Annotated in this window: 52 protein-coding genes, 1 tRNA gene and 1 pseudogene (1 of these 54 running past the window's edge); 28 read left to right on the top strand and 26 right to left on the bottom strand. The window is 70.0% G+C overall.

The features are described 5' to 3' along the window. The 4 genes in view from V8Z80_RS09765 to V8Z80_RS09750 are tightly spaced (at most 13 nt apart) and all read right to left on the bottom strand, a layout consistent with a single transcriptional unit that may run on beyond the window. Positions 1–864: the 5' portion of a LysR family transcriptional regulator gene (locus V8Z80_RS09765; RefSeq protein WP_155192192.1), read on the bottom strand. The gene continues 57 nt to the left of window position 1, outside the view; 864 of the gene's 921 nt are visible here — the first part of the coding sequence; it begins with the start codon at positions 862–864; its stop codon lies beyond the left edge, outside the window. A 13-nt stretch (positions 865–877) separates the two neighbouring features. Beyond that, positions 878–3238, bottom strand: a complete 2361-nt coding sequence (locus V8Z80_RS09760; protein ID WP_336061873.1) for a response regulator — start codon at positions 3236–3238, stop codon at positions 878–880. A 2-nt stretch (positions 3239–3240) separates the two neighbouring features. Further along, positions 3241–3717, bottom strand: a complete 477-nt coding sequence (locus V8Z80_RS09755; protein WP_155192188.1) for a response regulator — start codon at positions 3715–3717, stop codon at positions 3241–3243. Continuing rightward, a complete protein-coding gene (locus V8Z80_RS09750; protein WP_336061872.1) occupies positions 3714–5927 on the bottom strand; it encodes an ATP-binding protein in 2214 nt (737 codons plus the stop codon). The genes V8Z80_RS09755 and V8Z80_RS09750 overlap by 4 nt, the downstream gene beginning before the upstream one ends. 222 nt (positions 5928–6149) lie before the next feature. Between V8Z80_RS09750 and V8Z80_RS09745 the strand changes: the two genes are divergently transcribed. The 3 genes from V8Z80_RS09745 (at position 6150) to V8Z80_RS09735 (ending at position 8614) form a co-directional block, all read left to right on the top strand. Further along, entirely contained in the window at positions 6150–6548 is a 399-nt protein-coding gene (locus tag V8Z80_RS09745) for a response regulator (protein ID WP_336061871.1), read from the top strand. 118 nt (positions 6549–6666) lie between these two features. Then, positions 6667–7695, top strand: coding sequence for a patatin-like phospholipase family protein (locus V8Z80_RS09740; protein WP_155192183.1), 1029 nt, complete (start codon positions 6667–6669; stop codon positions 7693–7695). A gap of 118 nt (positions 7696–7813) precedes the next feature. Then, positions 7814–8614: an enoyl-CoA hydratase/isomerase family protein gene (locus tag V8Z80_RS09735; protein WP_336061870.1), complete on the top strand. Its 801-nt coding sequence runs from the start codon at positions 7814–7816 to the stop codon at positions 8612–8614. Between the two features lie 102 nt (positions 8615–8716). On the opposite strand, the gene V8Z80_RS09730 is transcribed toward V8Z80_RS09735, so the two are convergent. Both V8Z80_RS09730 and V8Z80_RS09725 read right to left on the bottom strand, forming a co-directional pair. Then, positions 8717–10141 carry an aspartate ammonia-lyase gene (locus tag V8Z80_RS09730; RefSeq protein WP_336061869.1) on the bottom strand — a complete coding sequence of 475 codons (1425 nt, stop codon included), beginning with the start codon at positions 10139–10141 and terminating at the stop codon, positions 8717–8719. Between the two features lie 177 nt (positions 10142–10318). Further along, a complete protein-coding gene (locus V8Z80_RS09725) occupies positions 10319–11218 on the bottom strand; it encodes a LysR substrate-binding domain-containing protein (protein ID WP_336061868.1) in 900 nt (299 codons plus the stop codon). 243 nt (positions 11219–11461) lie between these two features. Between V8Z80_RS09725 and V8Z80_RS09720 the strand changes: the two genes are divergently transcribed. Both V8Z80_RS09720 and V8Z80_RS09715 read left to right on the top strand, forming a co-directional pair. Beyond that, the gene (locus V8Z80_RS09720) at positions 11462–12817 is read left to right on the top strand and encodes a dicarboxylate/amino acid:cation symporter (protein WP_336061867.1); all 1356 of its coding nucleotides are present in this window, start codon (positions 11462–11464) and stop codon (positions 12815–12817) included. A 59-nt stretch (positions 12818–12876) separates the two neighbouring features. Continuing rightward, positions 12877–14340 (top strand): amino acid racemase, encoded by a 1464-nt coding sequence (locus V8Z80_RS09715; RefSeq protein ID WP_336061866.1) that lies wholly within the window; start codon positions 12877–12879, stop codon positions 14338–14340. Here the strand turns inward: V8Z80_RS09715 and V8Z80_RS09710 are convergent. Genes V8Z80_RS09710 through V8Z80_RS09690 form a run of 5 tightly spaced genes read right to left on the bottom strand, consistent with a single transcriptional unit; the run spans position 14334 to position 20014 of the window. Further along, entirely contained in the window at positions 14334–14552 is a 219-nt protein-coding gene (locus V8Z80_RS09710) for a SlyX family protein (protein ID WP_155192172.1), read from the bottom strand. The genes V8Z80_RS09715 and V8Z80_RS09710 overlap by 7 nt on opposite strands. 45 nt (positions 14553–14597) lie before the next feature. Continuing rightward, complete coding sequence (locus V8Z80_RS09705; protein WP_336061865.1) at positions 14598–17072, bottom strand: NAD-dependent epimerase/dehydratase family protein; 2475 nt, start codon at positions 17070–17072, stop codon at positions 14598–14600. 11 nt (positions 17073–17083) lie between these two features. Next, complete coding sequence (locus V8Z80_RS09700; protein WP_336061864.1) at positions 17084–17845, bottom strand: alpha/beta hydrolase family protein; 762 nt, start codon at positions 17843–17845, stop codon at positions 17084–17086. Then, positions 17832–18941: a DUF3182 family protein gene (locus tag V8Z80_RS09695; protein ID WP_336061863.1), complete on the bottom strand. Its 1110-nt coding sequence runs from the start codon at positions 18939–18941 to the stop codon at positions 17832–17834. Before V8Z80_RS09695 ends, V8Z80_RS09700 begins: the two co-directional genes overlap by 14 nt. Positions 18942–18970: 29 nt before the next feature. Then, positions 18971–20014 carry an SDR family oxidoreductase gene (locus V8Z80_RS09690; RefSeq protein WP_336061862.1) on the bottom strand — a complete coding sequence of 348 codons (1044 nt, stop codon included), beginning with the start codon at positions 20012–20014 and terminating at the stop codon, positions 18971–18973. 409 nt (positions 20015–20423) lie between these two features. On the opposite strand from V8Z80_RS09690, the gene V8Z80_RS09685 reads away from it, so the two are divergent. The 4 genes from V8Z80_RS09685 to V8Z80_RS09670 all read left to right on the top strand — a co-directional run bounded on the left by V8Z80_RS09685 (position 20424) and on the right by V8Z80_RS09670 (position 22777). Next, positions 20424–20738: a DUF4148 domain-containing protein gene (locus V8Z80_RS09685; RefSeq protein ID WP_336061861.1), complete on the top strand. Its 315-nt coding sequence runs from the start codon at positions 20424–20426 to the stop codon at positions 20736–20738. 57 nt (positions 20739–20795) lie between these two features. After that, positions 20796–21107: a DUF4148 domain-containing protein gene (locus V8Z80_RS09680; protein WP_336061860.1), complete on the top strand. Its 312-nt coding sequence runs from the start codon at positions 20796–20798 to the stop codon at positions 21105–21107. Positions 21108–21254: 147 nt separating this feature from the next. Beyond that, the gene (locus V8Z80_RS09675; protein WP_336061859.1) at positions 21255–21836 is read left to right on the top strand and encodes a TetR/AcrR family transcriptional regulator; all 582 of its coding nucleotides are present in this window, start codon (positions 21255–21257) and stop codon (positions 21834–21836) included. Further along, the gene (locus V8Z80_RS09670; RefSeq protein WP_336061858.1) at positions 21818–22777 is read left to right on the top strand and encodes an NUDIX hydrolase; all 960 of its coding nucleotides are present in this window, start codon (positions 21818–21820) and stop codon (positions 22775–22777) included. The genes V8Z80_RS09675 and V8Z80_RS09670 overlap by 19 nt, the downstream gene beginning before the upstream one ends. 14 nt (positions 22778–22791) lie before the next feature. On the opposite strand, the gene fabI is transcribed toward V8Z80_RS09670, so the two are convergent. Genes fabI through gloB form a run of 3 tightly spaced genes read right to left on the bottom strand, consistent with a single transcriptional unit; the run spans position 22792 to position 25834 of the window. Beyond that, a complete protein-coding gene (gene fabI / locus V8Z80_RS09665) occupies positions 22792–23577 on the bottom strand; it encodes an enoyl-ACP reductase FabI (protein WP_336061857.1) in 786 nt (261 codons plus the stop codon). A gap of 32 nt (positions 23578–23609) precedes the next feature. Then, a complete protein-coding gene (locus tag V8Z80_RS09660) occupies positions 23610–25016 on the bottom strand; it encodes a transglycosylase SLT domain-containing protein (protein ID WP_155192143.1) in 1407 nt (468 codons plus the stop codon). Between the two features lie 8 nt (positions 25017–25024). Next, the gene (gene gloB, locus V8Z80_RS09655) at positions 25025–25834 is read right to left on the bottom strand and encodes a hydroxyacylglutathione hydrolase (protein ID WP_336061856.1); all 810 of its coding nucleotides are present in this window, start codon (positions 25832–25834) and stop codon (positions 25025–25027) included. 18 nt (positions 25835–25852) lie between these two features. Here gloB and V8Z80_RS09650 point away from each other — a divergent pair, with 18 nt between their 5' ends. The 5 genes from V8Z80_RS09650 (at position 25853) to dnaQ (ending at position 32285) form a co-directional block, all read left to right on the top strand. Next, complete coding sequence (locus V8Z80_RS09650; protein ID WP_336061855.1) at positions 25853–26671, top strand: class I SAM-dependent methyltransferase; 819 nt, start codon at positions 25853–25855, stop codon at positions 26669–26671. Continuing rightward, complete coding sequence (gene rnhA / locus V8Z80_RS09645; RefSeq protein ID WP_155192140.1) at positions 26668–27126, top strand: ribonuclease HI; 459 nt, start codon at positions 26668–26670, stop codon at positions 27124–27126. The genes V8Z80_RS09650 and rnhA overlap by 4 nt, the downstream gene beginning before the upstream one ends. Positions 27127–27344: 218 nt before the next feature. Continuing rightward, positions 27345–28427 (top strand): efflux RND transporter periplasmic adaptor subunit, encoded by a 1083-nt coding sequence (locus V8Z80_RS09640; RefSeq protein ID WP_155192313.1) that lies wholly within the window; start codon positions 27345–27347, stop codon positions 28425–28427. A gap of 11 nt (positions 28428–28438) precedes the next feature. After that, positions 28439–31528: an efflux RND transporter permease subunit gene (locus V8Z80_RS09635; RefSeq protein WP_336061854.1), complete on the top strand. Its 3090-nt coding sequence runs from the start codon at positions 28439–28441 to the stop codon at positions 31526–31528. Positions 31529–31553: 25 nt separating this feature from the next. Next, positions 31554–32285, top strand: coding sequence for a DNA polymerase III subunit epsilon (gene dnaQ / locus V8Z80_RS09630; RefSeq protein WP_155192136.1), 732 nt, complete (start codon positions 31554–31556; stop codon positions 32283–32285). Here dnaQ and V8Z80_RS09625 read toward each other — a convergent pair. Both V8Z80_RS09625 and V8Z80_RS09620 read right to left on the bottom strand, forming a co-directional pair. Next, the gene (locus V8Z80_RS09625; protein ID WP_336061853.1) at positions 32282–33088 is read right to left on the bottom strand and encodes an alpha/beta fold hydrolase; all 807 of its coding nucleotides are present in this window, start codon (positions 33086–33088) and stop codon (positions 32282–32284) included. The genes dnaQ and V8Z80_RS09625 overlap by 4 nt on opposite strands. Positions 33089–33137: 49 nt before the next feature. Then, entirely contained in the window at positions 33138–34115 is a 978-nt protein-coding gene (locus V8Z80_RS09620; protein WP_155192132.1) for a Bug family tripartite tricarboxylate transporter substrate binding protein, read from the bottom strand. Positions 34116–34294: 179 nt separating this feature from the next. On the opposite strand from V8Z80_RS09620, the gene V8Z80_RS09615 reads away from it, so the two are divergent. Both V8Z80_RS09615 and V8Z80_RS09610 read left to right on the top strand, forming a co-directional pair. After that, positions 34295–35188: a LysR family transcriptional regulator gene (locus V8Z80_RS09615; protein WP_336061852.1), complete on the top strand. Its 894-nt coding sequence runs from the start codon at positions 34295–34297 to the stop codon at positions 35186–35188. 85 nt (positions 35189–35273) lie between these two features. Continuing rightward, positions 35274–35348, top strand: a tRNA-Val gene (locus V8Z80_RS09610). A 105-nt stretch (positions 35349–35453) separates the two neighbouring features. Here the strand turns inward: V8Z80_RS09610 and V8Z80_RS09605 are convergent. Continuing rightward, positions 35454–36119 carry a GntR family transcriptional regulator gene (locus V8Z80_RS09605; RefSeq protein WP_155192128.1) on the bottom strand — a complete coding sequence of 222 codons (666 nt, stop codon included), beginning with the start codon at positions 36117–36119 and terminating at the stop codon, positions 35454–35456. A 213-nt stretch (positions 36120–36332) separates the two neighbouring features. On the opposite strand from V8Z80_RS09605, the gene V8Z80_RS09600 reads away from it, so the two are divergent. The 3 genes from V8Z80_RS09600 (at position 36333) to V8Z80_RS09590 (ending at position 38951) form a co-directional block, all read left to right on the top strand. After that, the gene (locus V8Z80_RS09600) at positions 36333–37196 is read left to right on the top strand and encodes an NAD(P)-dependent oxidoreductase (protein ID WP_155192126.1); all 864 of its coding nucleotides are present in this window, start codon (positions 36333–36335) and stop codon (positions 37194–37196) included. A 73-nt stretch (positions 37197–37269) separates the two neighbouring features. Then, positions 37270–38235, top strand: a complete 966-nt coding sequence (locus V8Z80_RS09595; protein ID WP_336061851.1) for a Bug family tripartite tricarboxylate transporter substrate binding protein — start codon at positions 37270–37272, stop codon at positions 38233–38235. A gap of 44 nt (positions 38236–38279) precedes the next feature. Further along, positions 38280–38951 (top strand): RraA family protein, encoded by a 672-nt coding sequence (locus V8Z80_RS09590; protein ID WP_155192122.1) that lies wholly within the window; start codon positions 38280–38282, stop codon positions 38949–38951. A gap of 55 nt (positions 38952–39006) precedes the next feature. On the opposite strand, the gene dkgB is transcribed toward V8Z80_RS09590, so the two are convergent. Together dkgB and V8Z80_RS09580 are read right to left on the bottom strand one after the other, a co-directional pair. Continuing rightward, positions 39007–39810 (bottom strand): 2,5-didehydrogluconate reductase DkgB, encoded by an 804-nt coding sequence (dkgB, locus tag V8Z80_RS09585; protein ID WP_155192121.1) that lies wholly within the window; start codon positions 39808–39810, stop codon positions 39007–39009. Between the two features lie 157 nt (positions 39811–39967). Further along, complete coding sequence (locus tag V8Z80_RS09580; RefSeq protein WP_155192119.1) at positions 39968–40825, bottom strand: LysR family transcriptional regulator; 858 nt, start codon at positions 40823–40825, stop codon at positions 39968–39970. A 145-nt stretch (positions 40826–40970) separates the two neighbouring features. Here V8Z80_RS09580 and V8Z80_RS09575 point away from each other — a divergent pair, with 145 nt between their 5' ends. Beyond that, entirely contained in the window at positions 40971–42095 is a 1125-nt protein-coding gene (locus V8Z80_RS09575; RefSeq protein WP_336061850.1) for a mandelate racemase/muconate lactonizing enzyme family protein, read from the top strand. A 42-nt stretch (positions 42096–42137) separates the two neighbouring features. After that, the gene (locus V8Z80_RS09570) at positions 42138–43118 is read left to right on the top strand and encodes a Bug family tripartite tricarboxylate transporter substrate binding protein (RefSeq protein WP_336061849.1); all 981 of its coding nucleotides are present in this window, start codon (positions 42138–42140) and stop codon (positions 43116–43118) included. Positions 43119–43122: 4 nt separating this feature from the next. Here V8Z80_RS09570 and V8Z80_RS09565 read toward each other — a convergent pair whose 3' ends face one another. Next, the gene (locus tag V8Z80_RS09565) at positions 43123–43800 is read right to left on the bottom strand and encodes a dienelactone hydrolase family protein (RefSeq protein WP_336061848.1); all 678 of its coding nucleotides are present in this window, start codon (positions 43798–43800) and stop codon (positions 43123–43125) included. A gap of 259 nt (positions 43801–44059) precedes the next feature. Here V8Z80_RS09565 and V8Z80_RS09560 point away from each other — a divergent pair, with 259 nt between their 5' ends. Genes V8Z80_RS09560 through pdxY form a run of 3 tightly spaced genes read left to right on the top strand, consistent with a single transcriptional unit; the run spans position 44060 to position 46558 of the window. Continuing rightward, a complete protein-coding gene (locus tag V8Z80_RS09560; protein WP_336061847.1) occupies positions 44060–44539 on the top strand; it encodes a hypothetical protein in 480 nt (159 codons plus the stop codon). A 3-nt stretch (positions 44540–44542) separates the two neighbouring features. Continuing rightward, positions 44543–45691 carry a PQQ-dependent sugar dehydrogenase gene (locus tag V8Z80_RS09555; RefSeq protein ID WP_336061846.1) on the top strand — a complete coding sequence of 383 codons (1149 nt, stop codon included), beginning with the start codon at positions 44543–44545 and terminating at the stop codon, positions 45689–45691. Between the two features lie 30 nt (positions 45692–45721). Continuing rightward, positions 45722–46558: a pyridoxal kinase gene (gene pdxY, locus V8Z80_RS09550; protein WP_155192115.1), complete on the top strand. Its 837-nt coding sequence runs from the start codon at positions 45722–45724 to the stop codon at positions 46556–46558. Between the two features lie 43 nt (positions 46559–46601). Here pdxY and V8Z80_RS09545 read toward each other — a convergent pair whose 3' ends face one another. Continuing rightward, positions 46602–47486, bottom strand: coding sequence for a LysR family transcriptional regulator (locus V8Z80_RS09545; protein WP_155192114.1), 885 nt, complete (start codon positions 47484–47486; stop codon positions 46602–46604). A 159-nt stretch (positions 47487–47645) separates the two neighbouring features. On the opposite strand from V8Z80_RS09545, the gene V8Z80_RS09540 reads away from it, so the two are divergent. Continuing rightward, positions 47646–48092, top strand: coding sequence for a multidrug/biocide efflux PACE transporter (locus V8Z80_RS09540; protein WP_155192112.1), 447 nt, complete (start codon positions 47646–47648; stop codon positions 48090–48092). Here V8Z80_RS09540 and V8Z80_RS09535 read toward each other — a convergent pair. Continuing rightward, positions 48077–48964 carry a LysR family transcriptional regulator gene (locus V8Z80_RS09535; RefSeq protein ID WP_155192110.1) on the bottom strand — a complete coding sequence of 296 codons (888 nt, stop codon included), beginning with the start codon at positions 48962–48964 and terminating at the stop codon, positions 48077–48079. The two genes, V8Z80_RS09540 and V8Z80_RS09535, sit on opposite strands and share 16 nt — an antisense overlap. A 103-nt stretch (positions 48965–49067) precedes the next feature. On the opposite strand from V8Z80_RS09535, the gene V8Z80_RS09530 reads away from it, so the two are divergent. Together V8Z80_RS09530 and V8Z80_RS09525 are read left to right on the top strand one after the other, a co-directional pair. Continuing rightward, positions 49068–49475, top strand: coding sequence for a CidA/LrgA family protein (locus tag V8Z80_RS09530; protein WP_155192109.1), 408 nt, complete (start codon positions 49068–49070; stop codon positions 49473–49475). Beyond that, a pseudogene (locus tag V8Z80_RS09525) lies at positions 49465–50079 on the top strand (LrgB family protein); the annotation flags it as partial. The gene V8Z80_RS09530 and the pseudogene V8Z80_RS09525, both read left to right, overlap by 11 nt. On the opposite strand, the gene V8Z80_RS09520 reads toward V8Z80_RS09525, so the two are convergent. From V8Z80_RS09520 to V8Z80_RS09505, 4 genes are all read right to left on the bottom strand, one after another. Continuing rightward, on the bottom strand, positions 50008–51039 hold the full coding sequence (locus V8Z80_RS09520; protein WP_336061845.1) for an alpha/beta hydrolase: 1032 nt from the start codon (positions 51037–51039) through the stop codon (positions 50008–50010). The pseudogene V8Z80_RS09525 and the gene V8Z80_RS09520 overlap by 72 nt on opposite strands. 168 nt (positions 51040–51207) lie before the next feature. Beyond that, on the bottom strand, positions 51208–51777 hold the full coding sequence (locus V8Z80_RS09515) for a GNAT family N-acetyltransferase (RefSeq protein WP_155192105.1): 570 nt from the start codon (positions 51775–51777) through the stop codon (positions 51208–51210). A gap of 72 nt (positions 51778–51849) precedes the next feature. Beyond that, the gene (locus tag V8Z80_RS09510) at positions 51850–52122 is read right to left on the bottom strand and encodes a hypothetical protein (protein WP_336061844.1); all 273 of its coding nucleotides are present in this window, start codon (positions 52120–52122) and stop codon (positions 51850–51852) included. A 196-nt stretch (positions 52123–52318) separates the two neighbouring features. Next, entirely contained in the window at positions 52319–52933 is a 615-nt protein-coding gene (locus V8Z80_RS09505; RefSeq protein ID WP_336061843.1) for a LysE family translocator, read from the bottom strand. A gap of 183 nt (positions 52934–53116) precedes the next feature. Between V8Z80_RS09505 and V8Z80_RS09500 the strand changes: the two genes are divergently transcribed. Beyond that, complete coding sequence (locus V8Z80_RS09500) at positions 53117–54574, top strand: aminotransferase-like domain-containing protein (protein WP_155192099.1); 1458 nt, start codon at positions 53117–53119, stop codon at positions 54572–54574. Positions 54575–54641 lie beyond the last annotated feature (67 nt).

The raw sequence follows: 54641 nt of genomic DNA, 5'->3' as shown, positions 1-54641 counted from the left end.
GGTTTCGCGCAGCACCACGCGGGCGGCCAGCGCCGCGGGCGAGAGCTCTTCCTCGGGCAGCCCGACCAGCAGGTTCTGGCGCGAAAGTCCCTCGCCGGTCAGCAGGATGCGCCGCAGGCCCAGGTCCTGGCCGGCCGCCGCGCCGGGCTGGATGGTGGCGAAGTCGCCGGCGCGCACCAGCGCCATCAGCGTGGCCAGGCCGTCGATCTCGGCCGTCACGTGCGGCATCTGCCCGGCGCGGGCGAAGGCGGTGTTGATCAGGGTGCGCAGGCCGTGGCCGGGGCTGGGCAGCACCAGCGGCACGCCGCGGATGTCGGCCAGCGTGGCCTGCTCGCCCGGCGGCAGGCCCGCCAGCGCCGGATCGGCCAGCAGGAACAGGTCTTCGCGCAGCAGCGGCGTGACGCTCCAGCGCTGCATCAGGTCGGTGTCGAAGACGATGGCCAGGTCGATCTGCCGGGTGTTCAGCAGGGCCGCCAGGTGGCCCGACAGGCTTTCGGTCATGCGCAGGCGCACGTCCGGATAGCGCTGGCGCATGGTCTGCATGAAGCGCGGCGCCAGCACCGTGGCCGTGGTCGAGGACAGGCCCACGCACACGTGGCCGGAAAGCCGGGCCTGGCGGGCCGCGTCGGCCGCGGCGTCGGCATGGCGGATGGCCAGCTGGGCCTGGCGCAGGAAGGCCAGCCCGGCGTCGGTGGGCGTCACGCCGGTGGAGGATCGGTGCAGCAGCCGCGTGGACAGCTCGCCTTCGAGCCGGCTGATCTGCTGGCTCAGCGCCGAGGTGGCGAGCCCGGCCTCCAGGGCGGCGCGGCCCATGCTGCCCAGTTCGACGACCCGGATGAAATAGCGCAGCTGGCGCAGTTCCATGACGCGGGCCGCCTCAGGCCGGGGCGGCGTTGCCGCAATGCTGGCCGTTGGCCAGGGCCTGCCGCAGCAGGGCGATCAGGTCGTCGCCGCGATAGGGCTTTTGCAGGAAGCGCGTGTACGGATCGTTGGCGAAGGCGGCGCGGATGCCGCTTTCGGTATCGCCGCTCAGGATCACGATCGGCAAGGCGGGGCGGCGCCGGCGCAGGGACTGGGCCAGGTCCTCGCCGCTGCCGTCGGGCAGGCCCAGGTCCACCACGATGGCGGCGAAGCGTTCGAGCTGCGGGTCGGTGCCGGTCTTGCCGCGGGCCTCGGCCAGCGTGACGGCTTCTTCCACCGCCAGGTCGGCCATCTCGAGGATCTCCACCGCCAGCGAGCGCACCAGTTCGTCGTCCTCGACCAGCAGCACCCGCGGGCGGGGCCGGCAATCGAGCATGGCGCGCACGCGCTGGGCCAGCGCAGAGACGGTATACGGCTTGCTGATGAGCGCCACGCCCGGCTCCAGCCGGCCGTTGCTCAGGAGCACGTCCGAGGCGTAGGCCGAGGTAAAGAGGATGGGCAGGTCCGGCCGCATGTCCAAGGCCTGCTGGGCCATCTGCTTGCCGTTGAGCGTGCCCGGCAGGCCCACGTCGGTGAACACCAGCGAGATCTCGGGATGCGCGCGCAGCCGCGCCAGCGCCTGGTGGCCGTCGGCCGCCTCCAGCGTGCGATAGCCCAGGTCGGCCAGCGTGGCCACCGAATGCTGGCGCACGTCCGGGTCGTCCTCGACCACCAGTATGGTCTCCGTGCCGTGGGCGGCAGGCAGCGCCGGGCTTTCGGGGCGCATCGCCTGGGGATCCTCCAGGGCCGCGGCATCCGAGCGCGGCAGCAGCAGCAGCACCGTGGTGCCCTGGCCCGGGGCGGAATGGATGCGCACGTGGCCGCCGCTTTGCTTGACGAAGCCATAGACCTGGCTCAGCCCCAGCCCGGTGCCCTGGCCTTCGAGCTTGGTGGTGAAAAAAGGGTCGAAGGCCTTGGCGATGACCTCCGGCGACATGCCGCTGCCGGTGTCGCTGACTGCCAGCTGCACGTAATCGCCCGGGGTTTTTTCCTTGTTGACGGCGCAATAGGCCTCGTCCAGCGTGCGGTTGGAAGTGCGCAGCGTCAGCGTGCCGCCGTTCTGCATGGCATCGCGCGCGTTGACCGCCAGGTTGATGACGGCGTTCTCGAGCTGGTTGGGATCGACGAAGGTCTGCCAGGCGCGCCGGTCCAGTTCGGTGTGCAGGTGGATATGCTCGCCCAGCGTGCGCCCGAGCAGCACCGACAGGCGCTCGACCAGCTGGTTGACGTTTACGCATTGCGGCGTGAGCGGCTGGCGGCGCGAGAAGGCCAGCAGGCTGCTGGTGAGCTTGGCGCCGCGCTCGGCGCCGCGCACGGCGTTGGCCAGCGCCTGGCGCAGCCGCGCCGGGGTCTCGGGGGTCTGGGCGCGCCGCAGGGTTTCCAGGTTGCCCAGCACGATGGTCAGCAGGTTGTTGAAATCGTGCGCCACCCCGCCGGTGAGCTGGCCGATGGACTCCATTTTCTGCACCTGGCGCAGTTGCGCCTCGAGATCGAGCCGGTGCGAGATGTCGCGTCCCGCGCCATAGAACTGGCCCTCCGGCGTCTTGACCAGCGTCCAGCTGAAGGCGCGCGTCGCGCCCTGGCGGGTGCGGATGCGCAAGTCCAGGTCGCGCACCACGGCGTCGGTGACCAGCCGCGCCATCGAGGAGTGGGCGGTCGCCGCGTCTTCCTCGGCTACCAGGTCGATCAGCGCATGGCCGGCGAGCTCGTGCTCGCGCCAGTCCAGTATCTCGGCCCAGGCGGGATTGGTGGCGCGGATGGTCCCGTCGCCGTCGCAGATGACGAACAGGTCCTGGCTGACCCGCCAGACCAGGTCGCGCTCCTTGGTGCGGGCCTCGACCGCCTGCTCCAGGGTGGCGTTGATCTCCAGCAGCCGCTGCTCGGCGCTGCGGCGCGCGCGGCGCTCGTGGGCTTCGGCCAGGGTGCGCTGCACGGCGTTGGGCAGGCGGTCCAGGCGCTGCTTGACCACGTAGTCGGTGGCGCCGCGCTTGAGCGATTCGATCGCCACTTCCTCGCCCAGCGTGCCCGACACGAAGATGAAAGGCGTATCGGGGCATTTGGCCGAGGCCAGCGCCAGCGCGCTCATGCCGTCGAAGCTGGGCAGCACGTAGTCGGCCAGGATCAGGTTGTAGGTGTCGGCCTCGATGGCCGCAAGAAAGTCCTGGCGCGTCCAGACCCTTTTGATCCGGTGCGCGATGCCCGAGCGCTGCAGATGGGTCTGCAGCAGCTCGGCGTCGATGTCGCTGTCTTCGAGCAGCAGGATGTGCAAGGGGGGCAAGGTCAGGCCTCCGTCACCTTCATGGGGCCGCTGTGCAGGCGACCGGGATGCGGCTCGTTCAGGATGGCCCAGAACATGCCCAGGTCGCGGATGGCCTGGAAGAAGGCCTTGAAATCGACGGGCTTGACCACGAAGGCGTTCACGCCCAGGTCGTAGCTGCGCACCAGGTCGGATTCCTCGCGCGAGGCGGTCAGCATCACCACGGGGATATGGCGCGTGGCCGGGTCGCCCTTGATGCGTTCGAGCACCTCCAGGCCGTCCATCCTGGGCATCTTCAGGTCCAGCAGCACCACGGCCGGGTCCTCGGCGGGACGCTGGGCGTGTGCGCCGCGGCACAGCAGCCAGTCGAGCGCCTCGACCCCGTCGCGGGCCGTGATCACTTCGTTGGCCAGCTGGCAGCGCTCCAGCGCCACCAGCGTCAGTTCAAGGTCCTTGGGATTGTCTTCGACCAGCAGGATCTTCTTGAGCGGCGTTGTCATGGGACGGTCTCGTTGCGGTCTGGAATGGAAAAGAAGAAGGTGGCGCCCTTGTCGGGTTCGCCCTCGGCCCATACCTTGCCGCCGTGGCGCTCGGCGATGCGCTTGACGTTGGCCAGGCCGATGCCGGTGCCTTCGAATTCCTCCATGCGATGCAGGCGCTGGAAAACGCCGAACAGTTTGCCGACATAGCGCATGTCAAAGCCCACGCCGTTGTCCGATACCGAGAAGACGGCGTTGGCCCCTTGCTTCTCGCGCCGCACGCGTATGATGGCATGTTCGCGCCCGCGGGTGTACTTGATGGCATTGCCCAGCAGGTTCTGGAAAACCTGGCGCAGCATGCCGGCATCGCCCACCACCGTGCCCAGCGGATCGATATGCCAGGTGATGTCGCGCCCGCGGGTATCCGGCTCGAGCATCTGCAGGCACTCCCTGACCGTGCGGTCCATGTTGACCCGGTCGCGGGCCAGCGCCACGCGCCCGGCCTGGGAGAAGTCGAGCAGGCCGTCCACCAGCCGCCCCGCTGTGTGCGCGCTTTCGATGATGGTGTCCACGTAGCGCAGCGCGCGCGGCTGGTCCCGCAGCACCTCGACTTCCTTGAGCAGCTCGGCATAGCCCACGATGTGGCGAAACGGCGCGCGCAGGTCGTGCGAGACCGAGTACGAGAACGCCTCCAGCTCTTTGTTGCTGCGCCGCAATTCGTTGGACAGCTCGGCCAGCTCCTCGGCCTTGCGCATGACGATGCCCAGGATGGCGTTGCGCAGCGAGGCCGCCGCGTCCACCTGCGCCGGCGTCCAGGGCTCGCTGCGATGGCGCAAGGTTTCCTTCCAGACTTCGAAGGACTTGCGCGGGTGCAGCCGCTCGTCGGGCTCCGCCGCCTTGCGCGGATCCCCGCCCCAGCTGACCGTCTGCACCAGCTCGGGACGGAACCACAGCACGTAGCTGCGGTGCAGCTGCGAAACCGAAATGGCCAGCACGCCGCTGGCCTGCGCCGACAGGCCGGCGCCGTCGGGCCACAGCGCGGGCAAGCGGTCGGTGGCAAAGACCTCCTGGCCGGCCTGCTCGGCGGCCAGCCAGCCGGCCAGCTGCAGGATGCGCCCGGCCGGCGGCGCCTGGCCGATGCGCAGGCATTCGTCCTCCAGCACCACGGCCGCGCCGACGGCCTGCGTCAGGCCGAGAAAGGCTTCGGGCCGCCGGGCCAGGCCGTCGGCGAAATGCCGGGCCTGCGCCATCGAGGACAGCAGTTCGGTCTGCAAGGCTTGCAGCGAGACGCGCTCGGCGGCATCGGCGGCGCGATGCTTGCCGGCCAGCTGCATGGCGACGATCTGGGCCAGGAAGTCGCAGGCGGCGCGCACCTGGGTGGGCACGCGGCGCGGCTCGCTGTGGTGACAGGAAACCAGGCCCCAGAGCTGGCCGTCCACCAGTAGGGAGAACGACATGGAGGCCGGCGTGCGCATGTTGCGCATGTACTGCAGGTGCATGGGCGAGACGCTGCGCAGCACCGAGTAGCTCAGGTCCAGCGGCTGCGCCTGCGGATTGTGCGCAAGCAGCGGCACGGGCTCGTAGTCGACGTCGGGGATGAGCCGGATGCGGTTCAGGCGGTAAAGCTCGCGCGCCTGGGCCGGGATGTCGGCGGCCGGAAAGCGCAGGTCCAGGTAGGAGGGCAGCCGCTCGTTGCGGGACTCGCCCACCACGGTGCCGTTCCAGGCGGCGTCGAAGCGGTAGACCAGGACCCGGTCAAAGCCGGTCATCTCGCGCATCAGCCGCGCCGTCAGGCCATGGAGGGTTTCCACGCGCTCTTGGGCGCGGATCAGTTCGACGCTGGCCCGGATTTGCGGATACAGCGCATCGAGCGAGGCCTGCGCGCCGGGTTCGAGCGCTTCGAATTCCAGGACGAATTCGTCCCCGGCGGCATGCGAGGACACGCTACAGGAATGCCCGTTGTAGACCTGGACGGCGTGGAAAACCGGCTCTTGCAGATGCGGGCCCTGCGCCAGCCGGGCCTGCACGCCGGCGGGCAGCGGCTCGATCGCCTCGCGCCAGTCCCGGCCCAGCAGCGACCGCGGCGCGCGGCCCAGGTATTGGCCGGCATTGGCGCTGATGCGGGAGATACGTTGCGAGCCGATATCGACGGCAACGAGAAAGCCGTGCGGCTGTATGCTGCCCGGAACGCGTATGGGCTCGTGCTCGCAGGGCTCGGCGCGGTCGGTCATCAAAGCGTCGGCACTTTCCAGAAGAAGATAAGCGTTACCAGATCTGCCGATTATAGGCGGGGGGCCTGCGCCCTATGGGCCCGCCCGGGGCGGCAAAAAGTAAAAATGCGCGGCGGACTGCAATATACGGTTAACTTTACCGACACGAAAATTGCTATGCTGCGCCTGCGCTGTCCGATCGGATATTGCGCCCGCGTCTGCCGAAGGACGATCCCGCTATCGATGAGTACTTCTTCCTCCTCCGCACCTGTGGTGCTGGCCGTCGACGACGACGACCTGGTTCTTGACGTCATGCTCCAGTCCCTCGAGGAACTGGGCTATCACCCCGTGGGCGCAGCCAACGGCGGCGAGGCCCTGGGCGTGCTGGAAGACCAGACGCCGGTGGCCTTGCTGGTGACCGACGTGCGCATGCCCGGCATGAGCGGCATCGAGGTGGCCAAGGCGGCGCGCCAGCGCCGGGCCGACCTGCCGGTGCTGTTCGTCACCGGTTTCAGCACGCAGTTCACCGACGCCAACCTGGCGCTGGACCGGGGCATGGCCTTGTTGCGCAAGCCTTACACCCTGGAGGCGCTTGAAAGCGCCATCAAGCAGCTGATGGACGCCTCGGCGGCGCGCCACTGACCCGCGCGGCGCATTGCGCTGCACAAAATTCTCACATCTCTACAATGATGAGCAAGGTGCCCGCGGCCGCCAGCGCGGCGGCCGCGGGCCGGATCAGCCCGCGCCAGGAGCCTTGCCCATGCCCGTCCAGTCCGCTCCCTTCACGATCGATTTCGCCTTGCAGGGCGGCGGCGCCCACGGCGCCTACACCTGGGGCGTGCTGGACCGTTTCCTGCAAGAGCCCGGCCTGCGGGTGGACGGCATTTCGGGCACCTCGGCCGGCGCCATGAACGCGGTGGTGCTGGCCGACGGCTATGCCGAGGACGGCGCCGAGGGCGCCCGGGCCGCGCTCGAGCGATTCTGGCGCCGCGTCTCCGAGGCGGCCCTGTTCAGCCCGCTGCGGCGCAGCCCGCTGGACGTGCTGCTGGGGCGCTGGACGCTGGACTACTCGCCGTCCTACCTGGCCTTCGATTTCGCGGCCCGGCTGGTCTCGCCCTACGACCTGGCGCCGGTGGCCTTCAACCCGCTGCGCGAAGTGCTCGAGCAAAGCGTGGACTTCGAGCGGCTGGTGGCCTCGAAGGTGCGCCTGTTCGTGACCGCCACCAATGTGCGCACCGGCCGCGGGCGGGTGTTTCGCAACGCCGAGCTCAACCCCGACGTGCTGCTGGCCTCGGCCTGCCTGCCCACGCTGTTCCAGGCGGTGGAGATCGACGGCGATCCCTATTGGGACGGCGGCTACTCGGGCAACCCGACGATCACCCCGCTGGTGCGCGACTGCCGCTGCAGCGACGTGGTCCTGGTGCAGATCAACCCGGTCGAGCGCGAGGGCGGCGCGCCGCGCGGCGCGCGCGAGATCCAGAACCGGCTCAACGAGGTGTCGTTCAACGCCTGCCTGCTCAAGGAATTGCGCATGATCGCCCTGATGCGCAGCCTGGACGATCCCGGCCGCGGCGAGTGCGCCCGCTGGGCCGGCATGCGCATCCACCGCGTGGCCAGCGCGGCGCTGGGCGGGCTGGGCTATTCGTCCAAGCTCAACGCCGAATGGGCCTTTCTCTGCATGTTGCGCGACGAGGGGCGGCGCTCGGCCGACGCCTTCCTGAAGGCGCATCGCCAGGACATCGGCAAGCGTTCCACCCTGGACCTGGACACCTACCTGGAAGGCATCTAGCCCGTCCGGGCCCAAGGTCCGTTATGCTGCGAGCATGCCAGCCGGTGCCGGCCTTGCTGCCGCGCCGCCCGGGCGCACGCGGTGCGCCCGCAGGCATCAACGATAACGAGGAGCGAGCATGAATTCCGATACCCAGACCGTCGAGCAGGACCTGCTGGTGCAGGCCGACGGCCCCGTCCTGCGCATCACCTTCAACCGGCCGCAGGCGCGCAACGCCATGAAGCTCACCATGTACGAGCAACTGGCGCAGACCCTGGGCGCGCTGCACGAGCAGCCGCAGATCCGGGTGGTGGTGTTGCGCGGCGCGGGCGACAAGGCCTTTGCCAGCGGCACGGACATCTCGGAATTCAAGCGCTTCTCCAGCGCGCAGCACGCCATCGACTACGAGCACACCATCTCGCGCATCCTGGGCGTGATCGAGAACTGCCCGGTGCCCACCATCGCCGCCATCGCCGGCGCCTGCACCGGCGGCGGCATGGGCATCGCGGCCTGCTGCGACCTGCGCATCGCCGCGGGCAACGTGCGCTTTGGCATGCCCATGGCGCGCACCCTGGGCAACTGCCTGTCGGCCACCACGCATGCGCGGCTGGCCGCGCTGATCGGCCCGGGCCGGGTCAAGGACCTGCTGCTGACCGCCCGCCTGGTGGAGGCCGACGAGGCGCTGCGCTGGGGCCTGGTCAGCGAGGTGCTGGCCGACGAGGCCGCCCTGCAGGCGCGCGCCGACGAGCTGGCCGCCACCATCGCCGGCCATGCCCCCCTGACCATGCGGGTGACCAAGGAAACCCTGGCGGCGCTGGCCCCGCCCGTGCCGGCCGAGCTGGAGGAGCAGCTGCTGCTCAAGGCCTACCTGTCGCAGGATTTCGCCGAGGGCGTGGCGGCGTTCCTGGAGAAGCGGGAGCCGCGTTGGAGCGGGAAATAGCTTGAGGGCAGGGCGCGATTGATTTTGGCGAGGGTGTGTGGCTTGATGGGTGGGCGGCTTGCTTGACGGCCGGCCTCGGCGGACGTGTCCAGGCGGACGTGTTCAAACGGACGCCCCATCGGCCACCACCGCCCGAGGCCCCGTCAACGCCTCCACCTGCAAGGCCGCCCCCAGCGCCTCCTTGCCCATCAGCCCCTTCTCCAGCACCAGCTCGGCGACCCCGCGCCCGGTGCGCAGCGCCTCGCGGGCTACCCAGGTGGCCTCCTCGTAGCCGATGTGCGGGTTCAGCGCCGTGGCCAGGCCGGCCGAGCGCCGCACGCGTTCGGCCAGCAGTTCGCGGTTGGCGGTGATGCCCGCCACGCAGTTGGCGGCAAGGGTGCGGCAGCCGGCCGTCAGATGCTCGATGCTCTTGAACAGCGAGTAGCCGATGATGGGCTCGAAGGCGTTGAGCTGCAGCTGCCCGGCCTCCGAGGCCATGGTGATGGTCATGTCGTTGCCGATGACCTCGAAGGCGATCTGGTTGACCACCTCGGGGATCACGGGATTGACCTTGCCGGGCATGATCGAGGAGCCGGCCGCGCGCTCGGGCAGGCGGATCTCGTTAAAGCCGCCCTGCGGTCCGCTCGAGAGCAGGCGCAGGTCGTTGCATACCTTCGAGAGCTTGCAGGCGATGCGCTTGAGCACCCCCGAGAGCTGCACGAACGAGCCGGTGTCCTGCGTGGCCTCGATGAGGTCCTGGGCGGGGACCAGGCGTACGTCCGCGAACTCGGCCAGCAAGGCGGTGGCCAGGCGGGCGTAGCGGATGTCGGTGTTGATGCCGGTGCCGATGGCGGTCGCGCCCAGGTTGATCTCCTGGATCAGCGCCGTGGCCTCGCGCAGCCGCGCGATGTCCTCGCCCAGCATGACCGCGTAGGTCATGAATTCCTGGCCGAGCGTCATCGGCACGGCCTCCTGCAGCTGGGTGCGTCCCATCTTCAGCACGTCGGCGAACTCCGAGGCCTTGGCCTGGAAGGCCGCCTGCAGCGCGTCCATGGCCTGGAGCAGGGCGTCGATGGCGAACACCATCGCCAGCTTGAGCGTCGTCGGGTAGACGTCGTTGGTGCTTTGCGACATGTTCACATGGTTCAAGGGGTGCACGGCGGCGTACTCGCCCCTGGGCCGGCCCAGCTTTTCCAGGGCCAGGTTGGCGATGACCTCGTTGGCGTTCATGTTGGTGGAGGTGCCCGCCCCGCCTTGGATCACATCCACGACGAACTGGTCGTGCAGGCGGCCCGCCTCGATGTCCGCGCAGGCTGCGGCGATGGCCTGCGCGCGCCGCGCATCGAGCTGCCCCAGCTGCTGGTTGGCGCGCGCGGCGGCGCGCTTGACCAGCGCCAGCGCCCGCACCAGCTGCGGGTAGGTGCCGATGGCGCGGCCGCTGATGCGGTAGTTCTCCAGCGCGCGCAGGGTATGGATGCCCCAGTAGGCTTGGGCGGGGACTTCGCGTTCGCCCAGGAGGTCGTGTTCGATGCGTGTCGTGGTATGCATGGTCAGGGTCCCGGTAGGAAAATGCGACCATTCTGACCAGGCTTGGCCGTGCACCTGATGCTGTTTGCCAATCGCCCATGTCGCCCGCGCATGGACGAGCCCGCGCGGGGACGGGTGCCGGCCGGGTGGGACGGGCGGCGGTCGCAGGCGGGACGGCGGGCAAGACGGCGTGCGGCCTCAGGCCGCCGCCTGGGCGCAGGCGGCCCATACCCGCTCGACCTCGGGGCGGGCGGCTTCGGCCTTGCGAAACAGCGAGATGGCCAGGGGCGCCGCATGGCGCTCGTCGCCGGCCAGCACGAGCGTGCCGGCGGCCAGCTCGTCGCGCACCGCCCGCTCGGGAATCCATGCCACGCCCGCGCCGGCCAGGGCGCCGCGCTTGAGCACGTCGGACATCGAGCATTCGTAGCCGAATTCGAGCCGGGACGACAGGGCCTCGCGCTCGATCACCGCGGCGGCGACCCGCCCGAGGTAGCTGGTGCCCGCATAGCACAGGTAGGGCAGGGTCTTGCGCCCGACCAGGGCGTAGCGGGGCTGGCCGCCGGCGGCCGGGGCGCTGACCGGCACGAGCCGTTCCCGGGCGAGCGTCATCGAGGGATACCGCCCGATGTCGGCCAGGGTGGGCAGCGCCGGGCTGCTGTAGCTCAGCATCAGGTCGCAGCTGCCGGCGATCAGCGCTTCGACGCATCCGGCGACGTGGTCGGCGATGATGCGCGCCTTGACCGGGCCGATGGCCGCCTGCAGCCCGGCGTGCCAGTCGGCGAAGAAGCTGACCGCGATGGTATGCGAGGCGGCGATCGCCACGACCTCGTCGGCCTTGGGCAGGAAGCCCTGCGCCTCCTCGCGGCCGGCGCGCAAGGTGTCCAGCGTCTCCTGCGCCGTCTTGCGGAAGGCCTCGCCCGCCGGGGTCAGGCCGATGGGAAACAGGCTGCGGTCGATCAGCACCGCGCCCACCCAGTATTCGAGATTGCGGATGCGCCGGCTGAAGGCCGGCTGGGTGACGTTGCGCAGTTCCGCCGCGCGCGAGAAATTGCGGGTGACCGCCAGCGTCAGGAAATCCTCCAGCCAGTTCACTTCCATCGCGTTCTCCACGGGGTCCGCGCCGGCCGCGGCGCCCGCGCAGTGTACCGCCGGCCGGCCGAAGCCGGATCCATGCATGAAATGCATGCCGCATCCAAAAGATGAATTGGGCAAGTAGCGCCGCGCCGCTGTATTAATGCGTCACCCAGGCCGCCGAAGCCGTTTTTTCCCTGCCCAGCGGGGATGCGCACACGCGGCCATCCAATGACCCCCCGGGCGACCGGGCATAGACCAGGAGACACCATGACCACCCAATCCTCGCCCGCGCGCCGCGGGCTGTTCGCGTACTGGACGGCAATGCCCTTGTGGAAGCAGATTTTCATCGCGCTGACCCTGGGCCTGGTCGTGGGGGTGGCGCTGAACCAGACGGGCAACGCGGCGCTGGCCGCCAGCATCAAGCCGGTCGGCGATCTGTTCGTGCGGGCCATCAGGATGCTGATCGTTCCGCTGATATTCGTCTCGCTGGTATGCGGCGTGGCCTCGCTGCAGGACCTGGCCGCCATGGGGCGCCTGAGCGCCAAGACCCTGATCCTGTACATGGTGACCACGGCGGCGGCGATCTCCATCGGCCTGGCCCTGGCGGTCGTGTTCCAGCCGGGGGTGGGCATCGACCTGGGCGCGGCCAAGAGCGTCACGCCCAAGGAGGCGCCGTCCATCACGCAGACGCTGCTGGAGCTGGTGCCGACCAATCCGGTCGAGGCCTTCGCCACCGCCAACGTCCTGCAGATCATCGTGTTCGCGATCCTGTTCGGCCTGTCCATCGTGCTGGCGGGCGATGCCGCCAAGCCGGTAAAGCGCTTCTTCGATTCCGCGGCCGATGTCATGTACAAGCTGACCTCGATCGTCATCTCCTTCGCCCCGTATGGCGTCTTCGCGCTGATGGCCTGGGTCGCCGGGACCTACGGGCTGGAGCTGCTGGCCCCGTTGGCCAAGATCATCGCGCTGGTCTATGCCGGCTGCATCCTGCATGCCGTGGCGGTCTATGGCGGGCTGCTCAGGTTCGTCGCCCGGCTCAATCCGCTGCGCTACTTCCAGGGCAGCATCGAGCCGGTGATGGTGGCCTTCACCAGCACCTCCAGCGCCGGGACGCTGCCGGTCACGATGATGTCGGCCGAACGCAACCTGGGCGTCTCGCGCGGGGTGTCGAGCTTCGTGCTGCCGCTGGGCGCCACCGTCAACATGGACGGCACCGCCTTGTACCAGGGCGTGTGCGCGGTATTCATCGCCCAGGCCTACGGGCTGGACCTGGACAGCAGCCAATACCTGACCATCGTGCTGACCGCCACCCTGGCGTCCATCGGCACCGCCGGGGTGCCCGGCGCCGGGCTCATCATGCTTTCGCTGGTGCTGGCCTCGGTCGGCCTGCCGCTGGAGGGCATCGCCATCATCGCCGGCATCGACCGGATCCTGGACATGGCCCGCACGGCGCTGAACGTGGCCGGCGATTGCGCCGTGGCCTGCGTGGTGGCGCGCAGCGAGGGCGAACTGGACCAGCGCGTCTACGACACGCCCCACGTGCTCAAGGCCGACGAACTGCTGGCCGCCCGGGATGGCGTGCCGGACGGCGACCTGGCCGAGCCTGCGCGCGGTTCGGCCTGAGCCGGGCCAGGCGGCCGGCCGGCGATTTTCCAAGCGACACGACCGAATAGAGGCAAGCCATGCCCGAATGCAGCAAGAACGCTCCCGCCCGGCGCAGATATGGCGTGGTGGGCGGGCCGGGCGCCGTGGCCGGCGCCGACGTGCTGGTGAAGATGATCCGCGCCGCCGGGGCCGGGGCCGATGCCGGCGTGCCGGCTCCCGACATCGCCTTCGAGCAGCGCGGTTTGCAAGAGCGGCCGGGCATCGCCCAGGACGGCTACGATCCCACCCTGCGCAAGTTCCATGTCTACGACGCGCTCAAGGACATGCAGGCGCGCGGCGTGGACGTCGCCCTGGTGCCTTGCTTCGTCTCGCATACTTTCCTGCACGAGATCGCGCCGCAGCTCGGGCTGCGCCTGGTCAGCCTCTTTGACGCCCTGCGCGCGTGGATCGCGCGCGAGCATGCCGGGATCGGGACCATAGGCGTGCTGGCCTCTCCCTACGTCCGCCAGTCGGGTCTTTTCGAGCGCGAACTGGGCGGGCTGGCCCGGATCGTCCATCCCGGCCAGGCGGCGCAGCGCCAGCTGATGGACGCCGTCTACGGCCCGCAGGGGCTGCGCGCGGGCCGCCAGGACGGCGATTGCGTGGCGCTGCTGGCCCAGGCCTGCGCCGACCTGGCCGGCCAGGGCGCGCAGATCATCGTCCCGGGAATGACCGAGCTGCCGGTGCTGGCCGAGGCGCTGCGCCCGCTGGCGCCCGTCCCGCTGCTGGATGTGAACGCCATCTACGCGCAGTTCGCCCTGGGCGTGGACGGCGCGCCGCCGCCGTGCGAGTTCAAGCTGGGCGTGCTGGGCGGCGTGGGCCCGGCCGCGACGGTGGATTTCATGCGCAAGGTGGTCGATCTCACGCAGGCCGGCCGCGACCAGGACCACATCAAGATGGTGGTCGAGCAGAACCCCCAGATTCCCGACCGCACCGCCAACCTGGTGGGCGGCGGCGACGATCCGACCATCCCGCTGTTGGCCACCTGCCAACGCCTGCAGGCCGGCGGCGCGCACGCCATCGCCATCCCCTGCAATACCGCCCATGCCTATGTGGACCGCATCCAGCCTTACCTGCAGATCCCGATCGTGAACATGTTGTCCGAAGTGGCGGCGCACCTGCGCGAGCGCCTGCCCGCGGCGTCCCGGGTCGGGCTGCTGGCAACCTCGGGCACGGTGGCAAGCGGCGTGTATCGCGCGGTGATCGAGGCCGCCGGCATGCGCCTGCTGGTGCCCGATGCCGCCCACCAGGCGCGCGTGATGCAAGCCATCTACGGCCCCAGGGGCGTCAAGGCGGGCTACACCAGCGGGGCCTGCAGCGAGCACCTGGCGGCGGCCATTGCCCACCTGGCCGGCCAGGGCGCCCAGGCGCTCATCCTGGGCTGCACCGAGCTGCCCCTGATCGCGCTGGCGCCCGGACAGGGCGGCCAGGCCGAGCTGGTCGACCCCACCGCGATACTGGCCGCCCGCTGCGTGGACCTGGCCCGGCGGCGCGCTCAGTAATGCGGCGGCAGCTCCTCGCGCAGGCTGCGCGCCGTTGCCGCGCCGTCCGGCCCGGCCTGCTCGCGCAGGGCCGCGATCTCGCGCACCAGCACCTCGATCTGGCGCTGCTGGCGGAATACGGTTTCGTTCAGCTGGTCCAGCATGTCGTCGGCCAGGCAGGCCTTGATCTCCAGCTCTGTCAGCCGCTTGCGTAGCTCGTCGATATCGTCCATGCCCCTATTAGACACCGGGCGCCGGCCGCCGGGCGGGCGGCCGGTTCAGAAGATCAGCCGCTCGAAGCCGCCGTAGCGGGACTGGATGCGCCCGCGCGGCACCGCCAGCGCCGCCAGCGCCAGGCCGGCCAGGACCGCGGCGCCGGCCTGCAGGACGCCCTGGCCGTAGACCAGGCCCACCACCGCCAGGCCCAGGCCCAGCGGGACCAGCAGCAGCCGCACCGGCCGCGCCACCTCGGCGGCGGCCACCGAGATGACCGTCAGGGCCAGCGCGCCCACCAGGTGGTCGGCGTTGGCCATCGTCCCCTCGGTGCCCAGCGTCACGCGGGTGAACATCAGCCATACGCCGATGGCGGCGGCCAGCCAGAGGTTCCACGGCATCGACACCCCGCCCAGCGTAATGTCGGCCAGGATGCGGCCCGGCCGGCGGTCGAACTCGTCCACCGGCTTGCCGCGCTCGCCCTCGTCGGTGTCGCCGAACAGGAACACGCGCAGCAGGCTCTTGCCGGCGCGGCGGCGGCGCCTGAGAAACTGCAGCACGGCCAGCAGCTCGTCCAGCGAATAGGGGATCTGGACCAGCATGGCGGCCGCGCCGATCAGCGCCAGCGTGCTCCAGGTGCCGATGACGATGGGCTGGATGATGACGAAGGTGATCGAGACGATGCCCAGCGGGGCGATCATCAGCCCGAACAGGAACACCAGCCAAGGCATGGTGCGCCAGCGTGCGCGCGAGCCGATCACGCCGGTCAGTATCTCCAGCATGTAGGTGTAGCCGCCCACGGCCGCATCGGGCACCGGCCAGGCTTTGGACACCGACGAGGTGATGATCTCCTCGGTACCGTTGCGCGGGTCGCCCGGCGCGCCGGCGAAGAAGGGTTCCCACACGCCGTCGACGTGGCCCATCTGGTAGGCGGCCAGGTAGCGCGAGACGTACAGCCCCACCAGGGCCAGCGCGATGATGGGCACGCGCTGCGTCCAGTCCGACGGGCTGTAGCTCCAGCCGGGCGGGATGTCCGGGCCGGTCATGCGCGCCAGCGGCGAGGTGCCCGGCTCGGGCTTGAGCGCCACCGCCAGGCCCAGCGCCAGCCCGCCCACCAATGTGTCGGACAGATAGGCCGCGGCGTTGGCGGTCCAGAAGCAGAAGGGCGCGGCCATGATCAGCGCCCCGATGGCCGCGCAGGCCCAGCGCGCGAAGGACATGCGCCAGGACAGCGACAGGGCGGCGAAGATCACCAGCAGCGTGCCCAGCACGATTTCCGTGCCGCGCAGCAGCGGCTCGGTGACCCCGATCAGCGGCGGCTGCGTGATCAGCCAGGTGCCCAGCGCGATGTTCACGAAATGCGGCCAGCGGTGTTCGGCATGCTGCGCGCGGTACAGCGCCTCGTTGCGCGCCCGCAGCGCCTCGGGATCCTGCACCGACCGGGCCAGTTCGGCCAGCGTCGGCGGCGGCGTCACGCCGTTGGCCTTGTACCAGCGCAGCGGGTCGCGCTTGAGGTTGGCCACGATCTGCGGCAGCACGTCGCGCAGCCGGCGCCGCGCGCGCCAGCCCAGCAGGCGCTCGGCGCGCCGCGTATCGAGCGCATAGTGCGCGTGCGACATGGCCACCATATAGGGTCGGATGAACGGCTTTTCCCCCTGGTCCAGCGCGTCGGGCACCACCGGCTCGAGCTTGTCCTGCGCCCAGGCCCCGGCCGCGGCCAGCGGCTTGGGCAGGCGCATCGTGGGCCACTCCTGCTCGCCATGCACCAGCTGGCCGATCTGCTCCTGCAAGGTGCCATAGCCCACGCCTTCGCTCTCGCCGATCAGCAGCTCCGTATCCGGCGGCAGGGTGCGGCGCCGCGCAAGCGTGCGCGCCACCGCGTCGATCATGTCCTCGCGGTGCAGCATGGACTGGCCCACCAGCGTGGACGAGGAGTAGAAATGGCTTTCGAAGTCGCGTTCGTAGATGCGCGCGATCTGCTGGGCCAGCGTCGGCACCACGGTATGTTCGTCGTAGACGCCGGCCAGGCGCAGGATGGCGTAGGGCACCGGGCCGCATTCGGCGCGCACCACCTGTTCGGCCTGCAGCTTGGATTGCGGATAGACGTAAAGCGGATCGAAGGGCTGGCTTTCGTCGATCAGTTCGCCGGGCCGGCATGGCGCGTGGACCAGCATGGTGCTGGCGTACACGAAGCGCTCGAGCTCGAAGTCCCGCAGCGCGCGGATCAGCCGGCGCGTGCCGTCGACGTTCACCGACTGGTAAAGCGGGTTGGGCTTGCCGCTGGAGTCGAAATAGGCCACCAGGTGCACCACGCCGGCCAGGCGCTTGCCGAAATCCTCGCCGATCCGCTGCAGCACTTCCCGGACCGAGGCGTCCGAGGCCAGGTCCACTTCGTAGACGGGATAGTCCAGGCCCTCGGGCGCTTTCCTGTCCATGCCGACGATCCGGTAATCGTCGGCCAGCGCCTGGGCCAGCGAGCGCCCCAGGTTGCCCGCGGCGCCCGTGATGAGCAGGACGGGAAGTTCGGACGGCTCGGTCATGGCGTGCTCCCTTATTCGGTATGCGTGGCGCGTCCGCCCACGCGCGCGCCGACCACCATCTCCTCGACCCAGTTCTGCAGCAGGGAGGTGTAGGCGCGCTGCGCGTCCTTGTCGGTCAGGGCGTGGTCGGCCCCGTCGATGATGCGGTGGGTCAGCGAGTGCGAGCGGGAGAAGGCCCCGCGATAGCTCATGATGGTGGAATGGGGGATGAGGTCGTCGTGCTCGGCCTCGACGATCAGTACGTCGCCGGTGAAGGCCGAGCAGGCCCCCAGGGCCCGGTTCTCGTGCGGCAGGACATGGGAGTTGCGGTAGGCCAGCAGCGCCTCGCGGTCGAGCTGGCGCTTGGGCACCGTCCACTCGTCATCCTTGTACAGCGCGGGCACGTGCAGCGCGAGCCAGCGCACCGCGCGCAAGGTGGTCAGGATGGCGGCCAGGTAGCCCCCGTAGCTGCTGCCCACCACCGCGATGGCGCGCGGGTCCACCAGCGGATGATTGCGCAGGCGGTCGTAGGCGGCCACCACGTCTTCCATGTTGTCCTCGCGCGAGATCATCGTCTGCTGGGCTTCGGTGGCGGCGTGGCCGCGCAGGTCGAAGGTCAGCGAAATGCAGCCCAGCCCGGCGATGCGCTTGGCGCGCGACAGGTCGAACTTCTGGCTGCCGCCCCAGCCGTGGATGAACAGCACGCCGGGCAGCTTGGCGTCGGGTGCAAGAAACGTGGCGTCCAGCCGCTGTCCCGCGACTTCTATGCTGGCCGACTCGCTATGCGTACCCATGCTCGATGACCCCTCCCGATTTGCGCAGCCTGCCCACCGTCGGGTCCAGGCCCTCGTAGACGATGACAAATCCGTCCGGCAGCGCTTCGGGATCCTCGCCATAGCGTTCCTGGGTGCCGGCCAGCACCCAGCGCAGGCCGGGATCGTCGCGAAAGGCCCGCAGCGCGGCCAGCTCGGCCACGCTGGCCCCGCCCGCGCGCCAGGACTGCTCCAGCACGCCCATGCGCACGCGCCCCTGGGCGTCGCGGCCCAGGGCCACGTCGTAGTTGCGCCGCGAGGCCACGATGTCCGGATAGCAGGCCAGCGCCTGGGCGTCGTAGCGCATGGCCAGCTCGATGGCGCGGCGCTCCTGCGGCGCCAGGTCCAGCTCGCGCAGCCGATCGAAGCCGCCGTGCGCCACCCGCAGCAAGGAGCCGCCATAGACCTGCTCGCCCCGGTTGTCCGGCGTGAGCGACTGGGTGCCCACGTAGGCGGCGGTCTGCCCGCCCACGTGCACGATGCCCACGCTGTAGGTCGTCACCTCCTGCAGGTTCTCCTCCAGCACCAGGCCGGCCTGGCAAGCCCGCTCGTCGCAGGCCTGCAGGGCCTGCTCCAGCGCCTGGGCCGATTCGATGACCACCTGCCCGCGCCCGCCCACGCCGTCGGCGGGCTTGAGCCGCAGCGCGCCGTGCGCCAGCAGCTGCCGGCCGGCCTGGCGGGCCTCGTCGCGGTCGAAGGCGGTGTAGCCGCGCAGCACCACGTCGGCCAGCGCCGGCCCTAGGGCATGCGACCAGCCCGCCGGCGCCCGGGCCCGGGGCCCGACCAGCGCGTGGCTGACCGCCTTGGTGGCCACGAAGGCATGCGGCACCAGGCCGCCGAACAGGTCATGCAGGTCCTGGATGCCAAGCTGGCGCGCCAACGCCGCGCCTACCAGCGTCTCGCAGGGGACCAGGTAGCGCGGGCGCGCGGCGCCGGGCGGGCCGGCCGGCCCGGCGCCGGCAAGCAGTCCGGCCAGCATGCCGGCCCAGTGCTGCTGGGTGGCGCGTTCGTGTTCCGGCGCGCTGGCGCGCGGATGCACGACGATCGCCGGGTGCGGGGCCTTGCATTCGGGGCTCATGGATGCGCGTCGGTCGTGGGCTGGCGCGTTCAATCCCAGGCCGGGCGGTGGCCGTGGCGCGCGGCGCCGCCGCGGCGCGAGAACATGCCCAGGATCGCGCAGGCGCCGGCCAGGGCCATGCCCGCGTACAGCGCGCCCTGCCGCTGGGTGGTCGCCTCCGTGTACAGGCTGCGCGCATGCACCGGCCGGCCTTCGGACACCGCCGGGCTGATGCCTTCGCCCGGTTCGTGCAGCGCGTCGCGGCGCTCGGGCCGCTTCTGCACGTTCGAGCGCTGCTGGCGCACGAAGGTGCCGGCCAGCTTGTCCAGCAGGGCCGGGGCGCGATGGCCGGCGGCCGAGACGGCCTTGGCGGCGCTGCCCACGAACACGTCGCGCCGCGGCGTCTCGGCCGCGAACAGGATCGCCTCGGCGACCACTTCGGGCGAATACAGCGGCGCCGGCAGCCGGGGCTCGACGTCCATGTAGTTGCGCGCGTGGCGGGTAAAGCCGGTTTCCACCGAGGCGGGCTTGACCAGCGTCACCGATACCGGCGCCTGGTCCACCGCCAATTCCATGCGCAAGGCATCGGTGAAGCCCTTGACCGCATGCTTGGAGGCGCTGTAGGCCCCTTGCAGCGGGATGGCGCGGTCCGACACCTCGCTGCCCACGTTGATCAGCGCGCCGCCATGCTGCTTGAGGTGGCCCAGCGCGGTCAGCGACCCGTACACCACGCCCCAATAGTTGGTGTCGAACAGCGCCCGCTGGTCCTCGTAGGGCACTTCCTCCAGCTTGCCGAAGATGGACACGCCCGCGTTGTTGATCCAGGTGTCCACGGTGCCGTAGCGCTCCAGCGCGGCGGCCAGGATGCGGGCATGGTCCTCGGGCTTGCGCACGTCCGCCTGCACGGCCAGCGCCTGCCCGCCGCTGGCGCGGATCTGTTCGGCCGCCTGTTCCAGCATTTCCAGGTTGCGGCAGGCCATCACCACCCGCGCCCCGCGCTGCGCGGCCTGCCGCGCGGTGGCCAGCCCGATGCCGCTGCTGGCGCCCGTGATCACCACCACCTGGTTCTGCAATGTCTTTAACGCGATCTTCATGTGTTCCGCTCCTTGCTTGACGTAAGCGCCTGCCCGAGCCGGGCCAGGCCGCTGCCTGCGACGAATGCGACCAGCATAGGAAGCGCGCCCGGCCGGGTCTGCTCAAAGGCTTAGCAAATGCAAGAAAACAAGGCGCGGCGCCTTGCGCAGGGCAGGGGCCGGGCGGTTTTCCGGCGCGGGCCTTCTTTCGTGCCCGCCGGCGGCCGTACCGACGGTTACATCTTTTGCCGTAGCGGGGGCTTGTTTATCTATCTACTAGTAGGTAATATTCGATTCATCGGTTGACGGACAAAGTGTCCAGCGGCCGAAAAACGGTTTCGGCGCACTGTGCGCTTTTTATTTCCCCTGGTTGTCTATCTATAGATAGATAGATTTTAAAACCCTCACCACAGCGATTTGGAGCAACACCATGACCAAGACCCTCGTTTCCGCCGCCATCCTTTCCGCCGCCTTCCTGGGTGCCGCCGTCCAGGCCCAGGAACTGGGCTATCCGCCCGCCGTCCCGCAGGCCGGCACCGTGACCCGCGCCGAAGTGGTCCAGGCGCTGCAGGACAGCCGCGCCCAAGGCCCTGCCTTCATCGGCGAGCTGGATCCCCAGGACACCGGCATCTCGCATGCCCACGGCGGCCTGAGCCGCGAACAAGTGGTGCAGGAGCGCGACCAGGCCCGCGCCCAAGGCCTGATCAGCCGCGGCAACCTGGATTACCCGCCGGTGCGTGGCTGAGTTTTTTTTCGCCCGCGCATCTACCTATATATAGATAGTTTTTGAATGGACGCCATCATGAACAACCGCATCGCATCCTTCCTGGCCGTCTCGGCCTGCTTCCTTGGCCTGTCGGCCGCCCAGGCCGGCGAGCTGGACTATCCTGCGCCCCAGGAGACCGCCAGCCACGCCACCCGCGAAGAAGTCCGGCAGGAACTGGCCCAGGCCCGCGAGCAGGGCCCGGTCTTCGCCGGCGAACTGGATCCGGCGCCTTTTGCCGCCGTGTCCGGCACGCTGAGCCGCGCCCAGGTCGAACAAGCCCGCGATCAGGCCCGCCAGCAAGGCTGGGTCAGCCGGGGCAACCTTGACTACCCGCCCGCGCGCGGCTGAACGATGGCGGCCCCGCCCGTGCGCCGCCACGCTCGCCGATGTGACCGCGATATGACCGATGGACCGGCGTTGCAGGACAGCCGCATGGCGTCCTGCAACGCCCCCAAAGGACTGACGGGCTGACCTATTAGTAGGTAATATTCAGCCATGAACGCCACCGCCAATACGCGCGACCAGCTGCTGGACTATGCCCAGGCCCTTATCGGGAGCCGGGGCTGCAACGGATTCAGCTACCGGGACCTGGCCCAGCACGTGGGGGTCAAGACCTCCAGCATCCACTACTACTTTCCCTGCAAGGACGACCTCGTGCGCGAGGCCATCGAGCGCTACAGCGAAGAGGCCACCGCGCGGGTGTACGCCATCGACGCCACGCTGCCGGCGCCCGACAAGCTCGACCGCTACGCCGAGCTGCTCGAAGGCAAGGTCAGCGCCGGCAAGCAGTTGTGCATCGGCGGCATGATGGCCTCGGACCTGGCGTCCCTGCCCGAAAGCGTGCAGTGCGTGCTGCGGCGGTTCTTCCTGTCCATGGAAAGCTGGCTCGAACAGGTGCTCAAGGAAGGCCTGGCCCACGGCACGCTGCGCATCTGCGACGAGCCCGGCACGGTGGCGCGCGCCATGTTCGCGGCGGCCCAGGGCAGCATGCTGACCGCCCGGCTGTTCCAGGAGCCCTGTCGCATCCGCGAAGCGCTGGAAAGCCTGTACGAGCGCCAATGCGACAAAGCGGCGTGATCCCGCGCGCCGGGGCGGGGCATTCCGTTGCAGTCGAACTGGTGGCCGTGCTGGCCGCCGTCACGCAGGGAGAGCCGCGGGTGTTGACCACCCACGAGGGCCAGGCGCTGCCCTCGGGGCCCTTCGAAGTCGGCCACCGCTCCTTGCAGGCGGGCCTGCGGGCCTGGGTCGAGCAGCAGACCCACCATCCGCTGGGCTACGTCGAGCAGCTTTACACCTTTGCCGACAGCGGACGCTACAGCGAACAAGGCGCGGCGGGCCACGCCATCTCGATCAGCTACCTGGCGCTCACGCGCGAGACGGCCTCGCCGCCCGACCTGCAGGCGCGCTGGCATGGCTGGTACCGCTATTTCCCCTGGGAAGACCATCGCCACGGCACGCCCGCCGTGCTGGGCGAACGCATCCTGCCGGCCCTGCGGGCCTGGATCGCGGCCGGCGAGGGCGAGGCCGCGCGCCAGGCGCGCGCCCAGCGCGCCGCGCTGACCTTCGGGCTGGACGGCTATTCCTGGAACGAGGACCGCATCCTGCAGCGCTACGAGCTGCTGTACGAAATGGGGCTGGTGGCCGAGGCGGCCGGCGGGCAGGCCGGCGCCGAGGGCCTGTGCCTGCCCGGCGTGGCCATGCGCTACGACCATCGCCGCATCCTGGCCACCGGCATTGCCCGGCTGCGCGCCAAGATCAAGTACCGGCCGGTGGTGTTCGAGCTGATGCCGGCCGACTTCACCTTGCTGCAATTGCAGCAAAGCGTGCAGGCGCTGGCCGGGCGCAACCTGCACAAGCAGAATTTCCGTCGCCTGATCGAGCAGCAGGAACTGGTCGAGGAAACCGGCGAGGTCATGGCTGGCGCCACCGGGCGTCCCGCCAAGCTGTTCCGGTTCCGCCGCGGCGTGATGCTCGAGCGGGCCATCTCGGGCAGCAAGCTGCCGGTGGCCCGCCACTGAGGCCAACGCCGGGCCTAGCTTTCCATGCCCGGGACCACAGTCGAGAAGCCCGCGTCCACGTGGGTGATCTCGCCGGTCACGCCAGCCGCCAGGTCCGACAGCAGGAAGGCGGCCACGTTGCCCACGTCGTCGATGGTGACGTTGCGCCGCAGCGGGGCATTGGCCTCGACGAACTTCAGGATGGACGAGAAGTCCTTGATGCCGCTGGCCGCCAGCGTCTTGATCGGGCCGGCCGAGATGCCGTTGGCGCGGATCCCCAGCGGGCCCAGCGAGGCGGCCAGATAGCGCACGCTCGCTTCGAGCGAGGCCTTGGCCAGGCCCATGGTGTTGTAGTTGCTGACCACGCGCTCGGCGCCCAGGTAGGTCAGGGTAAGCACCGAGCTCTGGCGGCCCTGGAGCAAGGGCAGGGCGGCCTTGGCCAGGGCCGGGAAGCTGTAGGCCGAGATGTCGTGGGCCACGCGAAAGGCCTCGCGCGACAGGCCGTCCAGGAAGTCGCCGGCGATGGCCTCGCGCGGCGCAAAGCCGATCGAGTGCACCAGCCCGTCCAGGCCGTCCCAGCGCTCGCCCAGCCCGGCCACGGCCGCGGCGATCTGCGCATCGTCCGAGACGTCGCATTCGAGCACGATGTCGCTGCCGAACTCGGCGGCGAATTCGCCCACGCGGTCCTTGAAGCGTTCACCCACATAGGTGAAGGCCAGTTGCGCGCCCTGCTGGTGGCAGGCCCGGGCGATGCCGTAGGCGATGGATCGGTTCGAGAGCACTCCGGTGACCAGAATGCGCTTGCCGTCGAGAAAACCCATGATGAATGATCCTAAGCGTTCGATGGAGAGATCTAGCCGCGCACGCCCGTGCCGGGCACGCGCAAGGTGGCGCCCACCTTCAGGCGGGTGGACTTCAGGTTGTTCAGCGCCTGCAGCGCGTCCACGCTGGTGCCGTAGCGGCGCGCCAGCGCGAACAGCGTATCGCCGGCCCGCACGGTGTGGGTGCGCACGTTGGGCGAGCTGCGCGCGGCCCGCGCCGCCGCGGCCGTGCGCGGCTGCTGGGCGGGCATGGACGGAGCGTCCTGCAGCGAGGCCAGCTGCACGCCGGCGCCGACGTTGCCCGGCACCAGCAGCGTCTGCGTCATCGCGGTGCGCTGCTTGCGGGGAATATCGTTGATCTGGCGCAGCCGCGCCTCGGACAGCCCATGCTGCTTGGCGATCTTGGCCAGGGACTCGCCGCGCTTGGCCTCGTAGACCTTCCAGGTCGCCAGTTCGCCCTTGTAGGCCTGCAGGTTGGCGTTGAATACCTCGATCTTGTCGCGTGGCAGGATCAGGGTGGGTTCGTGCCGGCCCAGGATGATGGGGCGGTTGAACGACGGGTTCAGGGCGCGGAACTCTTCCAGCGGCATCTCGGCCAGGCGCGCGGCCAGTTCGATGTCGATGTCGCGTTTTTTCTTGACCGTGGCGAAGTACGGCGTGTTGTCCACCGGCGGCAGCGCCACCGCGTACTTGGCCGGATTGGCCACGATGTTCTTGATGGCCTGCAGCTTGGGCACGTAGTTGCGGGTCTCGTCGGGCAGGGTCAGCGACAGGTAGTCGGTCGGCAGGTTCTGCCCGGCGTTCCTGGCCATGGCCCGCTGCACCGAGCCCTCGCCCCAGTTGTACGAGGCCAGCGCGAGATACCAGTCGCCTTGCATCTCGAACAGGTATTCCAGGTAGTCCAGCGCCGCGTTGGTCGAGGCGATGGGATCGCGGCGCTGGTCGCGCCACCAGTCCTGCGTCAGCTTGAAGTGCGTGCCGGTGGAGGGAATGAACTGCCACAGGCCGGCCGCCTTGGCGCGCGAGTAGGCCTCGGGGTCGTAGGCGCTTTCGACGAAGGGCAGCAGCGCCAGCTCGGTGGGCAGGCCGCGGCGGTTGATTTCGTCGACGATGTAGTACAGGTACTTGCCGGCGCGCTCGGCCATGCGCTGGACCGAGTCGGGGTGGGCCGCGTAGTACTCGGTCCACTGGCGGCTCAGCTCGGTATCCAGGTTGGGAATGGCAAAGCCGCGGCGGATCCGGTCCCAGGCGTCGGCGGCCGGGCGGGTCAGGTCCACCGTGCGCGAGGTGTCGGTGGCGACGTAGCGTTCGAGTGTGGGGGTGCGCTCGCCCGGCAGGGGCTCGGCGCGGCTCAGGTCGACTTGGTCTTTGTTCTGTACCCCCGCGCAGCCGGCCAGGGCGACCAGCAGCAGCGGGAGCAGTCTACGTAGCAGGTTCATCGGTCCTCTTATCTGAATTCGTCCTTCCATGCGCGCAGCGCGGCAAAAACATCCACCGGGCCGGGCAGCGCTCGGCCGGCTTGTCGGGAGGCAGCTTGTGCAACGGTCGCCAGCGCGGTGCGCAGGAACGGATTGGTCTCGCGTTCGTGCGCCAGCGTGGTGGGCAGCGTGGGCAGGCCGCGGTCGCGCAGACCGGCGGCCCGGGCATGCCAGTCGGCCAGCGGGCGGTTGCCCGGTTCGACGGCCAGCGCCCAGCGCAGGTTGGCAAGAGTGTACTCGTGTGCGCAGCAGACCAGGGAATTTCCCGGGAGTTTGGAAAATTTCTCCAATGAATCAAACATTTGTGCAGCCGTACCCTCGAACAGCCGGCCGCAGCCGCCGGCAAACAGGGTGTCGCCGCAGAACAGCACGGGCTGGCCTGCGACGCTGCCGGCATAGGCGATGTGGCCGGCCGTGTGGCCGGGCACGTCCAGCACCGTCAAATCCAGCCCCAGCTCGGCTATGCCGACCCGGTCGCCCTCGGCCAGCGGCACGTCGCAGCGCGGCAGCGTCTCGCCGGCGGGCCCGAAGACCTGCGCGCCGGTCCTGTCGTACAGTTCGGAAACCCCGCCCACGTGATCGTGGTGGTGGTGGGTGAGTAGAATGGCGCGCAGCCGCAGGTCGTGGGCCGCCAGCGCGTCGAGCACCGGCCTGGCCTGGCCGGGATCGACCACGATGGCCTGGCCGTCCCGGCTGGCCATCCAGATATAGTTGTCGCTCAGGGCGGGCAGCGGGCGCAGCGGCCCCGTGCCGCCGGACGGATCGGAGAGCGTATTCATGCAAGGACACCCCATCGCGTGGTAGATGAGACCGACATTGTAGGACTGGGGGCGTGGTTCGATTCCGCGCCGGGCGTCTACGTGCGCGAATGGGAGCAGGCGCAGTTCGACGGCGTGGTGGCCGACATCTTCGGCTTCAACGCGCTGCAGCTGGGCCTGCCGGCGCTGGAGCTGCTGCGCGCCAACCGCATGCCGTTCAAGGTCTATGCGGGCGTGGACGCGGCCGATGCGCAGGCCGGGCCCTGGCAGGCGCAGGTGGTGGCCACGCCCGAGGAACTGCCTTTCGAGACCCAGAGCATCGACCTGCTGGTGCTGCCTCATGCCTTCGAATGCACCAGCCAGCCGCACCGCGTGCTGCGCGAGGTCGAGCGCGTGCTGGTGCCCGACGGGCGCCTGGTGGTCTCGGGCTTCAATCCCTGGAGCCTGTGGGGGCTGCGCGCCCGGCTGCCCGGCATGGAGCCCTGGCTGCCGCATCCGCCTTCGGCCCAGGTGTCGCTGCCGCGCCTGAAGGACTGGCTGCAGCTGCTGTCCTTCGAGGTGGACCGGGGCCGCTACGGCTGCTATGCGCCGGCCTGCCAGACCGAACGCTGGCTGCGGCGCTGGCGTTTCATGGAGCGCGCCGGCGACAAATGGTGGCCGGTCTGCGGCGCGGTCTATGTGGTGTCGGCGGTCAAGCGGGTGCGCGGCATGCGCATCATCGGCCCGCCCTGGAAAAAGGAAAAGCGCCGGGCGCGCCGCGCCGCGCCCGTGGTGGTGCCGCAGGGCCCGGGCGGCGCGCATCGCGCCGCGCCCGAAGGCGGCGCCGGACAGCAGCACGGGCAGGCAGGAAAACGATGAAGGACGAACAGACGGTCGAGATATGGACCGACGGCGCCTGCAAGGGCAATCCCGGCCCGGGCGGCTGGGGCGTGCTGCTGCGCCAGGGGCCGCACGAGAAGGCCTTGTGCGGCGGCGAGATGGGCACCACCAACAACCGCATGGAGATGACCGCGGTGGTGCAGGCCCTGCGCGCGCTCAAGCGCCCCTGCAAGGTGGTCATCCACACCGATTCGCAGTACGTGCAGAAGGGCATGACCGAGTGGCTGCCCGGCTGGAAGCGGCGCGGCTGGATCACGGCCGACAAGAAGCCGGTCAAGAACGCCGACCTGTGGCAGGCCATGGACGAGCTGGTCGCGCGCCATGACGTTTCCTGGCGCTGGGTGCGGGGCCACGCGGGCGATCCGGGCAACGAGCGGGCCGACCAGCTGGCCAACCAGGGCGTGGAAATGGCCCGGCGCGGCCAGGCGGTGTAGGGCGCGCGGCGAGCCCGCCCGCGCCTTCGGCCTGCCGTGAACCTCCATCAACGGTTTCAGTCCATTGCAACGGCGCCCGGCCCGGCCCGGCCGGGGCCTCGGCGCGGCAACGCGGCGGTGATAAAGTCGCGTAGACTCGTGTTTCCTCTTCTTACAGTCGTGGAGCGATGCCGCGTCCGCTCATCGGCGCGCCGGCCTTCACGCAATCCGGCAGCAGCATGAACAAGACAGTATTGCCTCTCGTGGCCGTGGCCGCGCTGGCCGTGGGGGTGGCGCTTGGCTGGTGGGCGCCCCGCCCTGGCGGCGCCGTGCCGGCGTCCGGCCCGCAGGCCGCCGAACCGGCCGCGCCGCGCCAGCAGGCCGTCGCGGTGCGCACCGTGGCGGTCGAGCAGGTGCCGTTCGACCGCGGCCTGAGCGCCGTGGGCAGCCTGCGTTCGGACGAAGGGGTCACCTTGCGGCCCGAGGTGGCCGGCCGCATCAGCCGGCTGCCCTTCAAGGAGGGCCAGCCGGTCAAGCGCGGCGACCTGCTGGTGCAGCTGGACGACGAGATCGCCCGGGCCGAGCTGGACCAGGCGCGCGCCAACCTGGCGCTGGCGCAAAGCCAGCACAAGCGGGCCACCAGCCTGCATGCCGAGGGCTTCATCAGCCAGCAGGCGCGCGACGAGGCGGCCAGCAACCTGAAGGTGCAGCAGGCCCTGGTGGCGCTGGCGCAGGCCCGGCTGGAGAAAATGTCCATCCGCGCGCCCTTTGACGGGGTCATCGGCTTGCGCAACGTCTCGGTGGGCGACTACGTGCAGGTCGGCCAGGACATCGTGCCGCTCGAGGCCATCGATCCGCTCAAGGTCGACTTCCGCATTCCCGAGATCCACCTGAACCGCGTGCGCCTGGGCCAGCCGCTGGAGCTGCGGTTCGATGCGCTGCCCGGCGAGACCCGCCGCGGCGAACTGATCGCCATCAGCCCCCTGGTGGACGCCGGCGGCCGTTCGCTGCTGTTGCGCGCGCAGGTGCCCAATAGCGCGGGCGATCTGCGCCCGGGCATGTTCGCACGCGTCTCGCTGCTGGTCGAGACCAGCCCGGCCCTGGTGGTGCCCGAAGGCGCGCTTTCGCCCTCGGGCTCGCAGCAGTATGTCTACCGCGTGGTGGACGGCCATGCCCAGCGCGTGCAGGTCAGCGTCGGCGAACGGCGCGAAGGCCGTGTCGAGATACTGACCGGCCTGGCCGAGGGCGACCGCGTCGTCATCGCGGGCCTGCAGCGCATCACCGATGGCGCGCCGGTGGCCGAATCGCCCGCCGCCTCCTGAAGGCCAAGACCGTGAAAATCTCCGAAACCTGTGTCCGGCGTCCCGTCTTTGCCACGGTGTTGTCGCTGGTGATCGTGCTGATCGGCCTGATCTCGTATTCGCGCCTGACCGTGCGCGAATATCCGCGCATCGACGAGCCGGTGGTTTCGGTGGACACCACCTATACGGGCGCCTCGCCCGAGGTGATCGAATCGCGCGTGACCAAGCCGCTGGAAGACCAGCTGGCCGGCATCGAGGGCGTGAACGTGATGACCTCGCGCAGCCGCTCCGAGCGCAGCCTGATCGACGTGCGCTTTCACCTGTCGCGCGATCCGGACGCGGCGGCCGCCGAGGTGCGCGACAAGGTCTCGCGCGCCCGGCGCTTTTTGCCCGACGAGATCGACGAGCCGATCATCTCCAAGGTCGAGGCCGATTCGCAGCCCATCATCTACATCGCGGTCGAGGCGGGCGAGAACTCGGTCATCGAAACCTCGGACTACATCAACCGCTACATCAAGACGCGCCTGTCGGTGCTGCCCGGGGCGGCCGAGGTGCGGGTGTTCGGCGAACGCCTGCCGGCCATGCGCGTCTACGTCGACCGCGAGAAGCTGGCCGGCTACAACCTGACGGTGCAGGACATCGAGAACGCCCTGCGCGCGCAGAACGTCGAGATCCCGGCCGGACGCATCGAGTCGCGCGCGCGCGAGTTCTCGGTGGTGGCTTCGACCGACCTGCAGACCGTGCAGCAGTTCGAGAACGTGGTGGTGGCCAACGTCAGCGGCTACCCGGTGCGCATCCGCGACCTGGCGCGCGTCGAGATCGGCCCGGCCAGCGAACGCGTGTCCTCGCGCTTTAACGGCAGGACCAGCCTGACCATCGGCGTGACGCGCCAGTCCACCGCCAACCCCCTGGACCTGTCGGCGGCGGTGCGCAGCGAGGTGCAGACCATCAACGAAAACCTGCCGCGCGGCATGCGCCTGACGGTGGCCTACGACTCCTCGGTCTTCATCCAGGAGTCCATCAAGTCGGTCTATGCCACCATCGTCGAGGCGGTGATCCTGGTGGTGCTGGTCATCTTCTTCTTCCTGCGCAGCCTGCGCGCCAGCCTGATTCCCATCGTCACCATCCCGGTGTCCCTGATCGGGGCCTGCGGGCTGATGTACCTGTTCGGCTTTTCCATCAACACGCTGACGCTGCTGGCGATGGTGCTGGCCATCGGGCTGGTGGTGGACGACGCCATCGTGGTGCTCGAGAACGTCTATCGCCACATCGAGAACGGCGTGCCGCGCGTGCAGGCCGCCATCCAGGGCACGCGCGAGATCGGTTTTGCCGTGGTGGCCATGACGCTGACGCTGATCACGGTGTACGCGCCGCTGGCCTTCGCCACCGGGCGCACCGGGCGGCTGTTCATCGAGTTCGCGCTGGCGCTGGCCGGCGCCGTGGCGGTGTCCGGCTTCGTGGCGCTGACGCTCACGCCCATGATGTGCTCGGTGATGCTGCGCCACCAGAGCAGCCACGGGCGCTTCTACAACCTGATCGAAGGCTGGCTTGAGCGGCTCAACGCCTGGTACCGGCGCGGCCTGGCGGCGGCGCTGGCGCACCGGCTGGTGGTGGTGCTGCTGGGCCTGGCCGTGGCCGGCGCCAGCGCGGTGCTGTTCTCGGTGGTCAAGTCCGAGCTGGCGCCCATCGAGGACCGCGGCGTGATCTTCGGGATCATTACCGCGCCCGAGGGTGCCACGCTGGACTACACGCTGAGCAACGCCATCGAGATCGAGCGGCTCTACGACCAGATCCCCGAGATGCAGGGCAGCCAGATCACCGCCGGCTTTCCCACCGTGACCGACGGGCGCGCCATCCTGCGCCTGAAACCCTGGAGCGAGCGCGAACGCTCGCAGCAGGAAATCGCCCAGATGCTGCAGCCGGCCTTCAACAGCCTGCCGGGCATCCGCGCCTTTCCCAGCAATCCGCCCTCGTTCGGCCAGCGCGCCACCTCCAAGCCGGTGGAGTTCATGATCATGAGCCAGGCTTCGTATGCCGACCTGGCCAAGATCGTCGATGCTTACATGGCCGAGCTGGCCGACTATCCCGGGCTGCTGAACCTGGATTCGGACCTGCGCCTGAACACGCCCGAGCTGCGCGTGCACGTGGACCGCGACAAGCTCGCCGACGTGGGCGTGGACGTGGACACGGTCGGGCGCACGCTCGAGACCATGCTGGGCGGGCGCCAGGTGACCCGCTACAAGGACGAGGGCGAGCAGTACGACGTGATCGTGCAGGTCACCCAGCGCGACCGCAGCAACCCCAACGACATCTCCGACATCTACGTGCAGGCGCGCGACGGCAGCATGGTGCGGCTGGACAACCTGCTGGAGGTGCGCGAAAGCGTCTCGCCGCAATCGCTGAACCACTTCAACCGCCTGCGCGCGGTCAAGGTCGAAGCCTCGGTCGCGCCGGGCTACGCCCTGGGCGAGGTGCTGGACCACATGCAGGCGGTGGCCCAGCGGGTCCTGCCCGAGACCGTGCGCACCGACCTGGACGGGCAGTCGCGCGAATACCGCGACTCCTCGGGCAGCATCTACATGGTCTTTGCGATGGCGCTGGCCTTCATCTACCTGGTGCTGGCCGCGCAGTTCGAAAGCTGGCGCAGCCCGCTGGTCATCATGCTGTCGGTGCCGCTGGCCATGACCGGCGCGCTGCTGGCCTTGTGGCTGACCGGCGGCACCTTGTCCATCTACAGCCAGATCGGGCTGATCACGCTGGTGGGCCTGATCACCAAGCACGGCATCCTGATCGTGGAGTTCGCCAACCAGCTGCGCGAAGAAGGGCGCGAGCTGTTCGAGGCGGTCACCGAAGCCAGCGTGCTGCGCCTGCGGCCCATCCTGATGACCACGGGCGCCATGGTGCTGGGCGCGGTGCCCCTGGCCCTGGCATCGGGGGCGGGCGCCGAATCGCGCCAGCAGATCGGCTGGGTGCTGGTCGGCGGGCTGATGCTCGGTACACTGTTGACCTTGTTCGTGGTGCCGGTGGTCTATACCCTGATCGCCAAGGCCCGGCCCAGCCCCGTACCGGCCGGCTCGGCCGCCGGCCAGGCGCCGCACGAACCCGTGCAGTCCCATTCCTGATGCCTTTGCTTATGCCTTCGCCCCTATGCGCCTGATCGTCCTCGATACCGAAACCACCGGCCTGGAGCCCGCCCAGGGCCACCGCATCATCGAGATCGGCGCGGTCGAACTGGTCAACCGCAGCGTGACCGGGCGCCATTTCCACATGTACCTGAACCCGGACCGCGAAAGCGATCCGGGCGCGCTGGCGGTGCACGGGCTGACCACCGAGTTCCTGTCCGACAAGCCGCGCTTCGAGGACATCGTGCAGGAGTTCGTCGATTTCATCGCCGGCGGCGAGCTGGTCATCCACAACGCTTCCTTCGATACACGCTTCCTGGACGCCGAACTGGCCCGCGTGGGGCGCCCGCCCGTGGCCCAGCTGTGCGCCGGCATCACCGACAGCCTGCTGGTGGCGCGCGAGATGAACCCCGGCAAGCGCAATTCGCTGGATGCGCTGTGCGAGCGCTACGGCATTTCCAACGCGCATCGCACCCTGCACGGCGCCTTGCTCGACTCGCAGCTGCTGGCCGAGGTCTGGCTGGCCATGACGCGCGGCCAGGATGCCCTGCTCATCGAGGCGCCCGAGCCCGAGCGCGCCGCCGGCCCCGGGGTGGGCCTGGGCGGTTTCGACCCTTCGGTGCTGCAGGTGCTGCCGGCCAGCGAGCAAGAGCTGGCCGCGCACCGGCAATACCTGGACACGCTGGACCAGGCCGCGGGCGCACCTTGCGTGTGGCGGGCGCTGGAGCCGGCCGAGCAGGCCGTCCAGGCGGCCTAGGTATCGAGTCTCAAGAGGAAGTCCCGCATGGCCGGCGCGCAGATGTCCGGATGCGAGGCTGCCGGGTGGTAGCAATCCAGGTCCAGCTCCAGCAGTTCGGCATGGGGCATGCCCTTGCGCACGGTGTCCGCCGGCACCTGTCCGGCCGCCGCGTTGGTCTGCGCCGATAGCCGGGTCAGGATCACCAGCGCGGGGCATTCGATGCCCGGCATGTCCAGGCCCGCCTCGGTGGTGCCCACCCATTTCAGATAGGCGCGGGCCGTGCTCAGGGCCGTGGCCCCCATGAGGTCCGTCCACCAGTCGATGGCGCGCGGAGGCACGTCGCGGCCCAGGCGCGCGGGCATGGTCTTGCGCGCCCAGGCCCGCAGGCCGTTTTCCTCCATGAACGGCAGCCAGTCGTCGCCGCCCGGCGCGACCATGGGCGGGCAGGCCAGGGTGATGGAGCGCACCAGGTCCGGCCGCGTGGCCGCCAGGCGCATGGTGCTGATGCCGCCGCTCTTGAAGGCGACGATGTGCGCCGGCCCGCCCGCCAGGTGGTTGATGATTCTCACCAGGTCGTCGACGTACAGTTCGGTGCTGTAGCGGAAATCGCTATCGACCGGCGCGTTCCTGCCGAAGCCGCGCAGATCGTAGGTCACCACCCGGTAGTGGCGGGACAGGTAAGGCACCCAGGCGCGGAAGGCCTCGGTGCTCTCCGTGAAGCCGTGGACGAAGACGATGGTTTGCGGCGTGGTCCACGGGTCCGTGGCATCGTGGATTTCGTAGTAAGGCCGGAAGTCGGCCGAAAGTTCCAGATAGGGCATGGGGCTGCTTTCCTGTGGGTCGGTTCGTGTAAGGGCCGAGAGGGCGGCGTTACTGCGGTACGTAGCCGGAGTCATCCAGCAGCTTTTTGATCATCCCGATGTCTCGCACCACCGATGCCTGCAGCGTTTCGGGCGAGCCGCCCAGGGGCGGGACCCCGAGCTCGACGAACTTGCCGGCCACCGCCGGCTCGGCCAGCACCGCGTTGATGGCCTGGTTGAGCCTGGCGATGATCTGCGGCGGCGTGCCCTTGGGCGCAAAGATGGCATTCCAGCCAGTCACGTCGTAGCCGGGAAAGCCGCTTTGGGCGATGGTGGGGATGTCCGGCAGCGAAGGGAAGCGCTCGGCGCTGGAGATGGCAAGCGCGCGCACCTTGCCGCTCTTGATCATGGGGATGGCGGCAGGCGGCGAAGTGAAGGCCACCTGGATGTCGTTGCGCAGCAGCGCCAGCAGCATATCGGGCTCGCTCTTGAAGGCCACCGGCAGCATTTCGACGCCGGCCTGGGTCTGGAAGACCCGCGTGCAGACGTCTCCCAGGCTGCCGGCCCCGACCGAGCCGTAGGCGATCGCGTCCGGGCTTTGCCGGGCCTTGCCCGCCAGCGCCTGCATGTCGCGCATGTCGCTGTCCTTGTTGACCAGCACGATCTCGGCCACCTGGCCGATCTTGGCGATGGGGGCAAAATCCGTGGCCGTGTCGTAGGGCAGGGACTTGAGCGTGCTGGGGTTGGCCACGTGGCTGGGAAAGGCCATCAGCAGGGTATAGCCGTCGGGCTTGGCGCTGGCCACGCTCTGCGAGCCGATCACCCCGGCCCCGCCCGGCTTGTTCTCTATCACGATGGGCTGCCCGAGCCTGGCGCCCAGCCGCTCGCCCAGGATGCGGGCCAGGATGTCGGTGATGCCGCCGGCGCCGGTGGGAACGACCAGGCGGATGGGACGTTCCGGATACTCGGCTTGCGCCGGTTGTGCAAACATCGCTGCACCGATGGCCAGGCAGGCCAGGGCCAGGCCGCACGCTCGTCCTCGTTTCATTGTGTCTCCTCGATGGGCTGGAATTGTTGTTCTGCCGCCCCCGGCCCGGGCGGGCGGCCGGGAGGTGTCCTGCATTTTCTGCTTCCCGGCGGGCGCTTCGTGCATAGGAGACTGAAATTCAAACCCAAATATTTTTTGGGAATCGGTCCGGAGGGCGGACTCTCGATGGAGCAGGAGGCATGGACACACGTTATCTGCAGAGCTTCGTTTCGGTATGCGACCAAGGCTCCTTCGCCGGCGCGGCGCGCCAGCTGAACGTGACGCCGGCGGCCCTGGCGGCCAGGGTCAAGACGCTGGAGGAAGAGGTCGGCGTGCCCCTGATCACGCGCGCCGGCCGCAGCGCCCGGCCGACCGAAGCGGGGCTCAAGATACTGGACCGCGCACGCGGGCTGCTGCGCGAGGCGCGCGATATCCAGGCCATCGCCCGCAGCGACGGCTTGTTCGGCGAGTTGCGGATAGGCGTGGCCACGTCCACGCTGGCGGACCTGACGCCCAAGCTGATCAAGCGCATGTACCGGCTGCATCCGCAGCTGCGCATCTACGTGGAGTCCGGCGCATCCAGTTTCCTGTATGGCCGGGTGGTGTCGCGCGACATCGACGTCGCCATCATGGCCGAACTGGTCAGGGACATGCCCAAGGGCTTCGAATGGGTCCAGCTCAAGGAGGAGCGCCTGGTGCTGCTGACGCCGGCGCGCATGCGGCGGGCCCAGCCCAACGAACTGCTGGCTTCCGAGCCGTTCATCCGCTTCGACCGCTCGCTGCGCGGCGGCCAGGTGGTCGAGACCTACCTGCGCCGGCACGGCATCGTGCCGAATGAGCGGCTGGAGATCGACTCCTTGATCAGCATCGCCTACCTGGTCAGGGACGGCATAGGCGTATCGCTGGTGCCCGATTGGGCGCCCGGCTGGCTGCAAGGCCTGGGCGTGGGCCGCACCGTGCTGCCCGACGCCACCCCCAGGCGCAGGATGGGCGTGTTCTGGGACGCCAACGGGGTCAACGCCAGGCTGGTGCATACCCTGCTGGCCGAATCGCGGCGGCTGGTCGCCGCGCCGGCCCGGGCGCAGCAAGCCTAGCCTGGCCCCGGGCTGGCCAGGCGCCGGCTTGGCCGGCAGGTTTTGCCTGCGCAATAAATCGTGTGCTATACTTTTTGTCTTCTTTGGGCGGTTAGCTCAGTGGTAGAGCACTGCCTTCACACGGCAGGGGTCACTGGTTCGAACCCAGTACCGCCCACCAGGATTCCCAAAGCGTCAATGCCGGCAGATTGCCGGCATTTTTCGTTTGTGCGGGTCTTTCACGGGCTTTTGCGGGCCTGCCGTTCGCTGTTTGCCCCGCCGGCCGCTAGCTGCCCGCCGGGCCCGCGTCCTCCTTGCGCGCCTTCATGAATCGCCGCCAGCTCACCATCAGGTGCAGTTGCATGATCTCGTGGGCCAGCGCGCCGTCGCGCTCGCGCACGGCCGCGGCCAGCTCCTGGTGGTGGCCCAGGCTTTGCAGCATCTCGTCGCGGCTGTACAGGTGGAAGGCGCGCACCACGATGGGCATGTCTATCATCGTCTCCAGGATGGCGCGCAGCCTGTGCGAGCCGCTGGCCCGCAGCAGGGTCTGGTGAAAGACGCGGTTGGCCGCCTGCGCTTTCTCGCCCACCTGGGGGCCGCCGGCCTGGATCGCCTGGCGCATCTGCTCGTTGCTGGCTTCGAGTTCCCGCAGCGCCTCTTCGCTGCGCCGCTCGGCCGCCAGCTGGGCCGAGAACGGCTCCAGGCGCAGGCGCAGCTGGAACACCTCCTCGATATCCCAGCGGGTCCAGGCCGCCACGTGCACGCCCTTGCCGGCTTGCGCGCCGGCCAGCCCGTCCTCGACCAGCCGGCGCAGCGCGGCGCGCACCGGCGTGCGACTGATGGCGAATTCCTCGGCCAGCGGTTCTTCCTTCAACTGCGTGCCGGGCTTGTAGTAGCCGGCAACGATCCTGTGCTTGAGGGTTTCGTAGGCTTTTTGCGAGTCGCTGGCCATCGTTCCTGTGTGCGAAATCGGTTTGCGCGGCGGATCGTAGCGCATCGTTCCGTGCCAGAGGCTAGCACGGGTTGCCATAGCGTGCCGCCCCGCCGCGGCGGCCTGGTATTGTCCCACTATTGTATTTTTATTGTTTGATTCTAGGGTTTGTCCCTACTGGATATTGATTCTTCTGTTCATCACAATGCATGAATTGTATTTTTTTTGTATGAAATGAACATAGCAATCATAGGCGGCGGAGAAGTGGGGCGCTGCTACGCCCAGGTCCTGGCCCAGGCGGGACACCGCCTCGCGGGCATCTGCGATACCCGGCCCACGCCGGCGCTGCGCCAGTGCTGCGAGACGTTGGGCGCCGATTTGCACGAGGCCCCGGGCCAGTGGCTGGCGCAGGCCGATGCGGTGATCAGCGCCGTATTCGGCACGGTCGCCCTGGCTACTTTCGAGCAGGCCTTGCCTTTCCTGCGCCCCGGCACGCTGTATGCCGATTTCACCACCGCCAGCCCGCAGGACATGGCCGCCGCCGCCGAATCGGCGGCGCGGCATGATGTGCCATTCGCCGACGTGGCCATCACCGGCGCCATCAGCCTGGGCCAGGGCGCAACGCCGCTGCTGTGCGCCGGCAGCGGCGCGCCGGCCGCGCATGCGCTCATGGCCGCGGCCGGCGCGCCGATCCAGACCGTGGGCAGCCGGGCGGGCGACGCCGCCACGCTCAAGCTGCTGCGCAGCATCTACACCAAGGGCTGCGAGGCCCTGGCGGTGGAATGCCTGGTGGCCGCGCAGGCCAAGGGCCTGCGCCAGGACCTGTACCGGGTCCTGCAGGACATCGACCAGCAGCCGCTGCAGGTGCTGCTGGACATGCTGGTGCGCACCCATGTACTGCATGCCGAGCGCCGCCTGGCCGAGGTGCGCGAAGCCACGCGCCAGCTCGAGCGCGACGGGCTGGAGCCGCGCGTGATGGGCGGCGTGCAGGCGCTGTTCGAGCGCACCGTGCAGGCGCTGGACGGCACCCAGGACGGCAGCAGCGTCGAGGCCAGCCTGCGCTGGCTCGAGCCCCTGGCGCGGCGTGCGGCGCGGTAGATCGCCGCTGCGGTGCCTGCGCGCCGCAAGCTCCACCCAGAACAATCATCAAGAAACCAAGGAGAGGATGACGATGAAGCAATCCCTTGCACTGGCCTCGGCCCTGCTGGCATGCAGCCTGTCGGCCGCCACGGCCGCGGAGTTGGGCAAAACCCCCATCACGCTGGTCTCGCCGTTTCCGCCCGGCGGCGGCACCGATACGCTGACGCGCATGCTGGGCGCGGCCATCTCCAGCGAAACGGGCTGGAACATCGTGGTCGAGAACAAGCCCGGCGCGGGCGGCAACCTGGCGCTCGATTCGGTGGCGCGCGCCCAGCCCAACGGCCACACGCTGGTCATGGCGCAGACCGACAACGTGGTGCTCAACCCCTGGCTGTACAAGAAGCTGAGCTACGACACCTTCAAGGATTTCAAGCCGGTCGCCCTGGTGGCTTCCTCGCCCAGCATCTACGTGGTCATGCCCCAGTCGCCCTATCGCGGCATCGAGGACGTCAACCGCGCGGCCAAGGAAAAGCCGGGCGTGATCACGGTGGGCGTGCCGGGCGTGGGATCAAGCGGCGATCTGCTCGGCCACCTGTGGCGCAAGGCCGCGGACGTGGATTTCACCCTCGTGCCCTACCGGGGCTGGGCCCAGGCCTATCCCGACCTGGCAAGCGGGCGCATCGACATCTACAACGGTTCGGTGGCCACGCTGCTGTCCCAGATCCAGGCCGGGGCGGTGCGCCCGCTGGCGGTGGTGGGCAGCCAGCGCTCGCCCGCGCTGCCCGAGGTGCCCACCTTCGTGGAAAAGGGCTACAAGGAGATCAACCAGAGCATCTGGTGGGGCCTGATGGCCCCGGGCCGCACGCCCGACGGGATCATCGAGCAGCTCAATGCCGCCGTGAACAAGGCCATTGCCAAGCCCGAATTCGTCGCGCAGCTGCGTGCCAGCGGCTACGAGGTGCTGGGCGGCACGCCGGCCGAATTCGCCCAGCGCTACAAGCAGGATTACGATGCATTCGGCGCCGTCATCAAGGAGGCGGGCATCGAGCCGCAATGACGGGCCAGGTTTGCAGCACACCAACTTCTCTTGCAAGGACCACAATGATCGGATTCGAAATACATGCCCGCGCGCGCAGCGTGGACCCGCAACTGATCGCGCAGTTCGGCGGCATACCCGTGGCCAACATCAGCGACGTGATGTCGCGCATGACGGCCGGCGGCGCGGCCCTGCGGCCCATGCACGACGGCACGCCGCTGGCCGGGCCGGCGCTGACGGTCAAGTGCCGGCCGGGCGATAACCTGATGGTGCACAAGGCCCTGGAGCTGGCCGCGCCGGGCGACGTGATCGTGGTGGACGCCGGCGGCGACCTGACCAACGCGATCATCGGCGAGATCATGGTGCGCTTCGCGCAGCGGCGCGCACTGGGCGGCTTCGTCATCCACGGCGCCATCCGCGATTCGGCCGCGCTGCGCGCGGGCAGCCTGCCTGTCTACGCGGCGGGGGTCACGCACCGCGGCCCCTACAAGGACGGCCCGGGCAGCATCAACGTGCCGGTATCCCTGGGCGGCATGGTGATCGAGCCCGGCGACCTGGTGCTGGGCGATGACGACGGCCTGCTGTGCGTGCCCTATGGGCAGGCGCAGGCCATCCTGGATGCCGCGCGCGAAAAGCAGGACATCGAGGAAAAAATGATGGCCGATATCGCGGCCGACCAGCTCGACACCAGCTGGATCGACGCGCGCTTGAAGGCCCTGGGCTGCCAGGGCGTATAAGGGCGCGGCCGGCGCTGCGCCGGCGCCCCGGCGCAGCCGGCTCGATGCCGCCGCTTCAGTCCCACCTGGGTGCGAAGTCCGGGTTGGCCAGGCGCTCGCCGCGGTCCAGCGCGGCGATGCGCTGCATGTCCTGGTCGTCCAGCCGTAGCTGCAGGGCCTTGAGGTTGCCCTCGAGGTTGGCGCGCCGGGTCGAGGACGGGATCACCGCGTAGCCCTGCTGCATGGCCCAGGCCAGCGCCACCTGCGCCGGCGTGGCGCCATGGCGTTGCGCGACCTCGTTGATGGCCGGATCATCGATGACCTTGCCATAGGCCAGGGTCATGTACGAGGTGATGTGCACGTCCTGGCTGCGGGCGAACTCGGCCACCTTGCGATTCTGCAGGAAAGGGTGCAGTTCGATCTGGTTGGTGGCGATCTGGTCGGCGCCCAGGATGCGTATGGCTTCCTGCAGCTGCGCGACCGTGAAGTTGGACACGCCGATCTGCTGCGTCAGTCCTTTGACCTTGCACTCGGCCAGCGCGGTCAGGTATTCGTGCATGCTGACCGGCGCATCGTCGGCCAGCGGCCAGTGGATCAGCGTCAGGTCCACGTGGTCGGTGCGCAGGCGCTCCAGGCTCTGCTCCAGGCTGGGCATGAGCTTGTCGCGCGAGAAGTTGTCCATCCAGATCTTGGTGGTCAGGAAGATCTCCTGGCGCGGGACGCCGCTGTCGGCCAGGGCGCGGCCGATGTCGGCCTCGTTGCCGTAGATCTGCGCGGTGTCGATCAGCCGATAGCCCAGTTCCAGCGCCTGGGTGACCGAATCGTAGACGACCTGGTCTTTCAGGCGGAAAGTGCCCAGGCCGAAGGCGGGAATGCTCATGTCGTGGCTCCTTGGTGCAAGGCCGGGGCGGCGTGATGGCCCCGGCTCGATGACGGCAGTGTCCCATCTTTCGCGCGGCGCATGAACCGCGGCAAGGGAAAAGACTGTTGCCGCCCGTGCAAAAGTCCGCCAGGCCGGCTCGCGCCGGCAACAAGGATCAGGCGCCGTCCAGGAAGGCCTGCACCAGCGGCGAGCGCACGCTGTTGCGCAGCCACAGCGCGCCCACCGTGCGGGTGGGGCAGGGCGCGGGCAGCGGCCATTTGCGCAGCCCCGGCGCCGGCGTGACGCTGGGCGCCCAGTCCGGCAGGACGGACACGCCCAGGCCTTCGGCCACCAGGCGGGCGATCGACTCGATGCCGTCCAGCTCGAAACGCACCCGTGGCGCGATGCCGTGCGCGTGCAGGTAGTCGTCGGCCAGCTTGCCGGCCACCACCTTGCGGTCGTAGCGGATGAAGGGCTGGCTGGCGGCGGTCTGCAGCGGGTCGCGCACCGGCATGCCCGAGGGCGCCAGCAGGACCAGCGGCTCCTGGCGCAGGCTGCGCCATTCGCAGGTCTTGGGCAGGTCGAACAGCGGATGCACGAGCACGGCGGCGTCCAGCTCGCCGGCCAGCACCCGGCCGTAGAGCAGGGTCGTGGAGGCCGGCTCGATGTAGATCTCGATGTCGGGATGGCGCGCGACCCAGCGCTTGAGGATGGGCGGGAAGATGCCGGTCAGCGCCGTGGGGGTGGCGCCCATGCGCAGCGGGCCGGCGGGCAGCGCGGTTTCCGAGGCCTCCGAGCGCAGGTCCCGCACCTCGCGCAGGATGTCCCGGGCGCGCGCCAGGATGCGCAGCCCGGCGACCGTGGGACGCACCGTGCGGCCCGAGCGCACCACCAGCCGGCTGCCCACGTCCTGCTCCAGGGCGTGCAGCCGCTGGGCCACCGAGGTGGGGCTCAGGCCCAGGCGGCGGCCGGCTTCGGCGATCGAGCCTTGCTCGGCCACGCAGACGAAGGTGTGCAGGAAGCGGGTGTCCATGGCGGGCGGCGGCGGGGTCGGTCGGTCCGGAAATAGTATTTCGTTTTTTCTGAAGGCGCCAAAACACTGTTGGAACTGGGTTCCTGGCGGCCCAGAATGGCTCGTCCCGGCTGCGTGCCGGTCCGTTTTTCCTTCAGGAGCCGCCGTGCCAAAAATCGCATCCATAGACGTCTGCGCCGCCGCCGTCCCGCTGGACAAGGTCACTTCGTTTTCCAACCGCTCGGTCAGCACGCGCCACTATGGCCTGGTCAAGGTGCGCGCCGACGACGGCGCCGAGGGCATCGGCTTTTGTTATGTCGGCAGCGCCGCCGGCGGCATCTTCACCGCGGCGGTGCGCGAGCTGCTGGCCCCGGTGCTGCTGGGGCGGGACACGCACGCCGTCGAAGGCCTGTGGCGGGACATGTACCAGGAGGCGCTGCTGCAGGGCCGGCAGGGCACGGTGATGCGGGCGATCAGCGCGCTCGATACCGCGCTGTGGGACCTGAACGCCAAGGCCGTGGGCCTGCCGCTGCACCGCTACCTGGGCGCGGCCGAGCTCGAAAGCGTGCCGGCCTACGCCAGCGGCGGCTATTACGTGGACGGCAAGACGGCCGCGGACCTGGGCAAGGAGATGGCCAGCTACGTCGACAAGGGCTTCAAGGCGGTGAAGATGAAGACCGGCCGGCTCTCGCCGCGCGAGGAACAGGCGCGCCTGGCCGCCGCGCGCGAGGCGGTCGGCCCCGATGTCGAGATCATGATGGACTGCAACAACGCCTGGGGCGACATCACCGAAGCCTTGCAGTACGTGCGCCGCTTCGAGCCCTACGACCCGTATTTCCTGGAAGAGCCCTTCGGCCCGGACGACATCGACAGCCACGCGAAGCTGGCGCGCGCCACGCGCGTGCCCATCGCCACCGCCGAGATCGGCTATGGCCGCTGGTATCACAAGGCGCTGCTGGACAAGGGCGCGGCGGGCATCCTGCAGACCGATGCGGCGGTGTGCGGCGGCATCACCGAATGGAAGCGCATCGCGGCCACCGCCGCCAGCTATGGCGTGGTGGTGTGCCCGCACTGGTTCCACGACCTGCATGCGCCGCTGGTGGCGGCCACGCCCAACGCGCGCTACGTGGAGTTTTTCTGGGACGACCAGGTGCTGAATTTCCGCCGCCTGGTCGATCGCCAGCTCGAACACAAGGATGGCCGCGTCCTCCTGCACCAGACGCCGGGGCTGGGTTTCGGCTTCGACGAAAAACAGGTCGCCAGGTACGGCAAGTGGAGCACGCTGCGCTGAGGCACCGCAACAAAAACCAAAACAAAACGGAAGGAGACAAGCATGCAACGCAGACATTTCCTGGCGGCGGCCGGCGCCGCGGCGTGGCTGGCCGTGCCCGGGTGGGCGCGCGCCCAGGCGCCGCTGCCGGCCGGGCCGGTGCGGATCGTCGTGGGCTTCCCGGCAGGCGGGGGCACGGACGTGCTGGCCCGCCTGCTGGCCCAGAAGCTCAACGGCTTCTGGGGCATTCCGGTGATCGTGGAGAACCGCGCCGGCGCGGCCGGGGTGATCGCGGCCGACTACGTGGCCAAGCAGCCCGGCGACGGCAACACGCTGCTCATGTCCCACGTCAATAGCCACGGCATTGCGCCGGGCCTGCAGCCCTCGCTGGCCTACTCGGTCGAGCGCGACTTCACGCCGCTGGCGCTGGTGGGCAAGACGCCCACCCTGCTGGTGGGCAACCTGCAGCAGCCGGCGCGGACCCTGCAGGCGCTGGTGGCGCTGTGCCGCCAGCAGCCGGGCAAGGTCATCTTCGGTTCGGCCGGCACCGGCTCGGCGCAGCACCTGGCGCTGGAAATATTCAAGGCGCGCGCCGGCATCGACGTGCTGCACGTGCCTTACAAGGGCTCGGCGCCCCTGATGACCGACCTGATGGGCGGGCACGTGCACTATGCCTTCGAGGGCATGACCACGGCCACGCCGCTGATCCGCGCGGGCAAGGTGCTGGCGCTGGGGCAGACGCTGGGCCGGCGTTCGGCCTCGCTGCCGGACGTGCCCACCGTGGCCGAGCAGGGCTATCCGGATTTCGAGGCGAGCATCTGGTTCGCCCTGGACGCGCCGGCCGGCTTGCCCGCCGCCCTGGCCGACCGGATCAATGCCGATATCGGCCGGGCGCTGGCGCTGCCCGACGTGGCCGAGCGGCTGGCGCAGTTCGGCGCCGAGGACGGCGGCGGCAGCCGCCAGCGCTATGCGGATTTCGGACGCAGCGAGCGCCAGAAGTATGCGCGCGTGATCCGCGACGCCGGGATCGAGCCCGGCGCCTAGCGCCTTAGGCGCCGGTGCGCACCAGGTGCTTGGAGAAGAACGCCAGGGTGCGCTGCTGGGCCAGGGCGGCCGAGGCGGGCTCGTAGTCGGCGCGGGCCTCGCAGCCGAAGCCGTGGCCGGCTTGCGGATAGACGTAGATGTCCACGCTGGGCTGGGCCTGGCGGATCGCCTGGATGGCCGAGGGCGGGATCGAGCGGTCGGTTTCCCCGAAGTGCATCTGCACCGGCCCGTGGGGCACCTGGTTCAGCGCGTCGGCGATGCCCGCGCCGTACCAGCACGAGGCCGCCGCGAAACGTTTGGTCTGGCAGATGGCCTGCCAGGCCAGCGTGCCGCCCCAGCAATAGCCCACCACGCCCAGCTGCGCCCCTACAGGCAAGGCCCCGGCGGCCGCCTCGATGTCGGCCAGGGTGTCGGCCAGCGCGATGCGTTCGCGCAGCGCCCGGCCGCGCACGATGTCCTCGGGCTCGTAGCCCAGCTCGACGTCGCGCTGCACGCGGTCGAACAGCGCCGGGCAGACCACGGCGTAGCCCTGGGCCGCGAAGGTGTCGCAAACCTGGCGCATGTGGGCGTTCACGCCGAAGATTTCCTGCAAGACGACCAGGCCCCGCGCGGCGCTGGCCGATCCCGCGGTATAGGCCTGCAAGCTGTGGCCGTCGCGGGTTTTGATTTGTATGACTGGCATGCGGTCTCCTGTCCGAAGCAACGGGATGAGAGGAAGCGGGCACCGGGGCCGGCCGGCGCCATGCCTGCCGGCTGCGCGGCGCCCGCCCTGTAGCGAGGATACCGGATGTCGTTGACGGCGCGTAGTCTTGCGCCTTCGTGCCGGCTCGGGACGCGCCAGATGGTCATCTGGAACGATGGATCCGCGCCCGGACTGCGTCCTGGGGCATTTTTGTTCGGTACACTGCGGATTGTTTGGCAAGTCGTAGGAGCCCGCATCCATGCAAGACAGGCCTATGCTGCGCCGGTCGGGCGTATTCCTGGCCGCCGTCGCGGCCACCGCCGTGGCGGGCACGCTGGTGCAGACGCAGATCAACCTGGCGGCCATCGCCGCCCTGGGCGCGCCCGTGACGCTGGCCGACCGGCTGCGGGTCAGCGCGGCCGACCTGCTCGGTTTTACGCCCACCCTGGCCGCGCTGGCCTTCGCCGCCCTGCTGCTGGCCTTGCCGGCGGCCGCGCTGCTGGCGCGGCGCGGCGGGCCGGGCGTGCGCGCGCCGCTTTACGCCCTGGCCGGCTGGGCCGGATTGATGGCCGCCTTCGGCGTGGCCGACGCCCTGGCTCCCATGCCGACCCTGATCGCGGCCACCCGCAGCTTGCCCGGGGCGCTGGCGGTGGCCGCCAGCGGCGCGCTGGGCGGCTGGCTGTATGCGAGGTTCGCGCGCCGCGCGCCGCCGTCCCGCCCCTTGGCCCAAGGAGCCTGAGCGATGCCTGTTCATGCCGGATCCGTCTTCGGGCTTGCCGCGCGGGCGGCGGCCTGGCTGGCTGCCTTGCTGGCGCTGCTGTCGATGGCGCTGCCCGCCCGCGCGCAGGCGCCGGCCTACCGCATCGAGACGGTGGCCGAGGGGCTGGCGCATCCCTGGTCGCTGGCTTTCCTGCCCGATGGCGGCATGCTGGTGACCGAACGGCCGGGGCGGCTGCGCCTGATCGGCAAGGATGGCCGGCTCTCGCCGCCGCTGCCCGGCACGCCCTATGACTTCGTGGCCGCCCAGGCCGGGCTGATGGACGTGGCCGTCGACCCCGAGTTCGATTTCAACCAGACCATCTACCTGACCTATGCCTACGGCACGCGGCGGGCCAACAATACGCGCCTGGCGCGCGCGCGGCTGGTGGACGGCCGGCTGGTCGATGTGCAGACGCTGTTCGACGCCCAGCCGGCCAAGCCGGGCGGCTCGCACTATGGCGGGCGCATGGCCTTGCTGCCCGACGGCACGCTGGTGCTGACGCTGGGCGACGGCTTCGACCAGCGCGAACAGGCGCAGGACCCGGCCAGCCACCTGGGCAAGACGGTGCGGCTGAACCGCGACGGCTCGGTGCCGCCGGACAATCCCTTCGTGGGCAGGCCGGACGCCGCGCCCGAGATCTACACCATGGGCCATCGCAACGTGCAGGGCATCGTCCACGACCCGCGCAGCGGACGCTTGTACGCCCACGAGCACGGCCCGCGCGGCGGCGACGAGCTGAACCTGCTGCGGCCGGGCCGCAACTACGGCTGGCCGCTGGCCACGCACGGCGTGGACTACACCGGGGCGCGCATCTCGCCGCACCGGACGCTGCCGGGGCTGGAGGATCCGCTGCTGCACTGGACGCCCTCGGTGGCGCCTTCGGGAATGGCCCTGTACACGGGCGGGCGCTTCGCGCAGTGGCAGGGCGACCTGTTCGTCTCCACCCTGGTCGAGCCGGGGGTGCGCCGCGTGGCCATGCGCGACGGCCGGCCCACGGGCGAGCAGGAGGTGCTGTTCGGCGAGGCCGGCACGCGCATCCGCGACGTGCGCGCCGGACCCGACGGCGCGCTGTACCTGCTGACCGACGAAGCGCAGGGGCGGGTGCTGCGCGTGGTGCCGTATGATGCATGACGGTTTCATTGCACCCCTTTGCCCGGACACATGCTCGTCATCTCCATCCAGTCCCAGGTCGTGTACGGCTATGCCGGCAACACGGCGGCCGTGCCCGTCCTGCAGGCGGCCGGCCTGACCGTCCTGCAGGTCCCCACCACCATCCTGTCCAATACGCCGCACTATCCGCAGTTCAGCGCCATGCCGGTGGACGCGGACCACGTGCGCGGCCTGCTCGAAGGCGTGATGCGGCGCATCGCGCCCGGCCAGGTGACGGCGGTGCTCACGGGCTGGATGGGCTCGGCCGCCATCGTCCATGAGGTGGCGCAGTTCATCGCCCGGCTCAAGGCCAGCCATCCGCGCCTGGTCTACCTGTGCGATCCCGTCATGGGCGACGAGGCCTCGGGGCTGTACGTGGACCCGGCCTGCGCCCACGCCATCGCCGAGCGCCTGGTGCCGCTGGGCGATATCCTCAAGCCCAACGAATTCGAACTGGCCCGCCTGGTGCCGCAGGCCGGCGACACGCGCGAGCGCCTGCTGGCCCTGGCCGGGCCGCGCCGCCGGCCGGTGGTGGTCAGCAGCGTGGCCGATGCGCCGGGCACCATCGCCACGCTGGCGGGCACCGGGCCGCACGATCTCTGGCGGATCTGCACGCCGCGCCTGTCGCCCGTGCTGACCGGCACCGGCGACGTGCTGACCGCGCGCTTCCTGTCGGCCTGGCTGCAGGGAGAACGCCTGCCCGAGGCCCTGGCCGCGGCAGTGGGCGGCATCTATGCCGTGATCGAGGCGGCCGAGGCCGGCGGCGACACGGAAATGCCGCTGCCGCAGAACCTGCGCAAGCTGCTGGCGCCGCCGCGCCGTTTCGTACCCGAGAAGCTGGCCGCCTAGGCCGCAGCCTGGCCGGCAGCCCGGATGCCGGCACGCCGGCCTGTCAGGCCTGCTGCACGCTTTCGAGCAGCCAGGCGCCGGCCGGGCCCAGCTTGCGCTGGTTGGACCACACCACGTCCACCGGGATGCGCTGTGGCCAGCCGGGCGCGCGCAGCTCCACCAGGTTGCCCGGCGCAAAGCGCGCCACCAGCCAGCGGGGCAGGCGCGTCCAGCCAAAGCCCATGGCCGCCATTTCCAGCAGCATCAGGTAGCTGGGCGCCGACCAGTAGCGGCCGGCCCCGGCCGGCGCCGGTCCGCGCTCGGCCGCACGCGCGTCGTTGCGCACGTAGGGCGCGATGCGCAGCTCGCGCGCGGCGCGCAGGTCGGCCGGCGTTACCCGGCCGAGCGCGGCCAGCGGGTGTTCCCGGCAGGCCACCAGCGTGATCTCGGACAGGTCCGGCAGCCGGGCGTGCTCCAGGTCGGCCGGATAGTCCTCGCGGGCCGCCAGCAGGCCCAGCTGCGCGCGGCCGCGCTGCACCGCCGCCACCGCGTCGGCATCCTCGGAGATCAGGCATTCGAACTCCATGTCCGGATAGCGCCGGTCCAGTTCCGCCAGGATGCTCTCCAGCCGTTCGGACTGGTAGGTATCGGACATGGCCACGGTCAGGCGCGGCTCCTGCCCGCCCGAGAGCCGGCTGGCGGCGCGCGCGAGCCGCTCGCTGGCCGAAAGCACCTCGCGGGCCTGGGCCAGCAGCGCCTGGCCCGCCGCGCTGGGCACGGGATGGCGATGGCTGCGGTCGAACAGCGTGACGCCCAGGTCGATTTCCAGGTTGGCCACCGCCTCGCTGACGGTGGACTGGCTTTTGCCCAGCTTGCGGGCGGCGGCCGAGAACGAGCCGGCCGCGCAGGTTTCGACGAAGGCGCTCAGGGCATCGAGGGAATGGCTCATAAGGGGTTGCGGTCGGGGCGGGCCGCCGGCTGCGCGCCGGGGGTCTCTATTATCGGAATTTCCGATGATAACTATCTTTTATCCAACGGCAAGCTCGAAGAGAATGCCGTGCGTGGCCAGGCCGTCCATAGGCCTGCGCCTGCAAGGAGAAATACCGCCATGCTGCCTCCCAAGACCCTGTCCGAGCGCGTGCTGCACGCGCTCGCCTTCGAGATCATCGCCGTGCTGCTGTGCGCGCCCCTGTTGGCCTGGGCCATGGGCCAGCCGGTCTGGCACATGGGCGCGCTGGCCGCGGCCATTTCGCTGGTCGCCATGCTCTGGAACGTGCTCTACAACAGCCTGTTCGAGCGCCTGGAGCGGCGCCGCGGCTGGGTGCGCACGCCGCGCGTGCGGGCGGTCCACGCGGCGGGCTTCGAATTTGGCCTGGTGCTGTGGGTGGTGCCCCTGGCCGCGTGGTGGCTGTCGGTCTCGCTATGGGAGGCCCTGCTGCTGGACATCGGCCTGCTGCTGTTCTTCCTGCCCTATACCTACGTGTTCAACCTGGCCTACGACAAGCTGCGCGCGGCCTGGTGGGCGCGCCGAGCCGCCGGCTACAAGGGGGCGTAGTTTTCCTGCGCCAGGGCCAGCCAGGCCAGCGCCGCGTGCGACAGGTAGCCGCCCTGGCGCCATACCAGCACCATGTGCCAGACGGTATCGGGCTCTTCCAGCGGGACGTAGCGCACGCCCGGATGCGGGTGCTGCTCGGCGATCATGCGCGGCAGGAAGGCCACGCCCAGCCGCGCCGCCACCAGGGCGATGATGAAGTCGATCTGGCCGCTGCGCGCGGCCACGGTCGGGGCAAAGCCCGAGCGCTGGCAGGCCGCCAGGATGATGGGGTTCAGCGCAAAGCCGCTGTCGAACAGGATGAAGGGGCTGTCGGCCAGCGCCTTCATGGTGGCATGGGACGCGGCCGCCAGCGCGTGGTCGTGGGGCAGGGCCACCACCAGCGGTTCGCGGCTGACCGCCTGCCACTCGAACTGCGGCGGCACCGGCAACAGCGAGGCCGCCAGCTCGATGTCGCCGGCCTGCAGCATTTCCTCCAGCCGCTTGCTGCCGTGCTCGACCAGCCGGATGTCGATGCCGGGAAAACGCGCCCGGTATTGGGCGAACAGGGGGGCGAACAGCACGCTGCTGCCCAGCGGCGGCAGGCCCAGGCGCAGCTCGCCGCGCTTGAAGCCGCGCAGCTCGTCCAGTTCCTTGAGCAGGTCGTCGCGCTCGGCCAGCAGCGCCTGGGCGCGGCGGTACACCGCCTCGCCGGCCGCCGTCATGCGGATGGGCTGGCCCGGCAGCCGCTCGAGCAGGATCACGCCCAGTTCGTCCTCCAGGGCCCGCACCGCCTTGCTGATCGTGGGCTGGGTCGCGTGCACGGCCTTGGCCGCCTGGGAAAAACCGCCTTGCCGGACCACCTCGACATAGGCGCGCAGGGTGCGCAGTTCCATAATCTATTCCAATAAAGAATTGTCTTGATTCTACTAATTCATTTTACGGATGCTGCAAAGCAGCGAGAAAATGCCTACAAGCTTGAGGCATCGCTGTACACCCATGAAAACCCTGAGATCCGCTTCCATCGTCGTGCGCCGCGCCCTGCGGGGCAGCCGCCTGCTGCAGATCGTGCTGCTGGCCGCCTTCTCGCTGGCCGGCGACGCGGCGGTCCGGCTGGCCGGCCTGCCCATCCCCGGCGGCGTGATCGGCATGCTGCTGGTGCTGGCGCTGCTGGCCAGCCGCCGGATGGGCGTGGGCATGCTGCGGCGCGGCTCGCGGCTGTTGCTGGCCGAAATGCTGCTGTTCTTCGTGCCCGCCGTGATGTCGCTGCTCGATCACGGCGAGCTGCTGGGCCTGATCGGCGTGAAGCTGCTGGCCGTCATCGTCCTGGGCACGCTGCTGGTCATGAGTGTCACCGCCTTGACCATCGACGCGTGCTACCGCTGGTCCACGCGCCATGCCGCCTGAGCTTGCCTACGTCTTCTGGCCCTGCGCCACGGTGCTGGCCTATGCCGGCGCACGGTTGCTCTACCGGCGCATGCCCAGCTGGTGGAATTCGCCGCTGCTGATCACGCCGGCGGTGCTGCTGGTGCTGGCCGTGGCGATGCACACCCGCTACAGCGAATACATGCAGGGCAGCCAGTGGCTGCTGGCCATGATCGGCCCCATCACGGTGGCTTTCGCCTTGCCGCTGTACGAGCAGCGCGCGCTGATTCTGCGCTTCTGGCCGGCCCTGCTGGCCGGGGTGGTGGCCGGCAGCGGCATCGCCGCCTTCAGCGCCTGGCTGCTGGCCTCCTGGCTGGAGCTGCCGCCCGAGCTGCAGCGCAGCCTGCTGCCGCGCTCGGTGGCCTCGCCCTTTGCCGTGCACATGTCGCGCGAGGTGGGGGGGATCCCCGAGCTGACCGCGGCCTTCGTCATCATCACCGGCGTGCTGGGCGCGGTGCTGGGCCAGTTCATGCGCAAGCTGCTGCCGCTGCGCTCGTCGCTGGCGCGCGGCGCGCTATTGGGCATGGGCGCGCACGGCGCCGGGGTGGCCAAGGCGCGCGAGTTCGCCGCCGAGGAGGGCTCCATCGCCAGCCTGGTGATGATCCTGGCCGGCGTCGTCAACGTCACCCTCACCCCCGCCGCCGTCATGCTGCTGATGTAGCGCCGTCGTGCCGTAGGCCGCGCGCACGTCGGCCGTGAAGCGGCGCACCGCTTCCTCGTATTGCGGGCCGGCGCGGCTGGCGCCCGAGTGCGAGGCGCCCTCGATCTTGACCAGCCGGCGAAACGGCGCCGGCACGCGGGCGGCGGCGGCATGCAGCTGGTCGCTCATTTCGTGCGGCACCACCTGGTCGCCGGTGCCGTGGATGAACAGCACCGGCGATTCGAGCCGCGCCGCCTTGGCCAGCGAGTCGAAGGGCTGCGTCACCAGCAGGCCCAGACCCGGCAGCCAGCCCCAGCGCAGCGTGGAGAGCATGGCCCCGACGTTGGTGAAGCTGGACTCGACGATCAGGCCGGCGAATGCCGGCCGCCGGGCTTGATTGGCCACGTTCATGGCGATCGCCCCGCCCAGGCTGTGGCCATAGACGAAGCGGCGCGAGGCGTCCGGCTGCAGGCGCGCCAGCTCGCGCAGTCCGGCCAGGGCGTCCTCGGTGGCGCTGGCCTCCGAGGGCAGCGCCGGGCTCGATTCGCCGAAGCCCCGGTAGTCGATCGCCAGCACCGAATAGCCCATCTCGGCCCAGCGCTCGATGCGAAAGGCGCTGCCGTTCAGGTTCCAGCGCGCGCCGTGCAGGTAAAGCACCGCCGCCGCGTCGGGGTCGGGATGCGGCAGGTACCAGGCGCGCACCTTCTCGCCATTTCGAAGCACCAGGTCGTAGACCCGGGTGTCCTCGGAAGGCTCGCGCCACCAGGCGCGGCTGTCGGTCTGTATGGCAAAGATGGCGCGGCGCTGCCACTGGTCCAGCTGGGCGCAGCCCACCACGGCCAGCGCGGCAAGGAACAAGGCGAGCCAGAGCCGGCGGGCCGCCAGGTAGGGGGGAAGCTTCTTCACTCGGGCAGGACGCCGGCCGGGCCGGACGGGAAAGCGATGGGCCGGGGGGGCCGGGCAAGGATGACTGTCATCGGACCGTCATGGCGGGGCCAGGTTCCCGCCGCTGCGCCCGGAAGGCCCGGCGCTTGGCCGCAGGAAGGCCCGGCGGCCCGCCCGCGCCGTCTTGCCTTATCCGGCGGGGCTGCCGTCCGGATGGGTGCGCCGGCCCGGCCCCAGGGCGCGCTGCATGAGGACGGTATCGACCCAGCGCCCGAGCTTGTAGCCGGTGCCCGGCAGCGTGCCGATCATCTCGAAGCCCAGCTTGCGATGCAAGCCGATCGAGCCCAGGTTGGCGCTGTTGCCGATCACCGCGATCATCTGGCGCCACGGCCCCTGCTCGCAGCGTTCGATGAGCTGGGCCAGCAGCGCCGTGCCCACGCCCTGGCCGGCGGCGTCGTGGGCCAGGTAGACGGAGTTCTCGACCGTGTGCCGGTAGGCCGGGCGCGGCCGGAAGCTCGACGCGTAGCAATAGCCCAGCAGGCGGCCCGCGCGCTCGGCCACCAGATAGGGCAGGCCCAGGGCCAGGATGCCTGCATGGCGCGCGCGCATCTCGTCCACCGAAGGCGGCACTTCCTCGAAGGTGGCCAGGCCGTGCAGCACGTGGTGGGCGTAGATGGCCTGGATGGCCGGGAAATCTTCGGTGTGCGCGTCACGGATGCGCAGCGCGGCGGCGGTATCGGCCTGGGGGACCGGGTTCATGCTGGACGACCTTTTGGAAAGACGGGGCGCGGCCCGCGCCGGCGGCGTGCGCGCACGCCGCCGCCGGCCGGCTCAGGCGCCGGGAGGCACATTTTTACCGGTTTTCCGGGACGGACGCATCAGCTCGCCGACGTCCACGCCCATGTCGCGCAGCATTCTCGGGTCCATTTCGCGCAAGGCCTCGATCTGGCGCAGACGGGAGTCGCCCGAGCCGCTGGCGTACAGGTAGGCTTCGCGCAGGCCGTCCATGAAGGCGGCGCCGGCACGGTGCAGCAGGCGCATGGGCAGCGGGCGCGGCGCGGCGGCCGATGGCATGGCGGTGGACGGCGCGGCGGTCGATGGCATGGCGGTGGACGGCGCGGCGGTCGATGGCGCGGCGGTGGACTGCGCGGCGGCCGGGACCGGGGCCGATGGCGGGGGGCAAACGGTCGGGTGGGCTAGCGGTGGGGCGGTCTCCATGGTGGACTCCGGTGGGTATGCCGCAGGGCGGCGGGTCCCGGCGGACCGGGACGGGTGGGTAAGACGGCAAGGCCGGCGCGGCTCAGGACTCCAGGGCCACGGGCACCAGCGAGGCGAGCAGCAGGGCCGCCATCGCCAGGTTGAAGGCGCGCACCGCGGCCGGTTTGCGCAGCACCTGGCGCAGGGCGCAGCCGAATGCGGTCCAGGCGCTCACGCAAGGCAGGTTCACCGCGCCGCAGATCAGGGCGGCCAGCATCAGGTTGGCCAGGAAGTGCTGCTCGGGCGTGTAGGCGAGCACGCCCAGCGTCATGACCCAGGCCTTGGGGTTGACCCACTGGAAGGCGGCCGCCTGCAGCAGGGATAGCGGACGGGCGCCGGCCTGGCCGGCCTGGACCGCCCCGGCCCGCGCGATGCGCCAGGCCAGGTACAGCAGGTACAGGGCGCCGGCGGCCTGCAGCAGGCCGTGCAGCGGCGGCCATTGCCGGAACAGGGCGCCCAGCCCCAGGCCGCACAGCACCAGCAGCAGCATCCAGCCCAGGGTCACGCCCAGCATGTGGGGAATCGAGCGGCGAAAGCCGAAGCTCAGGCCCGAGGCCGTCAGCATGATGTTGTTGGGGCCGGGGGTGATGGACGAGACGAAGGCGAACAGCGCGACCGAGCCCATCAACGCGGGCGGCATGAGATCGGCGGGGCTCATGGCGACACCTGCGGGCAGGCGCGCGGGCGAAACAGCGGGGCGGCGTGGCGTGGCATGGTCGGGCCTTCAAGCGGGGACGGGGCTTGCGCGCCGTCGGATTGTTTGTCACTCTACGCCGCAGTATCGGTACAGTACCGGTACAGTTAACCAGTTCAATCCCTACACTGGCCCGGTCAGATTCCCATGACAGTTCTTGCTTCTCCCCGCCCCGCGGCGCCCGCCGCCCCCGGCCCCTGGCAATTGCTGCGCGACAGCGACGCCACGCTGGTGGACCAGATCGCCGATACCCTGGGCCGGCGCATCGAGGACCAGGGCCTGCGGCCCGGCACCCGGCTGCCTTCCATCCGCGACCTGGCACGGCAGCTGGGCGTAAGCCGGTTCACCGTGGTCGAGGCCTACGACAAGCTGATGGCCCGGGGCCTGGCCGAATCGCGGCGCGGCGCCGGCTTTTTCGTGCGGGCGCGCAGCAACCCGCTGACCGTGCCGGCCGCGGCCGCGCACAAGGGGCTGGCCGCGCCCGCGCGGCTGGACCTGAACTGGCTGCTGCGCAGCATGTTCCGCGAAACCGAGCAGGGCGGCAGCATGCCGGGCAGCTGCGGGCTGCTGCCGCCCAGCTGGCTGGACGAAGACCTGGTCAACGGCGCCGTGCGCGCGGTGGGGCGCTCCTCGCGCGCCGGCCTGCTGGGCTACGGCAACCCGCAGGGCTACCTGCCGCTGCGCCAGCAGATCGCCGCGGTGCTGCAGGCCCAGGAAGTGCCGGCCCACCCGGAGCACAATCTGCTGACCACCAGCGGCGTCACCCACGGCCTGGACCTGGTCTGCCGCATGCTGGTGCGCCCCGGCGATACGGTGCTGGTCGAGGACCCCGCCTGGTTCGTGATCTTCGGCCGGCTGCACGCCTACGGCGCCCGGCCGCTGGGCGTGCCGCGCGGGCCCGAAGGGCCGGACCTGGCCCGGCTCGAGGCGATGGCCGCGCGCCACAAGCCCAAGCTGTTCATCATCAACTCGGCGGTGCACAACCCCACCGGCCATACCCTGTCGGCCGGCGCCGCCTACGAGGTGCTGCGCCTGGCCGAACGCCACGATTTCCAGGTGGTGGAGGACGACACCTATGCCGACCTGCATCCGGGCTCGCCGATCCGCCTGGCCACCCTGGATAGGCTCCAGCGCGTGATCCTGGTGGGCGGCTACTCCAAGACGCTGGCCGCCAGCCTGCGGGTGGGCTATATCGCCGCCGCGCCCGAGTGCGTGCAAAAGCTTACCGACCTGAAGATGCTGGCCGGCCTGACCTCGCCCGAGCTGGGCGAACGCGTGGTCCAGCGCGTGCTCGCCGGCGGGCAGTACCGGCGCCACCTGGAGCGGGTGCGGGCGCGGGTGGACGACGCGCGCCTGCGCTGCATCAAGAGCCTGGCGCGGCTGGGCATCGCGCCGCCGTCCGAGCCTTATGCCGGCATGTTCGTGTGGGCCGATTGCGGTCGCGATACCGAGGCCCTGACGCGCGCGGCCGCCGACGAAGGGCTGCTGCTGGCGCCCGGCTCGCTGTTCTCGCCCGAGCAGGCGCCCGGCACCTTCATGCGGTTTTCGGTGATGATGGCCGACTTCCGGCCCGCCTGGCAGACGCTCGAACGGCTGATGCAATAAGGCCGGCAGGAGAGGCATCTCCTGCCGGCCTGGCCGTGGGGGGGGGGGGGGGGGGGGGGGGGGGGGG

This window comes from Orrella sp. JC864, from assembly GCF_037026685.1.
Taxonomy (GTDB): domain Bacteria; phylum Pseudomonadota; class Gammaproteobacteria; order Burkholderiales; family Burkholderiaceae_B; genus Orrella.
This window is presented reverse-complemented; position numbering and strand designations above follow the sequence as displayed.

Bases quoted from the DNA above. Each gene is read 5' to 3' on its own strand.
- V8Z80_RS09690 (WP_336061862.1), bottom strand. From the start codon at position 20,014: ATGAAGATCGCGTTAAAGACATTGCAGAACCAGGTGGTGGTGATCACG.
- pdxY (WP_155192115.1), top strand. From the start codon at position 45,722: ATGCTCGTCATCTCCATCCAGTCCCAGGTCGTGTACGGCTATGCCGGC.
- V8Z80_RS09695 (WP_336061863.1), bottom strand. From the start codon at position 18,941: ATGAGCCCCGAATGCAAGGCCCCGCACCCGGCGATCGTCGTGCATCCG.
- V8Z80_RS09720 (WP_336061867.1), top strand. From the start codon at position 11,462: ATGACCACCCAATCCTCGCCCGCGCGCCGCGGGCTGTTCGCGTACTGG.
- V8Z80_RS09735 (WP_336061870.1), top strand. From the start codon at position 7,814: ATGAATTCCGATACCCAGACCGTCGAGCAGGACCTGCTGGTGCAGGCC.
- V8Z80_RS09615 (WP_336061852.1), top strand. From the start codon at position 34,295: ATGGACACACGTTATCTGCAGAGCTTCGTTTCGGTATGCGACCAAGGC.
- V8Z80_RS09625 (WP_336061853.1), bottom strand. From the start codon at position 33,088: ATGCCCTATCTGGAACTTTCGGCCGACTTCCGGCCTTACTACGAAATC.
- V8Z80_RS09715 (WP_336061866.1), top strand. From the start codon at position 12,877: ATGCCCGAATGCAGCAAGAACGCTCCCGCCCGGCGCAGATATGGCGTG.
- V8Z80_RS09535 (WP_155192110.1), bottom strand. From the start codon at position 48,964: ATGGAACTGCGCACCCTGCGCGCCTATGTCGAGGTGGTCCGGCAAGGC.
- V8Z80_RS09590 (WP_155192122.1), top strand. From the start codon at position 38,280: ATGATCGGATTCGAAATACATGCCCGCGCGCGCAGCGTGGACCCGCAA.
- V8Z80_RS09555 (WP_336061846.1), top strand. From the start codon at position 44,543: ATGCCTGTTCATGCCGGATCCGTCTTCGGGCTTGCCGCGCGGGCGGCG.
- V8Z80_RS09570 (WP_336061849.1), top strand. From the start codon at position 42,138: ATGCAACGCAGACATTTCCTGGCGGCGGCCGGCGCCGCGGCGTGGCTG.
- V8Z80_RS09680 (WP_336061860.1), top strand. From the start codon at position 20,796: ATGAACAACCGCATCGCATCCTTCCTGGCCGTCTCGGCCTGCTTCCTT.
- V8Z80_RS09710 (WP_155192172.1), bottom strand. From the start codon at position 14,552: ATGGACGATATCGACGAGCTACGCAAGCGGCTGACAGAGCTGGAGATC.
- V8Z80_RS09505 (WP_336061843.1), bottom strand. From the start codon at position 52,933: ATGAGCCCCGCCGATCTCATGCCGCCCGCGTTGATGGGCTCGGTCGCG.
- V8Z80_RS09580 (WP_155192119.1), bottom strand. From the start codon at position 40,825: ATGGACACCCGCTTCCTGCACACCTTCGTCTGCGTGGCCGAGCAAGGC.
- V8Z80_RS09755 (WP_155192188.1), bottom strand. From the start codon at position 3,717: ATGACAACGCCGCTCAAGAAGATCCTGCTGGTCGAAGACAATCCCAAG.
- V8Z80_RS09745 (WP_336061871.1), top strand. From the start codon at position 6,150: ATGAGTACTTCTTCCTCCTCCGCACCTGTGGTGCTGGCCGTCGACGAC.
- fabI (WP_336061857.1), bottom strand. From the start codon at position 23,577: ATGGGTTTTCTCGACGGCAAGCGCATTCTGGTCACCGGAGTGCTCTCG.
- V8Z80_RS09730 (WP_336061869.1), bottom strand. From the start codon at position 10,141: ATGCATACCACGACACGCATCGAACACGACCTCCTGGGCGAACGCGAA.
- V8Z80_RS09670 (WP_336061858.1), top strand. From the start codon at position 21,818: ATGCGACAAAGCGGCGTGATCCCGCGCGCCGGGGCGGGGCATTCCGTT.
- V8Z80_RS09500 (WP_155192099.1), top strand. From the start codon at position 53,117: ATGACAGTTCTTGCTTCTCCCCGCCCCGCGGCGCCCGCCGCCCCCGGC.
- V8Z80_RS09705 (WP_336061865.1), bottom strand. From the start codon at position 17,072: ATGACCGAGCCGTCCGAACTTCCCGTCCTGCTCATCACGGGCGCCGCG.
- V8Z80_RS09700 (WP_336061864.1), bottom strand. From the start codon at position 17,845: ATGGGTACGCATAGCGAGTCGGCCAGCATAGAAGTCGCGGGACAGCGG.
- V8Z80_RS09560 (WP_336061847.1), top strand. From the start codon at position 44,060: ATGCAAGACAGGCCTATGCTGCGCCGGTCGGGCGTATTCCTGGCCGCC.
- V8Z80_RS09750 (WP_336061872.1), bottom strand. From the start codon at position 5,927: ATGACCGACCGCGCCGAGCCCTGCGAGCACGAGCCCATACGCGTTCCG.
- V8Z80_RS09675 (WP_336061859.1), top strand. From the start codon at position 21,255: ATGAACGCCACCGCCAATACGCGCGACCAGCTGCTGGACTATGCCCAG.
- gloB (WP_336061856.1), bottom strand. From the start codon at position 25,834: ATGAATACGCTCTCCGATCCGTCCGGCGGCACGGGGCCGCTGCGCCCG.
- V8Z80_RS09540 (WP_155192112.1), top strand. From the start codon at position 47,646: ATGCTGCCTCCCAAGACCCTGTCCGAGCGCGTGCTGCACGCGCTCGCC.
- V8Z80_RS09620 (WP_155192132.1), bottom strand. From the start codon at position 34,115: ATGAAACGAGGACGAGCGTGCGGCCTGGCCCTGGCCTGCCTGGCCATC.
- dnaQ (WP_155192136.1), top strand. From the start codon at position 31,554: ATGCGCCTGATCGTCCTCGATACCGAAACCACCGGCCTGGAGCCCGCC.
- rnhA (WP_155192140.1), top strand. From the start codon at position 26,668: ATGAAGGACGAACAGACGGTCGAGATATGGACCGACGGCGCCTGCAAG.
- V8Z80_RS09515 (WP_155192105.1), bottom strand. From the start codon at position 51,777: ATGAACCCGGTCCCCCAGGCCGATACCGCCGCCGCGCTGCGCATCCGT.
- V8Z80_RS09685 (WP_336061861.1), top strand. From the start codon at position 20,424: ATGACCAAGACCCTCGTTTCCGCCGCCATCCTTTCCGCCGCCTTCCTG.
- V8Z80_RS09725 (WP_336061868.1), bottom strand. From the start codon at position 11,218: ATGGAAGTGAACTGGCTGGAGGATTTCCTGACGCTGGCGGTCACCCGC.
- V8Z80_RS09565 (WP_336061848.1), bottom strand. From the start codon at position 43,800: ATGCCAGTCATACAAATCAAAACCCGCGACGGCCACAGCTTGCAGGCC.
- dkgB (WP_155192121.1), bottom strand. From the start codon at position 39,810: ATGAGCATTCCCGCCTTCGGCCTGGGCACTTTCCGCCTGAAAGACCAG.
- V8Z80_RS09530 (WP_155192109.1), top strand. From the start codon at position 49,068: ATGAAAACCCTGAGATCCGCTTCCATCGTCGTGCGCCGCGCCCTGCGG.
- V8Z80_RS09605 (WP_155192128.1), bottom strand. From the start codon at position 36,119: ATGGCCAGCGACTCGCAAAAAGCCTACGAAACCCTCAAGCACAGGATC.
- V8Z80_RS09640 (WP_155192313.1), top strand. From the start codon at position 27,345: ATGAACAAGACAGTATTGCCTCTCGTGGCCGTGGCCGCGCTGGCCGTG.
- V8Z80_RS09510 (WP_336061844.1), bottom strand. From the start codon at position 52,122: ATGCCATCGACCGCCGCGCCGTCCACCGCCATGCCATCGGCCGCCGCG.
- V8Z80_RS09600 (WP_155192126.1), top strand. From the start codon at position 36,333: ATGAACATAGCAATCATAGGCGGCGGAGAAGTGGGGCGCTGCTACGCC.
- V8Z80_RS09740 (WP_155192183.1), top strand. From the start codon at position 6,667: ATGCCCGTCCAGTCCGCTCCCTTCACGATCGATTTCGCCTTGCAGGGC.
- V8Z80_RS09545 (WP_155192114.1), bottom strand. From the start codon at position 47,486: ATGAGCCATTCCCTCGATGCCCTGAGCGCCTTCGTCGAAACCTGCGCG.
- V8Z80_RS09595 (WP_336061851.1), top strand. From the start codon at position 37,270: ATGAAGCAATCCCTTGCACTGGCCTCGGCCCTGCTGGCATGCAGCCTG.
- V8Z80_RS09660 (WP_155192143.1), bottom strand. From the start codon at position 25,016: ATGAACCTGCTACGTAGACTGCTCCCGCTGCTGCTGGTCGCCCTGGCC.